At 38.6% G+C, this 57,671-nt stretch carries 35 protein-coding genes (1 of these 35 only partly in view); 23 read left to right on the forward strand and 12 right to left on the reverse strand.

Annotation, left to right across the window (positions count from 1 at the left end; translation table 11 throughout):
• Positions 1 to 457: the 5' portion of an AAA family ATPase gene (locus NFU46_RS12470; protein ID WP_175081417.1), read on the reverse strand. 782 nt of this gene lie to the left of the window's left edge; 457 of the gene's 1,239 nt are visible here — the first part of the coding sequence; the start codon lies at positions 455 to 457; the stop codon falls past the left edge of the window.
• 769 nt (positions 458 to 1,226) lie between these two features.
• On the opposite strand from NFU46_RS12470, the gene NFU46_RS12475 reads away from it, so the two are divergent.
• Positions 1,227 to 2,441: a hypothetical protein gene (locus NFU46_RS12475; protein ID WP_054563104.1), complete on the forward strand. Its 1,215-nt coding sequence runs from the start codon at positions 1,227 to 1,229 to the stop codon at positions 2,439 to 2,441.
• 58 nt (positions 2,442 to 2,499) lie between these two features.
• Here NFU46_RS12475 and NFU46_RS12480 read toward each other — a convergent pair whose 3' ends face one another.
• Positions 2,500 to 3,375, reverse strand: coding sequence for a DNA replication terminus site-binding protein (locus NFU46_RS12480; protein WP_251602246.1), 876 nt, complete (start codon positions 3,373 to 3,375; stop codon positions 2,500 to 2,502).
• 435 nt (positions 3,376 to 3,810) lie between these two features.
• On the opposite strand from NFU46_RS12480, the gene NFU46_RS12485 reads away from it, so the two are divergent.
• The gene (locus NFU46_RS12485; protein ID WP_054563102.1) at positions 3,811 to 5,160 is read left to right on the forward strand and encodes a class II 3-deoxy-7-phosphoheptulonate synthase; all 1,350 of its coding nucleotides are present in this window, start codon (positions 3,811 to 3,813) and stop codon (positions 5,158 to 5,160) included.
• Between the two features lie 62 nt (positions 5,161 to 5,222).
• Here the strand turns inward: NFU46_RS12485 and NFU46_RS12490 are convergent, their stop codons facing one another.
• Positions 5,223 to 6,032: a pyruvate, water dikinase regulatory protein gene (locus tag NFU46_RS12490; RefSeq protein ID WP_058584340.1), complete on the reverse strand. Its 810-nt coding sequence runs from the start codon at positions 6,030 to 6,032 to the stop codon at positions 5,223 to 5,225.
• A gap of 151 nt (positions 6,033 to 6,183) precedes the next feature.
• Between NFU46_RS12490 and ppsA the strand changes: the two genes are divergently transcribed.
• Complete coding sequence (gene ppsA / locus NFU46_RS12495) at positions 6,184 to 8,559, forward strand: phosphoenolpyruvate synthase (RefSeq protein ID WP_251602248.1); 2,376 nt, start codon at positions 6,184 to 6,186, stop codon at positions 8,557 to 8,559.
• Positions 8,560 to 8,951: 392 nt separating this feature from the next.
• Here the strand turns inward: ppsA and NFU46_RS12500 are convergent, their stop codons facing one another.
• Entirely contained in the window at positions 8,952 to 9,161 is a 210-nt protein-coding gene (locus tag NFU46_RS12500; RefSeq protein ID WP_175079942.1) for a PGPGW domain-containing protein, read from the reverse strand.
• Positions 9,162 to 9,308: 147 nt separating this feature from the next.
• On the opposite strand from NFU46_RS12500, the gene NFU46_RS12505 reads away from it, so the two are divergent.
• Positions 9,309 to 12,353 carry an FAD-binding and (Fe-S)-binding domain-containing protein gene (locus NFU46_RS12505; RefSeq protein ID WP_251602250.1) on the forward strand — a complete coding sequence of 1,015 codons (3,045 nt, stop codon included), beginning with the start codon at positions 9,309 to 9,311 and terminating at the stop codon, positions 12,351 to 12,353.
• A gap of 36 nt (positions 12,354 to 12,389) precedes the next feature.
• Here the strand turns inward: NFU46_RS12505 and NFU46_RS12510 are convergent, their stop codons facing one another.
• Together NFU46_RS12510 and NFU46_RS12515 are read right to left on the reverse strand one after the other, a co-directional pair.
• On the reverse strand, positions 12,390 to 13,577 hold the full coding sequence (locus NFU46_RS12510) for a sodium:proton antiporter (protein ID WP_251602252.1): 1,188 nt from the start codon (positions 13,575 to 13,577) through the stop codon (positions 12,390 to 12,392).
• The gene (locus NFU46_RS12515; protein ID WP_063530343.1) at positions 13,577 to 14,788 is read right to left on the reverse strand and encodes a tyrosine-type recombinase/integrase; all 1,212 of its coding nucleotides are present in this window, start codon (positions 14,786 to 14,788) and stop codon (positions 13,577 to 13,579) included. The genes NFU46_RS12510 and NFU46_RS12515 overlap by 1 nt, the downstream gene beginning before the upstream one ends.
• A gap of 134 nt (positions 14,789 to 14,922) precedes the next feature.
• Here NFU46_RS12515 and NFU46_RS12520 point away from each other — a divergent pair, with 134 nt between their 5' ends.
• Both NFU46_RS12520 and NFU46_RS12525 read left to right on the forward strand, forming a co-directional pair.
• Positions 14,923 to 15,486: a YSC84-related protein gene (locus NFU46_RS12520; RefSeq protein WP_175081424.1), complete on the forward strand. Its 564-nt coding sequence runs from the start codon at positions 14,923 to 14,925 to the stop codon at positions 15,484 to 15,486.
• 1,004 nt (positions 15,487 to 16,490) lie between these two features.
• The gene (locus tag NFU46_RS12525) at positions 16,491 to 16,838 is read left to right on the forward strand and encodes a hypothetical protein (protein WP_251602254.1); all 348 of its coding nucleotides are present in this window, start codon (positions 16,491 to 16,493) and stop codon (positions 16,836 to 16,838) included.
• 293 nt (positions 16,839 to 17,131) lie between these two features.
• On the opposite strand, the gene NFU46_RS12530 is transcribed toward NFU46_RS12525, so the two are convergent.
• The 6 genes from NFU46_RS12530 to NFU46_RS12555 all read right to left on the reverse strand — a co-directional run bounded on the left by NFU46_RS12530 (position 17,132) and on the right by NFU46_RS12555 (position 22,410).
• Positions 17,132 to 17,497 (reverse strand): hypothetical protein, encoded by a 366-nt coding sequence (locus NFU46_RS12530; protein WP_251602256.1) that lies wholly within the window; start codon positions 17,495 to 17,497, stop codon positions 17,132 to 17,134.
• Complete coding sequence (locus NFU46_RS12535; RefSeq protein WP_251602258.1) at positions 17,497 to 18,498, reverse strand: hypothetical protein; 1,002 nt, start codon at positions 18,496 to 18,498, stop codon at positions 17,497 to 17,499. The genes NFU46_RS12530 and NFU46_RS12535 overlap by 1 nt, the downstream gene beginning before the upstream one ends.
• Positions 18,498 to 19,448, reverse strand: a complete 951-nt coding sequence (locus NFU46_RS12540) for a TniB family NTP-binding protein (RefSeq protein ID WP_251602259.1) — start codon at positions 19,446 to 19,448, stop codon at positions 18,498 to 18,500. The genes NFU46_RS12535 and NFU46_RS12540 overlap by 1 nt, the downstream gene beginning before the upstream one ends.
• A gap of 9 nt (positions 19,449 to 19,457) precedes the next feature.
• The gene (locus tag NFU46_RS12545; RefSeq protein WP_251602260.1) at positions 19,458 to 19,730 is read right to left on the reverse strand and encodes a hypothetical protein; all 273 of its coding nucleotides are present in this window, start codon (positions 19,728 to 19,730) and stop codon (positions 19,458 to 19,460) included.
• Positions 19,731 to 19,801: 71 nt separating this feature from the next.
• Positions 19,802 to 21,784, reverse strand: a complete 1,983-nt coding sequence (locus NFU46_RS12550; protein WP_251602262.1) for a hypothetical protein — start codon at positions 21,782 to 21,784, stop codon at positions 19,802 to 19,804.
• 29 nt (positions 21,785 to 21,813) lie between these two features.
• A complete protein-coding gene (locus NFU46_RS12555) occupies positions 21,814 to 22,410 on the reverse strand; it encodes a hypothetical protein (protein ID WP_251602264.1) in 597 nt (198 codons plus the stop codon).
• 831 nt (positions 22,411 to 23,241) lie between these two features.
• On the opposite strand from NFU46_RS12555, the gene NFU46_RS12560 reads away from it, so the two are divergent.
• The 17 genes from NFU46_RS12560 (at position 23,242) to NFU46_RS12640 (ending at position 56,953) form a co-directional block, all read left to right on the forward strand.
• Complete coding sequence (locus NFU46_RS12560) at positions 23,242 to 24,747, forward strand: sigma-54-dependent Fis family transcriptional regulator (protein ID WP_251602266.1); 1,506 nt, start codon at positions 23,242 to 23,244, stop codon at positions 24,745 to 24,747.
• Between the two features lie 72 nt (positions 24,748 to 24,819).
• Positions 24,820 to 28,209, forward strand: coding sequence for a DEAD/DEAH box helicase family protein (locus tag NFU46_RS12565; RefSeq protein WP_251602268.1), 3,390 nt, complete (start codon positions 24,820 to 24,822; stop codon positions 28,207 to 28,209).
• Positions 28,202 to 28,498: a hypothetical protein gene (locus NFU46_RS12570; RefSeq protein ID WP_251602270.1), complete on the forward strand. Its 297-nt coding sequence runs from the start codon at positions 28,202 to 28,204 to the stop codon at positions 28,496 to 28,498. The genes NFU46_RS12565 and NFU46_RS12570 overlap by 8 nt, the downstream gene beginning before the upstream one ends.
• A gap of 77 nt (positions 28,499 to 28,575) precedes the next feature.
• Complete coding sequence (locus tag NFU46_RS12575; protein WP_251602272.1) at positions 28,576 to 30,117, forward strand: class I SAM-dependent DNA methyltransferase; 1,542 nt, start codon at positions 28,576 to 28,578, stop codon at positions 30,115 to 30,117.
• The gene (locus tag NFU46_RS12580; RefSeq protein WP_251602274.1) at positions 30,114 to 31,268 is read left to right on the forward strand and encodes a restriction endonuclease subunit S; all 1,155 of its coding nucleotides are present in this window, start codon (positions 30,114 to 30,116) and stop codon (positions 31,266 to 31,268) included. The genes NFU46_RS12575 and NFU46_RS12580 overlap by 4 nt, the downstream gene beginning before the upstream one ends.
• A 30-nt stretch (positions 31,269 to 31,298) precedes the next feature.
• Positions 31,299 to 32,870: a restriction endonuclease subunit S gene (locus tag NFU46_RS12585; RefSeq protein WP_251602276.1), complete on the forward strand. Its 1,572-nt coding sequence runs from the start codon at positions 31,299 to 31,301 to the stop codon at positions 32,868 to 32,870.
• A 148-nt stretch (positions 32,871 to 33,018) separates the two neighbouring features.
• A complete protein-coding gene (locus NFU46_RS12590) occupies positions 33,019 to 33,354 on the forward strand; it encodes a hypothetical protein (protein ID WP_251602278.1) in 336 nt (111 codons plus the stop codon).
• Between the two features lie 47 nt (positions 33,355 to 33,401).
• Positions 33,402 to 34,094 carry a VWA domain-containing protein gene (locus tag NFU46_RS12595; protein WP_251602280.1) on the forward strand — a complete coding sequence of 231 codons (693 nt, stop codon included), beginning with the start codon at positions 33,402 to 33,404 and terminating at the stop codon, positions 34,092 to 34,094.
• The gene (locus NFU46_RS12600) at positions 34,088 to 34,777 is read left to right on the forward strand and encodes a PP2C family serine/threonine-protein phosphatase (protein WP_251602282.1); all 690 of its coding nucleotides are present in this window, start codon (positions 34,088 to 34,090) and stop codon (positions 34,775 to 34,777) included. Before NFU46_RS12595 ends, NFU46_RS12600 begins: the two co-directional genes overlap by 7 nt.
• 26 nt (positions 34,778 to 34,803) lie before the next feature.
• Positions 34,804 to 36,264, forward strand: a complete 1,461-nt coding sequence (locus tag NFU46_RS12605) for a serine/threonine-protein kinase (RefSeq protein WP_251602284.1) — start codon at positions 34,804 to 34,806, stop codon at positions 36,262 to 36,264.
• 4 nt (positions 36,265 to 36,268) lie between these two features.
• Positions 36,269 to 39,547, forward strand: a complete 3,279-nt coding sequence (locus tag NFU46_RS12610) for a DEAD/DEAH box helicase (protein WP_251602286.1) — start codon at positions 36,269 to 36,271, stop codon at positions 39,545 to 39,547.
• Positions 39,544 to 41,037: a hypothetical protein gene (locus NFU46_RS12615; RefSeq protein ID WP_251602288.1), complete on the forward strand. Its 1,494-nt coding sequence runs from the start codon at positions 39,544 to 39,546 to the stop codon at positions 41,035 to 41,037. The genes NFU46_RS12610 and NFU46_RS12615 overlap by 4 nt, the downstream gene beginning before the upstream one ends.
• Positions 41,037 to 43,457: an AAA family ATPase gene (locus NFU46_RS12620; protein ID WP_251602290.1), complete on the forward strand. Its 2,421-nt coding sequence runs from the start codon at positions 41,037 to 41,039 to the stop codon at positions 43,455 to 43,457. The genes NFU46_RS12615 and NFU46_RS12620 overlap by 1 nt, the downstream gene beginning before the upstream one ends.
• Complete coding sequence (locus NFU46_RS12625) at positions 43,457 to 45,298, forward strand: DUF2357 domain-containing protein (protein ID WP_251602292.1); 1,842 nt, start codon at positions 43,457 to 43,459, stop codon at positions 45,296 to 45,298. Before NFU46_RS12620 ends, NFU46_RS12625 begins: the two co-directional genes overlap by 1 nt.
• A 151-nt stretch (positions 45,299 to 45,449) precedes the next feature.
• Positions 45,450 to 47,102 carry a DNA recombination protein RmuC gene (gene rmuC / locus NFU46_RS12630; RefSeq protein WP_251602294.1) on the forward strand — a complete coding sequence of 551 codons (1,653 nt, stop codon included), beginning with the start codon at positions 45,450 to 45,452 and terminating at the stop codon, positions 47,100 to 47,102.
• 86 nt (positions 47,103 to 47,188) lie between these two features.
• Positions 47,189 to 50,659, forward strand: a complete 3,471-nt coding sequence (locus NFU46_RS12635; protein WP_251602296.1) for an STY4851/ECs_5259 family protein — start codon at positions 47,189 to 47,191, stop codon at positions 50,657 to 50,659.
• Between the two features lie 6 nt (positions 50,660 to 50,665).
• Positions 50,666 to 56,953, forward strand: coding sequence for a DEAD/DEAH box helicase (locus NFU46_RS12640; protein ID WP_251602298.1), 6,288 nt, complete (start codon positions 50,666 to 50,668; stop codon positions 56,951 to 56,953).
• Positions 56,954 to 57,671: the final 718 nt, after the last annotated feature.

Here is a 57,671-nt window from a genome sequence, read left to right on the forward strand (position 1 = left end):
GATCAAGGTCAATAATACCAATTCTGTAACGTTTAATATTGGTAGTAGCAAGTGCAGCGGCAATATTTACCATGCTGGTAGTTTTACCACAACCACCTTTTAACGAGTTAATAACGATAACTTGTAATTTATCATCAACTGTACGGTGATCAGGCTTAATATCCATGATATCAGCCATAGCAAAAATATTTACCAAGGTATAAGCGTAGTGGCCATTTGCACCACGTTTGATATCAAGTGCATCAAAGTCACCATTATCATGACGTCGTTTTAAGGTACGATTATTACAACCTAATAAGTCAGCGGCTGCTTTTTGCGTATAAGTACGAAGTTCTTTTTCTTCAGACTTTAAATGGGCACGATAATGTTGAATACGTCCTTCTAGCGATTTTTCAGCAACTTCTGCTGTCGCTTTTAGTAACCTATAAGTGGCTAGCGCATTATTATTGATAGACATACTTTCTTCCTCAAAGTTATGCTTTAAGTATAATGTCCATTCAAATTGCTGTAAACAAGTATTTAAGGTGACATACCTTTTATTTATAAGACATTTAATAAAAATTTGTAACTTTACTGATACTAAGTATAAATAAGTAAGTTTAATATCGGTTAAGTATATAGGTATATAAGGTTAAGATGCTAAAATAGTGAAGTATATGACTGATTTCATTAAATATTTAGTAAAAAGCCAGATCGTGTTTTTACTTGGTAAAGATCAGATCTTTAATGACTCGCAGATCAGCCAATTACTAAGCAAAAAATGAGCTTTCAACTTATACACAACTTAACCACTGCTTTACTCACAAAAATAGTGGTGTAGATCAACTTTTTACTAACTAAATTATAAAGTTATGCACGGAGAGCATGACTAAAATGCACAATAAGTTGGTATGGATCTGATCTATAGTTGGTACAGATCAGATCTATGCTAACTTAAGAGCTGTTTATCCACATGGAGTTTTAAAAAAGCGATTTATGTCGTGTTAAATCGCTTTAAAAAGGTGATTAACAGGACATAATCTGAACTGAGTTAGTAAAATCGCGACCTATCAACTATAACTTAGTAAAAATCTGATCTGAAAATCAGCAATTACGAAACAGTTAGTATAAAACTGATCCGAAGAAATTAATTATGATCGGATCAAGTTTATACTAACTTAAACATTTAACTTTTGAAGTTTTATGTGTTGTTATTAACTGTCGAAGAAAAATTGGAAATAAGAACAATGAGCCGAAAGGTCAACATCTCGGTAGATAACTTACCCGATACATTACGCGGGCAGATCCACGGGGTGGAAAGTGCAATAGATAATGAAAGTCTTGCACTATTTACAGACAACAAAGATGTGCGTGTTTCAATTGAAAATGCTGCACATGGTTTGAGAGCTTACTCAAATACATTTAATCATTATGATCTATGGGGACGATTTGTCCGTTCTGGTCATAAGAAGCTTCCGGTTGAAGAAGCACCAAAGAAAACCATCGTTACACGAAAAATCTCTGAAAAAGTAGACGGCATTCTATATGATGGTGAAATCAAAATTACACCTGCGGTAGTAAGCACAAGAAAAGATGGTGAAGATGTTGAATATCTTGTTTGGCCATCTGATCGTGAAGAAAAGGTCGAACGTGCTTTAATTCGATTAGCCTCTAAAGGTAAAATTGTAAAAATCAATTTTAAGTCTGGTATTCAATACGCAGTTGTTTTTTCAATGAATGAATTAGCGCAAGAGCTGAAAGCTGTTGGTCAGTCGATGCCTTATCCGCAAATCAAAGAATCATTAGAAGCATTACAAGGTTCTAAACTTTCTTTTAAATATTCAGCAACAGATACGCGTAACTCGGATATTGATGACTCATTTTACGAATCGAACATGAACTTTTTATCGTCGCTTCATTTTAGTGGTAAGAAAGGTCAGGGCGGTAACGTAAAATGTGTAGCTTGTTTGAATGCCTTCGTTCATAACATGATCGATAACCTTGAATACAAAGGTTACTACTTTAATAGTGCTCAAGAATTAAAACGTGGTTTATCTCGTTGGATGATGCTTCGTTTATATCATTTATGGCGTTATGCGGCACCGGGTAAGACCTACCATTTCCGACTATTATCGATTATGGAAAAATATGGCTCTATTTATTCAACAGACGAAATTACCGAGAATAAATTAAAAGCATTGCGTCGTGATATGACAACGACAATGAAAGACTTAATTGAGAAAGGTGCAATCTCTGAATATAACATTACCAATGTTAAAGATGACAAAACGGGTAATATTATTGATTACACATATGAGATGCATCCATCTGATCAATTTTGTGATGAGATTCTTACGCTGAATAAGCATAACAAACGAATCGAAATTCAAGGTGGTAAGCGCATTGTTGAAAATGCTGTTTTAATCGATGAAGATAAAATTGAAGAAATAGTAGAAGACTAAATTTTTAAATACTGCTAACTATAAAGAAAAGGCCACATATGTGGCCTTTTTAACATAATCAATCTGTTACTTGTTCTAAGTAAAGTCTATCAACTAAGAAATCGTATTCTCTTTTTCGAGGATGACTTTCTGGTTTTTGGTAATCAGATAATGTACCAAGTTTTACATCTGGTTCTGGGTTTATCAAAATAAAAGGTAAAGCAGCACTGACATGATATCGGTTTTGAGCTGTATACCTTACATTAACTTGTGGACTAACTCTTGTTGGTCTACGAATTCGTAATTTTTCTTTATCACCTAAACTTGCAACACGACTTTGCTCTTGAGCAACAAGCGCTTGCCAAGAGTGTTGGTCGATCATTCTTGGATTAGAATAACTAGCCGATTTATCGAGCATTGCTAAGGCCATTTTTTTAGTTAGCGTTTTAGTTGCGTGTTTGTGCATCCAAGTAAAACGAACAGAGTAGGGCGATTCAGTTTCAAAATGGATCTTACGATATGCAGCAAGTGTAATGAGATTAGGCACAGCATTGTGAACCGCTTCAAATCGTGCATCATTATTATCGATAGCTATTACACTATTTTTAAAATCAGCTTTGGCTTTATTTAATTGATTTATCCTTGCAATGAAATGTTGCTTATCGACATCTTTTAAAACTAATAAACCTGGATGTCTTTTTAATACTCGACTACTTAATCCTGTCTTTTTATAAAAATCACCATATGAATTTAGAATTAACTTATGAGCATCATCGCCTTCAATTTTTTGTACACTAATTGAAGAAGGGACTTTCTTTTCGTCGTTTATATCGATCTCTGGCAATTGATAATATGATGCCTTATGAAAACCCACTTCCTTTAATTCTTCACAAAACAAATGAGTTAACTCACTTACTAAATCAAACTGACTGCGTATTTCTAACTTCGTACTCATAGGAACACATCTTACTTTTTGTTATTTGAATTGTAACCTTATCCTCTGATTACTTAAAGTTAAATTTTTATCACTGCTGACCTAATCTTCCAGCTTTATAAAGTATGATGTGTTCTCATTATTGTTTGCTAGTACAACTTTTGAATTTGATCAATGTAGGACCTAAAAAGTATATTTTAAGCATGTAAAGCTAAGGTTACAGTAAGGCTTTGATTAAGTAAGATGTGTTCTTGTGCTGTGTAGGAACAAATAAGGTGGTCAAAGAAGTGTAACTAACTGGTTTGAAACAATAAAATGTTGGAACCTTAATTGTTATTTTCGAAACTATTTATCAAATAACGAAATAATCGTAAATAGCTGAATATTGTCCTTGAACTTAGTACGTGCAATAAGTTAGTTTTCGTTAACGGTCTATGTTAGGAATGAGGAAAGAACATGCAATCGTGGAACCCAGACAGCTGGAGAAAACTGCCGATACTTCAGCAGCCAGAGTACCCAGATCAAGAAGCCCTTAAATCTGTTGAAGGGCAATTAAAAAGCGCACCACCTTTGGTATTTGCCGAAGAGACGCGTAGTTTATACAAACAACTAGAAGCTGTATGCGAAGGTAGAGCCTTCTTATTACAGGGTGGTGATTGTGCAGAGTCATTTAGTGACTTTAATGCCGCAAATATCCGCGATACATTTAAAACCCTTTTACAAATGGCCGTTGTTCTAACTTATGGTGGTAAATGCCCTGTAGTTAAAATTGCGCGTATGGCAGGCCAGTACGCTAAGCCTCGCTCATCAGATTATGAGACAATTGACGGTGTATCTCTGCCTTCGTACCGTGGTGATATCATCAATAACTTTGAATTCACAGAGCAAGCACGTGTACCCGATCCGCAGCGTTTAATGACGGCATATCATCACAGTGCAGCAACGTTAAATTTATTACGCGCATTCGCGCAAGGTGGTTTAGCCGATTTACATCAAGTAAACCGTTGGAACATGGGTTTTGTTGCTGCAAATCCACTTAAAGAGAAATACCAACAGCTAGCAGACAGAATTCAAGATGCGCTTGAATTTATGGAAGTGTGTGGTATCGACTCAACCGTTGCACCGAGCTTAAAAGAAACAGACTTATTTACATCACACGAAGCGTTGTTATTAGGATATGAAGAAGCACTAACACGCCGTGACCACTTATCAGGTGATTGGTACGATTGTTCTGCACACTTTGTTTGGATTGGTGAACGTACACGTCAACTTGATCATGCACACATCGAATTTTTTAAAGGTATTAAAAACCCAATTGGTGTGAAGGTTGGCCCAGGCATGGACCCAGATGAGCTAATCAAACTTATTGATGCAGTTAACCCAGATAACATTCCTGGTCGCTTAACGTTAATTACACGAATGGGCGCTGATGTTCTTCCAGAGAAACTACCGGCACTAGTACGTAAAGTACAACAAGAAGGCCGTAAAGTTATTTGGAGCTCAGATCCAATGCATGGTAATACAGAGAAAGCGAGCTCAGGTTATAAAACACGTAGCTTTAATAATATTCTTCGTGAAATTAGCCAGTTCTTCGCAGTACACAAAGCTGAAGGTTCATACCCTGGTGGTGTTCACCTTGAAATGACTGGTCAGCACGTGACTGAATGTACTGGTGGTGCGTATGGATTATCTGATGAAGATTTAGCACAACGCTACCGCACACAGTGCGACCCACGTTTAAATGCGGATCAAGTTTTAGAACTAGGTTTCTTAGTTGCTGATTTATTAAAAGACGCACGTAAGTAACACTAAGTTATTAAAAAAAGGCTGCACATTGCAGCCTTTTTTAATGTCCGATACTAAATAAGTTAGTACTTACGCCTTTCAAGTCCAGTGTCAGATATAATCTTTGCAGAAATTTCTTCTACTGAATGATGAGTTGAATTTAAAAATTGAATCTTCTGCTTTTTATAAAGCATTTCTACTTCACGTACTTCGATACGACATTGTTTTAAAGATGCATATTTTGAATTTGCCATACGTCGCTGGCGAATATCGGCAAGGCGAACAGGGTCAATCGTTAAACCAAAAAGTTTATGTTTGTAAGCTTTTAAACACTCAGGCAGGGTACCTCTTTCTAGATCATCTTCTGTTAGCGGGTAATTCGCTGCTTTAATGCCATACTGTAATGCCAAGTATAAACTAGTAGGTGTTTTACCGCTTCGGCTAACACCCACTAAAATAATGTCGGCTTCAGAGTAGTTTTTAATGTTAGCGCCATCATCATTGGTCAACGCATAGTTAACAGCATCAATACGAAAATCATAACTTTTCTCGTGCATTGAATGCGTTCTATGAACCTTCGGTACTGGCGCAACTTTTAACTCTTGAGAAATTTTATCACTGTATTGTGATAAAAAGTCATAACACACCGCGCAAGACGATTTTATAATTTCACTTAGCTCGTGGTTTACAAAAGTGAAGAACACGAGTGGCTGTTCACCATCACGTTGCGCTGTTGAATTAATTAAGTTCTTAACTTCAATTGCTTTTTTTTCTGTTTCAACAAAAGGAATTGTTTTGTGATTAAACTCAACAGGAAACATAGATAAGGTCGCATGACCAAACACTTCAGAGGTGATTGCTGTTCCATCAGAAATATAAAATGCAGTTCTCATATTTAACCTTTTTATTACCTTTATCTGAAAATAGGGGCTTCACGGTTTACGTGAGGTCTGTTGCCAGTGTAGAATGACTACGACCTTTTTAGAAGGTTTTCTTTCTTAACTCTCACAGTTAGTACTACAATTTGTTTATGGAGAAAGATCCGTGCAAGAATACGTTCTCTGGTATCAAGAGCTTGGTATGCAAGATGTTCCTCGTGTTGGCGGTAAAAACGCTTCACTAGGTGAAATGATCTCAAACCTAGCTAACGCTGGTGTTCAAGTGCCAGGTGGTTTCGCTACAACCGCTGATGCATTCAATGAGTTTCTAGAGCAATCTGGTTTAAACTCAAAAATCCACGATATTTTAGACACATTGGATGTGGATGATGTAAATACACTCGCTAAAGTCGGTGCCGAAATCCGCCAATGGATTATCGATACACCATTCCAACCAAACCTAGACCAAGCCATCCGCGACGCATATAGCCAACTACACGGCGACGCATCACAAGATGTTTCATTTGCAGTTCGCTCATCTGCTACAGCAGAAGACATGCCAGACGCTTCATTCGCAGGACAACAAGAAACGTTTTTAAACGTACGTGGTATTGATGCAGTAATGACTGCTATCAAACACGTGTTTGCCTCACTATTTAATGATCGCGCTATTTCTTACCGTGTTCACCAAGGTTATGACCACCGTGGTGTTGCATTATCAGCTGGCATCCAACGCATGGTTCGTTCAGATAAAGCAGCTTCAGGTGTTATGTTCAGTATTGATACTGAATCTGGCTTTGAAGATGTTGTATTTGTCACTTCAAGCTATGGTCTTGGTGAAATGGTTGTACAGGGTGCTGTAAACCCAGATGAATTTTATGTTCATAAACCAACGCTTGCTAACGGTAAACCTTCAGTAGTTCGCCGTAATATTGGTTCAAAAGCAATTCAAATGATTTACTCTGCGGATGAATCACATGGTAAGCAAGTAGAAATTGTTGATGTAGATCCGTCACTTTCAAACAAATTCTCAATCACAGATGCTGAAGTTCAAGAACTTGCAAAGCAAGCTGTGATCATCGAAAAGCACTACGGTCGTCCAATGGACATCGAGTGGGCAAAAGACGGCAACGACGGTAAACTTTACATCGTTCAAGCACGTCCAGAAACAGTTCGTTCAAACGAAGACGCTAACGTTATGGAGCGTTTCCAATTAAATGGTACAAGCACTGTTGTTGCTGAAGGCCGTGCAATTGGTCACAAGATTGGTTCAGGTACAGTACGCGTACTAGATTCAATTGATGAAATGGACAAAGTACAACAAGGTGACATTCTAGTTACTGACATGACTGACCCAGACTGGGAGCCAATCATGAAACGTGCCGCTGCGATTGTTACAAACCGTGGCGGTCGTACTTGTCACGCGGCAATCATTGCACGTGAATTAGGTATTCCTGCAGTTGTTGGTTGTGGTAATGCAACTGATTTAATTCAAGCAGGTCAAGATGTAACTGTTTCTTGTGCCGAAGGTGACACAGGTTATATCTACGAAGGTATTTTAGATTACGAAGTACTTACTTCACGTGTTGATGAAATGCCAGAGTTACCAATGAAAGTTATGATGAACGTAGGTAACCCTGATCGTGCATTTGACTTTGCACGCTTACCTCATGCCGGTGTTGGCCTTGCTCGTGTTGAATTTGTAATCAACCGTATGATTGGTGTTCACCCTAAAGCACTTCTTAACTTTGATGCTCAATCTGACGAGCTAAAAGCTGAAATCTCAGAAATGATGGCAGGTTATGAATCACCTGTAGAATTCTATATTTCTAAGCTTGTTGAAGGTATTGCAACACTAGGTTGTGCGTTTGCACCTGAGCGTGTCATTGTTCGTATGTCTGACTTTAAGTCAAACGAATATGCAAACCTTGTTGGCGGCCAACAATATGAGCCGGAAGAAGAAAACCCAATGATTGGTTTCCGTGGTGCAGCACGTTATATCTCTGAAGATTTCCGTGACTGTTTCGCGTTAGAGTGTGAAGCGATTAAACGTGTTCGTAACGAAATGGGTATGACTAATATTGAAATCATGATCCCATTTGTTCGTACGCTTGAAGAAGGTAAGCGCGTTATTGAATTACTAGAAGAACATGGCCTTAAACGTGGCGAAAATGGTCTGAAAGTAATCATGATGTGTGAATTACCATCAAACGCGTTACTTGCAGATGAGTTCTTAGAATATTTTGATGGTTTCTCTATCGGTTCAAACGACTTAACTCAGTTAACATTAGGTCTTGACCGTGACTCAGGTTTAATTGCGCATCTATTTGATGAGCGTAACCCTGCAATCAAGAAACTATTATCAATGGCTATTCAAACTGCTAAAGCAAAAGGCAAATACGTAGGTATTTGTGGTCAAGGTCCTTCAGATCATGAAGACTTTGCAGCTTGGTTAGTTGAACAGGGCATTGATTCTGTTTCTCTGAACCCAGATACAGTATTAGAAACTTGGTTATATCTTGCTAAGAAATTAGCCGACTAAGTACTTTATTTAACTAAAATAAAGATTCTAATATAAAAAATGCCAGCACTTAGCTGGCATTTTTGTTACTTCGATGGGCGTGTTGACCTTTTATGATTGATTTTGCAGCAGTGTGTTTGGTATTTAGGCAAGGCAGAGCCTGTGTAGTGTGGTTTTTTCACATAAATAGGCGATAACGCAGCATCAATGCCAAACACGCGTTGCCCTTCTGGTTCTTTCTAGGGGCGATTAACTCTTTGTTACCTACATGGATGTAGGTAAGGAGCGTGAGCAGGACGCGGTAGCTTTGCTCGATTTTTACTTAGTCCACTAGGTTACAAATCTCGCGCCGCGATTAAATCGCCCCTAGAGTGAACAAAGTCTAATCTACAAAGGGCAACACGCCCTTTAAATCAGCGAGCAAGTTTTTTATCGATATAAGCACATGACTTAGTCAGAGCCTTTTGGCACACGGTTAAATAATCACGCGCTTTAGGATAATAAAAAGATAAACAGAAAAGCCCTGCAATAAAGAAGATCAGCGACGGTCCGGGAATAATGACAAAAACTAAACCCAATAACATGCACAAGGCACCTAAACTGATTAATGCAATTTTTTTCATCTGACTATCTCATTTGCTGCTTTAATAAACAGTATAAAAGTATTACCCCTGAAATCGATAAAAAGAGTGTTACAAACTGTAAAATCTTCAATTTATCTTAGCTATTAGCATGATATAATTTGCAAAATGCCTTAATTTATCACCGTCATGATAGCAACAATAAGCCAACAACAAGCCGCCACAGAACTCGTATCTAATTACTTAGAAACAATTAAAAAACAAGGTTTTAGTGGTGATACCGATGCAAGCTTTTCTACACGTTTAAGTTTATCGACCGATAACAGCGTTTACCAACAGGTACCTCAAGGTGTCATCTTTCCAAAGTCAGCAAAAGACATACAACTTGCTATGCAAATTGCTTCACGTGATCCTTTTTTATCACTGACTTTTGGTCCACGCGGAGGCGGTACAGGTACTAATGGCCAGTCGCTAACCCCAGGTATAGTTGTTGATTTATCTCGCTACATGCGTGAAATCTTAGAGATCAATGTCGAACAAAACTGGGTTCGCGTGCAAACGGGTGTAATAAAAGACCAATTAAACGACTTTTTGCGTCCTTATGGTTTTTTCTTTGCGCCCGATTTATCAACAAGTAACCGTGCAACAATCGGTGGAATGATAAATACAGATGCATCAGGTCAAGGCTCTTTGGTTTATGGCAAAACAAGTGATCACGTTTTAGGACTGACAACTTATCTTGTTGATGGCACTGAAATGTCAACAACTCCTATGCCTGTTGAAAAAGCAAAAGTAATTGCTGAACAAAACACGACAGTAGGTAAGTTATATAAAACAGTTCTTGATATTGGCCTTGAGAATCGAGACGCTATTTTAGAAAAATTCCCACGCTTAAACCGTTTTCTTACCGGCTACGATTTAGAACATATTTTTTCTGATGATTTACAAACCTTTGATATGAGCCGATTAATTACTGGTTCTGAAGGTTCATTAGGTATTGTAACTGAAGCAAAACTAAATATTACGCCCATTGCTGAATTTAAAACATTAATAAATATTAAATACGACAGCTTTGATTCTGCACTTCGTCATTCACCATTTCTAGTTGCAGCAAATGCAACTTCTGTAGAAACAGTCGATAGCAAAGTACTTAACCTTGCTCGAGAAGATATCATTTGGCATTCAGTATCGGACTTAATAACCGATGTTGAAAACAAAGATATGCAAGGACTCAACATGGTTGAGTTTAATGCCGTTTCACCTGAAGATATTAAAGATAAAGTAGACACTCTCTGTAAGCTACTCGATGAATGTGTTGAAAAACAAACTAATGGGGTGATCGGTTATCAGTTAACGAATGACAAAGCTGATATTTTAAAAATTTATGCAATGCGTAAAAAATCAGTAGGCCTTTTAGGTAATGTAAAAGGCAATCAAAAACCGTTAGCTTTTGCTGAAGATACTGCAGTACCACCAGAAAACTTAGCAGATTTTATAGTCGAGTTTCGTGAACTTCTCGATAACCACAACCTACAATATGGTATGTTCGGTCATGTTGATGCCGGCGTATTACACGTAAGACCTGCACTAGATATGTGTGACCCTGAGCAAGAAAAATTACTTCGTCATATTTCAGATGAAGTCGTTAAACTGACTGCTAAATATGGCGGCTTAATGTGGGGTGAGCACGGCAAAGGATATAGAAGTGAATATGGCCCTGAATTTTTTGGCGAGCATTTATTTACACAACTTCGAAAAATTAAAGCGGCATTTGATCCAAATAACAGAGTAAACCCTGGTAAAATCTGTACGCCAATTGAAAGTAAAGACTCACTCGTTTCTGTTGACGATCAAAAGCGAGCCTGGTTCGACAAAGAAATTTCTATCGATGTTAAAACAGAATTTAATAACGCGATGACCTGTAATGGTAATGGTCTGTGTTTTAACTACGATGAAAAATCACCAATGTGTCCATCTTATAAAGTAACAGGTGACCGCCGTTATTCACCTAAAGGTCGCGCAAGTTTAATGCGCGAATGGTTGCGACTTCAAGAGTCTGAAAATATAGATTTACTCAATGTCGAAAAAGAATTAGTTAATGGCGAAGTAATCACTTGGTGGGAACGCTATCAACATAGTCGCGATAAGAAAAAAGGTGTTTATGATTTCTCTCACGAAGTGAAAGAATCAATGGATGAATGTTTAGCTTGTAAAGCATGTACAACTGCATGCCCAATAAAAGTTGATGTACCAACATTCCGTTCACGCTTTTTAAATTTCTACCACAGTTATTATGCTCGTCCTGCTAAAGATTACTTAGTTGCAGGCATCGAACAAACTGCGCCGGTGATGGCAAAGTTTGCTAAAGTGGTAAATCCAATTGTAAATACAAAGCTTGTTTCAGGTTTAATTAAAAATACCATTGGTTATGTTGATACGCCAAGCTTAAGCGTACCGCAACTTTCTAAACGTATTTCTAAAGATCAGCAATTTAATTTTGAATTACTTAACTCGCTTTCAAAAGAACAACAAGCAGAGTATGTACTAATAGTTCAAGATCCATTCACTAGTTTTTACGAAGCTGAATTAGTCGAAAGCTTTATTAAAGTGATTAAAGCGCTAGGCAAAAAACCGATGCTATTACCGTTTAAACCAAATGGTAAAGCTCAGCATGTAAAAGGTTTTTTAAATGAATTTAAAACAACAGCAAAAAATGCAGCTGAGTTTTTAAATTCACTGAGTGAAATCAACGCGCCTTTAGTTGGGCTCGATGCATCTTTGGTTATGTGTTACAGAGATGAGTATGTCTCAATATTAAAAGGTGAGCGTGGTGACTTTAAAGTTGAATTAGCTCATGAATGGCTTCAAACGCAAAACTTTAAACAAGTTACTCTTGCCACTACAACGAATTCGCCATTTAAATTATTAAGTCATTGTACTGAAACAACAGCAATGCCGAATGCTTCTAAAGTTTGGCAAACCATTTTTGCTGATCTAAATTTACAACTCGAAACTACCAATACAGGTTGTTGTGGTATGGCAGGAACGTACGGCCACGAAAAGCAAAACCAAGAAAATTCACGGGCTCTTTATGAAATGAGTTGGCAACCAATTATTTCTAATAATGAGCCTGAAACCATTTTAGCAACTGGCTTTTCTTGTCGTAGTCAAGTGAAGCGCTATGAAAAATTTAAACCAAAGCATCCACTGCAATTAATTGCAGAGCTACTTTAAGTTGTAAAAATAACAAAGGCGCTCAACGCGCCTTTTTTATTGGTAACTTTTTGCGATGGGCTTGGTACTCATGCCATGAATGAACACACTAAATAAAATGGTTGTTAATGTTACTGTGGCAATTTGTTCTTTGTTTGCAATTGCTGTATCCATAACCATTAAAGTGAAAACGATAGACGCCAAACCTCGAGGACCAAACCACGCAAAAGTCAATTTGTCTTTAAAATTTAGATTAGTAAACATAAGTGAAAGTAGTACCGGCACAATTCTAAAAATCGTAACACTTAATAACGCATAAAAAACAATTGGCCAGGTAATATCATTCACAATTAAGTGACCACATACAAAACCGAATAAACACCAAATAAGTAGGGCAACGAATTCAGCGATATGCTCAGAGTCTTTAACTAATGTTGAGCGTATTTTTTTAGGTGCTAAGTAATCAAATAAAAGTCCCGCAACAAAAACAGCTATAAAACCACTGCCATGAAAATTTTGTGTTAAAGAGAAAATGGCCATCACTAAACCAATCAATAAAAATGGACTGCTATTATTTGCAAAGTAATGACGTGCTAATGCAATTTTTAAAAGTGGAATAAATACTGCCATCGACACACCTGCAATAACCAGTGCAACACCTAACTCTCTTGTAAAAACAAGTAAAGTATCAATTGTCGTTACAGCACTTTCTGGATTTTGAGCTAATAAAAGTAAAACTAAAAAGATGGGTACGCAAAGGCCATCGTTCAAACCACTTTCCGTATTGATTCCTTCGCGAACTTTTTCTGGTACCGATGTACATTCTAAAATTCCTTTGCTAAGCGCAGCATCCGTTGGTGTTAAAATAATCGCGATCAAGGCAGATTGAAAAAGTGATAACTCCGAAAAGAAAAACAATCCACCGGCAACACCTAACAGTAATGTCATCGGCAAAGCCACAAAAAGTAGCAGGCTAGGGTACTGATAACTATGTTTTAATACGGGGAGTTTTGATTTTGCTGCATCGGTAAATAAAAAAATACTTAAGGTTAATTCAACCAAAGGTAAAATGTCGCTGAGTCCGGCTTCGCCTAACTTAAACTCACTCGGCAAAAAGTAAGACATTGCAATTCCGACCAACACAAAAAACATCGGCCCACTAATTTCTGTTCGCTCTAATTGCCGAATCGTCAGTGAGTAAAATAATAAAGCTAAACCGACTAACGCCAGTATTGTATATTCCATTAAACTTTCCTTTTTATTCCAGACTTTGCACGTTCTTTTATATTTGTTTGAATATAAATTTGATCCGTCGTAGCGATTTTTGCATGACCTAAATCTTCAGATAAATGTTTTAGCGGTCTTGTTTGAGCATCGTGTGTTGCACCGGTATGTCTTAACCAATGAGCAGTCGCCGCTTCAAGTTGTTCCGCATCATCTTTAAAGCCGTCTTGTAAGAGAGACTGTTTTGCTAAGTCAAAACTTTGTTGTACCAAACGACGAATTTGTCGAACAGTCATTCCCCCTTTACCACGAATTTTGTGAACAAGCGGCTCAGCTTCATCAACACGGGGCAGGGCAGGTAAACCACGGTAAAGCCTATAACGTTTTAGATAAGATATAAAATCTTCACTTAAGGTAACATCGCGTAATTTGTTACCTTTACCCATAATTCTTAAAAACCAAAAACCATCATTATCTTGCCAAAAATGTGACATAACCGGCGACCACTGAGGGCGCTCGGATAACTCAGAAATTCGTAGATACAATCCTTTTAAGCAAGCGAGAGTAAATAAATTTCTTTCTAAATCAGGTTGTTGCTCACATAAATCTCGAGTAACGCCAAATACATACTCCCATTGAATATCACTGAGTGTATCGGGAATTTTTATTTGCGATTGCACAACTAAGTAAGGGCTATTCTTTTTAACAACCGGTACAAAGTTAGCAAAGGTTTTTTCTTCTAAAATTGCAAACTTATAAAAAACATTGAGCGCAGTAAACATAGCGGCGAGTGTTTGTTGGCTAGCTATATTTTCTTTATTGATGAAAGGGCGCCAATTTGTATTGAGCCGTCTTATGCCTTGTTCATCTTTATAACGCCATTGCACTGAATTTGATAACCAGGCTGAATCTGGTTCAACCATAAAATCAACATAAGCTTCAATATCGTCACGTTTTAGATCAAATACCGATTTTTCAGCAACCAACCACGACCATAAACAAAAACGCTCAAGTTCATTTCGAAAACGATTAAATGTGGCTTCTGATTTTCGGCCATACACATATAAAAACTGATAAAGAAAAACTAAGTCATTTTTTGATTCAGCAACAGTCAATCCAACTTGATGTATAAAGTTATCAAGTTCTGGATATTCTGTTGCAAGAGTATCATCTTCAAGATGGGCAATTTGGTAACGCAGTTGTTTTAGTGTATCGACGAGAGCAACGAGCATAATGATGTAATATCTTGTAAAATAGCTAGTTATAAGATTACCATAAAGTCCGATACTGTCTAGTATTGGACTTAATATATCTTTAGTATTTGCAACATTAACTAGATTGCCATACTAATATTCAAGGAATATGTATGAAAAAGTTTATCGCTATTAGTTTAGTTTTAATCACTTCAATTTTAACCGGTTGTGCTACAACAGGCAGTGCATCTCCCGATGAAAAACGTGCTTTAGTACAAAGCATGAAAAACAATACATTAAGTGAGCTTTACACTCAAAAACCTGATGTTAAACAACAAATTGCTAACTCTGCTGGTTATGCTGTTTTTGATAATGCCAATGTAAATGTTGTTTTAGCCAGTTTTGGCGGTGGCTATGGTGTTGTTAAAAACAACCTAACCGGTAAATCAACTTACATGAATATGGGTGAAGCGGGTTTAGGTCTAGGTTTAGGTGTTAAAGACTTTAATGTTGTGATGGTCTTTCATAACCAAGCAGCAGTAAATCGCTTTATTGAACATGGTTGGGCATTCGGAGGAAATGCAGATGCAGCAGCAAAATATGAAGATAAAGGTGGCGCTTTAGTTGCCGAAGCAATTGCAGACCAAGTAACTGTTTACTCTTTAACCGAAAATGGCCTTGCGTTACAAGCGGTACTGAAAGGCACTAAGTTTTGGGTAGATTCTGAGCTAAATTAAGCTATTTAAAACCCTTCTAAAAGTGGGCTAGTTAGCAATGGTAATCGCGGTTAACTCTGAAATTCTTTGATCTATGATAACTAACTTTATCAATTAGTTAAGATATTTGAAGTGGCTCAAAGTTGATCCAAAAATGAAAATGGTTGTCATTTTTGACAATTAGAATGCAATTTATTTTGAGGATAAATTATTATTAATGTTCGTAAAAACAAAACCTTCAAGTCTCTATATTAAACTACTCCAGCATTCGCATAATTTCAACTTTTTTGTAAATTATAAATATGTTAGTAGGAGGGGGAATACCGCCAAACAACCTATAATTAGTTATTTAATTAGCCTCGTTTTAAGGTTTTTTATGGTTAGTCAGTTTGATTTTAATACGGATGGGTTCTATGAGCATAAATTTGAGAGACAGCCACTGCTAAATAGGGGGTCTTTCATGGCTAACTCAAGCAAAATTTTCACAGGTGTAATCAAGGTGCTTTAGTCAACGTACTGAGTATTCCTCAGAAGAAGTTGGTACTGTTTGCTTATTACGAATGTAATGTTAGCTCCGCTATTTATGGGGTAAACATATCAACCACTATATTGATAAACCATTCTTGATGCCCTTTCTATAGTTACTAAAGCTAAAGTTATAAGGTCATGAAATTTAAAATTAAAAAATTATAGTGGTTTATTAAGTCCTCAAAATAAGGGGATAATAAAGCACTATCGCGCATTTATTCTTTAGTTTACGGATAAAATGATTGAAATTCGCACAGCAAGATGTTTTTGTAATAGTGCTTATTTCCACTATAGTGTCGATTTTTGTCATTAATAGTGAAAAAAAGCATTATTATGCGAGTGTTTTTTTGATACTAAACTGTATGAAAAAACAACAAAAATTAAGACTGTACCTAGTGGGAAAAGAGGTCAATTCAGCTCGGAATATACAGTATGCTATTAACTTAGTTACGTATAGCGGGTAAACTTGGCTACTATGGTTTCTTCAGTTTTCTATCATGAATATTCTGTTTCTATGCACTGCTAACATCCAGCGTAGCAAGACTGCTGAAGAGCTGTTTAGTGCTGCTGATAAGACTAACGTTTATCGTTCAGCAGGACTCAGCACAAAATATGTTCGAAAGGCAAGGTCAACTATGTGTACTGAAGAGATGTTGCAGTGGGCCAATGTGGTTTACGTTTTTGAACAACTGCATATTGAGCGGATTCGCGAATATACTGGCGATGTTTACCTCCACAAAATTACAAATCTCGAAATCGAAGATAACTATAAATACTTTCAGCGCGAACTGATATTGCTGTTATTAGAGCGTTTACCGCTCAGGGTCGTGACAGCTTCAATGTGATAATAAAACCTCAAACGTAATAATGCTTATCATCACTACGATGACATCATACCATCACAATAGTATTGCTTAATTCTATTACATACATCGCACTAGCATCATGGAGCTTCATCAAGATCCATAAAAAATTACTTGGTAAACTTGTTGAATTTGATTGACTTGCAGACCTCTGAATTTACGAACTGTCCAGTGTATTTAATTCCAGTGTCCACATGTCGGCAGCGGCTACAGAACACTATTTATGCCAACTTTGGAGTGATTAAATAGACTAAGCTTAAAACAATAAAATATGCTCATGCTTCATCAAATAGGACAAGTTCTAACTGCTGGCTGTTATACTTCTTACACAACAGCATTGCATCACGACAATAGCATAGGTTATCGGCACCAGTCTGATACCATCCAGGCATTGGTAACAAACCTCTTTTGCGAGCTTCGATAAGTTTCGACTTTTTCATTTTTGTAATACGAGAAGCTTGTTCAAGCGTGATTAGTTCTTCTTGTTTAGTATTCAATAAACGCTGGCAAAGGGTTTTGAGATCAGCTTCGTCTACCAAAATTGAATCTAAAATAGTTTTTCCAGGGACAAATTGGTGATCTAGACTTGTATCGTAAATGAATCTTATTACATCTGACGTTAAAGTTAGATGATTGCTCATTAACGTTTCATATGACTTAAAGGCTTTAGACTCAGTAACTTTTCTTTAGATTGGTTAACTAGCATCTCAAATAACGGCATCACATTAATCACCGATCCTGCACTTAGTCGATTTTTTGTCAACGTTTCGATTAACCCCAAATCTTTGATAATAGACAACTCATCTTGGTTCATATGAAGTAATCGAGTGGCCCAATCAACATTTAAATAGTGTTTCAAGTGACCAACCTGAAAATCCGCTGGAGAGTTATACTTATCGCGTGACAAACTCTCAATACCTACCCATTTGGAAAGGAGCATTGACTTCAATAGAGTGAATGAGTGAAACCTCAAATTTGCTGGCAGTATATGTGGTGAATGTTGCCATTGGTTATGACACCAATCGAATATCACTTTTTCATTATTTAAGAACGCAAGCCCATCAGCGACGGCTTGCGGAAAATTCTGTGTGTCGATAAATGCTTTTTGTTTTACGTAAGTTGTTATTTGCCCCTTTATAAACTGGTTTGCCACTAAACAATCTAGCACTTGATCTGATGACAACTTATATGGAACGTCAACTGGTTTAAGTTTACACCCACAACTAGGGTTAGTACATCTAGCATCAATTAGATCTACATCCCATTTCAAGGTATGACCACAGGACATACAACTGGTAACTAATGGTTTGCTGTGGTGAGCACAGTAATGAGTATTCCCTTGTAAGTGCTCCTCTCTTATTAAGCCTAACTGCTCTAAGCAAGCGATACAGACTTTAGGATGAATATAACGCACATTTTTCCACAATGCATTACTGGTGCTTTGAAATAAATTTCCTTCTCTAAAGGCTATAAGTGGCAGCGAGTTTTGCACTTTCAGGAAGTTATTTTTTACCGCTGCATCAACAAAGCGAGCTTCAACCATATCTTGCACGTATAGAAAACCATTACGACTAGCTAAACGCAAAAGGTAACCAATCAGGGATTCCTCCACCAAATGTTTTGGTTTAACTGTAAGATTCATTATTCAGCTTCCATCTTTTCTCGTATCGCCACAATTTGAGTCTCAACCGCCGTTTCATCGTAAATTGACTCATCAAATGGATTTGCACCAAAGTCACGAAGGTTCATGTCATAGCTGAGCTTCAGATAATGTAATAATTCTGATTTATCTTTTACTGGTGAAAAATCATATTCCTCAAATAAAGTAGCTAAATGACTGAATGTTTTATGTCGCTGAGCCAAATAGAGTCTGTCATAGAGATCACTATCTGATTTATTTAAGGTTGGTAGATGGTTCGACTCCAAAAAGAAATTTACGCACTTCAACCATTTGGTCGTTCTTGGTTTAAGTGGCCTTAGCTCAACAGATGGGTACATATCACGGGATAATTGCTCTTCGTCGATTGGGATATCCGCATTTTGCCCAAACGCTTGTATGCGTAATGCTTTTGGTGTGCCAAAAAATACAATGGGTAAGTTAAACTCTTCTAATATCTCTTTAAAGAACTTAACCATGCGTAACCCCTGGATGCCTTGTTTTTCTGGTAAGGATTGTTGGCACTCATCAAATAGTAATAGCTCTACTTTATGCTCTTTTAATAAATGTTTTACTTGATGACGGAGTTTATATCCCGTGCGATCACTGATAGGTTTTGCGCCAATAGCTAAGACCAATTGCTCCATCAAATTCGAGGGAATATGAGTATTTTCGAGGATTTTTATACGCAGAACTGGAATGATTGTGGCTTCAACACAATCTATCCGTTCAAAGCAAGATTCATACACTTCTGCTAGCGTTGACTTACCAGCGCCGGACAACCCAAAAATCAATTGGCCTTTTTGTTTGGGTCTGAACTTAGATTTGTGAGTACGAATAATATGTTCCCAAGCTTCTTGCATTGCACTGTACTTAAATAGATGTTCAGGAATTTCAGGCTCGATAAATGTCTGCTCTACAACGGTTGCAATCATCTTAAATTGTTACCTCTTTGTATACTCTGGTGCGTTTAATACACTGGATACATTAGGAACTAAGATGGTGGTTGATTCCGAGCCTCCTCCAATGTTAACGATATTGATTTGACTTAAGTTGTTTTCGTTATACTCGATCTTAACATCAACGGCGGCACCAACATTCAAGTTATTATAATTTTGAAGATACAATTGCTTTGCCTCCTCACTTTGAAATCGTTGACCGTATAACAAAACACAACCGTGTCGATTGAGCTTACGATGAACTGTTTTTTTAGGCATAAACTGCGCTCCTTTGGGTATGAATTTATCTAGTAGAACTTAACAATATGTCGTCTATTAGTTGGTATCTGCTAACATAGAACGTCGTTCTCCTCATCATCTGGGCTAGGCTTAGGAGGAATAGGTGGTTTGCGGCCCTGTTGCTTTGTTTTTTTATCTTTAACTTTTTTGTCTTTTTTAGTCTGAGAAAACTTTTCATGTGATTTCTCAATAACTTCTTCAGCTGTTACGTTATTTTCCAAGTTTTCTTCGTAAGATTGACCTTCTTCAGAGCGTGAAGCAGGGGCTTTCTTTTTCCGTTTAGGGAGACGGTCTAACTCAATAGTACAAATTCCGCGACGTTTAACAGGTGCCACATTGATTTCATCGAATGACACAGCACTTTTCATGCGATGAATGTTTCGATTAGGTACTAAAATGGACGTAGTATGAGAATCGCCTGGTTTGACGACACTTACCGTAATGTATCGAGCATCTTCATCAAAATACTCAGCTTCAACTTCAATAGGAGTACCAAACGGAATACCTATACAACATTCTAAATATAAGTCTTTTGCTTTTTGGCTTGAAAATTTCTGGCCGCGCACCTGAAGCCACCCTCTACTTTGTAATTTATGTTTTTTCTTTTGTTTAAAAAGATGAAATGCGGCCAGATGCATATCGTAATGGCACGGTAATATCGGCCTTTCCAAGTTACCTTGCATCCAACGTTGATGAGGGGTCATCCCTAAACTAGGGTGTTTATCTATCAAGTGGTATTGATGAAGCCATTTTTGTAGCACATGTAAAAAGTCACTGTAATGCATACAAGCGGCATCTTTAACTTTTATTTGTCGCCTGCGTTCATCTTCTTTATAAGAGCGTCGTCCTAAAAACCCTGGTAAGCCAGAGACGGAATTTCCTTTTCGATCTTTGAGTTGAACCTTTTTGAAAAATTCATCTACTAACAAATCATTAAACGATTCAACAAATGGTTTTTTCCACGGCTGCCCAGGTGGTGTCCAATAGGGATCGGTTATTCGTAATTGTTCTAGTATGCGATAAACCCACTGGTTTGCCATGCCTGGGCCATTATCGAGCACAACACCATGCGGCACACCACAATACGGCATTTCGTCAGAGTAGGGCGTAAGCATTTCTTTAAATAAATTAAGTGTGCCCTTAGAAGACTCCGCATTACCTACTTCGACGGTGATCCCTAAAATAACTCTAGTACAGCAATCAATGGCAATATACATGCTGACGCTGCCTGCATAGGTGTCATCATCAAAGAAAACACCAAAATTAAATTGAACTCGGTCAATTTCAACTCGCTGTAATGGGTAAGGAATAACAATTTCGTTAGAGAGTGTCCGTGCTATCTTAGCTCTGTAGCTGTGATCAGAATATGCGTATTCTAAATCAGCCGAGTTCATCTCGTCTTTAAGGCGATAAAAATGCCGCTCTTCAATAATATCCTCGAATTTATTTCGATTTTTGAGGTCTTCAGCTTCAGCACGATATAAATCATAGATCGCCCGTATACTCGGTTTTGTATCGGAAGATAGGTACTTGTTAAAAATAAATGATTTAGCATGTTGAACTGTACGAGGATCCTTCCTCCCTGGTCTTGATTCATGTTTAGGGGCAAGGTCAGTGTCACGTTTATGCACTCGCCACGCAGCTTTCCATCGACTTAACGTTGCTAGTGCTGGCATATTTAAGGCAAACTCTGGATGCGTCTCTTTCAGTTCGTTTTTAAGCAACTTCAGAGCTTCATTTGTAATACCTTCACCTTCAATCATACCTTGATGGATAAGGCGCTCATGTGCGAGCACGTAAACTAAGCGCTTTTCCATTACGGCTCGACGATTAGGCGATAAAATATTACGCGGTGTAATGAGTCGGTGAGGTTCTATTTGTTTTGTTGCTAACGCTTCTAAAAATTCAGATATACTAAAAACTCTAGGCTTTCGTCCTTCAATATCTTCTAGATAAATATTATTTGTCGTTGTTTCGATTATCTCAAAGGTGCTGCCATCTTCGATAAAATCATAGCGAGTCCCTTTATTCATATCCTCCCTAGTCAAAAAGCCATTAAACACTATCGCTTCCTTAACAACGTATCGTTATTTAAATCTTCTGATAGATTGAACTCATAATGTTTGTCTGCGAGCAAAGTAAGCGCTGTAATTTTTGACTCCAAAACCGGAAGAGTTAATTGCTGCTCACACATCAATAGCAGTTCACCAAAAGTAATGCTCTCAGGTAAATTTATTGGTTTATGAGGCCAACCAATATGGCGATATTCGTATAAAAAATTTAAGTTATCCGTCTCGATATCACACATCTCGGTATCTAACACCAATCTAAAAGGGCGCTGTGATGTTGCCAGAAAGTAGAGATTGAACTCATTCAATTCTTCACGATATTCATCGTCTACATCTTTTTCTCTATGCACTTCAATATACTCAAACGTGCCATCAGCATATTCCAGTAGAAAATCTGGTGAACGCTCGCCAGTTTCACCATGTGCCGTTTCTGGTTGGCAGGCATACTCAACGACTTGATCACAGAACTCTTGCCTTATAGCAAAATTTCGCTCCAGTAAACTTTCAGGATGGACATCACATCCATTTAGTTTGCTGTAGAAATATCGTTTTCCTCTAGCGCGATGTAATTTAACCAATGGTCTCGTCATAAATATTTGTATCCAAATTTTGGGCAAAGGAGTCCCTAACCGCGTTCTTGCAGTTTAGTAAAAATTATCTATATTAAAAGGTTGGCCTAAAGCAAAAGGCACTGCATTTGATGCACTAAATTGGTGGTGATGCGGTCAGTAGTTTCACGGTTTGATTGTTTTTAAAAATTCAACTGCCGTAGAGTTTCGAGGTTTTTAAAATTAAGATCAAGCGACTAGGAAAAATTGGAAAAGGCTAAAATATCAACAATTCAGTTGTTTATAGCTCTTAAACCTTAATTTTTAAAATATCACTATTCTTGATAAATAATTATTTTTATTTGGGATTTTAAAATTCTGATTTCATTCTATTTTTTTGTTACAAAATAATTTTGCCTCAGTTTTGGTTCAAAAATAAATCTATACCAATTTGTTATATCAAAACTGTAATTGACCACGATATGGCATAAGGCCCACCAATGCTGACATTGACAGAAATCGTCGTTTTTTACAATTTTTCTGTCATTTTTGAATTTTTAGCCATATTTTGAGTAATAAGCGTACTTCTTTTTCAGAAACAATTTGCTGGCTCCTAACATGAAATTAGGACTTATATTGTATAGCTCTAAAACTATAGACTAAGCCATTTCATGTTTCTTAATCAGTATTGTTTGAAGTTGCTAAGAGTGAATCTATTTTTCGCTCTAAGGGCAGGGTTATAAAATAAAGCCAAATACATTCACGAATGAAAATAGCGTAAAATTCAATCAAACAACTCTTGTTATATGGTAATAAAAGTTATTATATGCAATATTCTTTATCTATTAGAAAGTTAAGGCGAATCTAAAGCTCGTGAATACTCTTTATACATGGATAGGTAATACAGATATCAAAAATATGCAGCAAGATGAACATGCTGCAATTTCAACGATAGCGTTACAAAATCCTAAAGCATTTGATCGTATATTTATTTTTGCCAATGACTGGGAAAATGATTGGAAACCTTATGAAAAGTGGTTAGGAAAGCGACTTAGAGAAGCTGGCCGCCCATTCGACAATGTTGCAATATTTAAAGCAAACATTGAAGGCCCAACAGACTACCCAACTATTATAAGGGAAACAGAAAAATGGGTTTCTAAGTTATCTGAAGAAAGTGAAGAGCTGTATATCAATATTACCTCAGGTACACCTGCGATGAGCGTGGCATCTGTCTTAGTTGGTAAAGGTAAACACAACACGCATTTCATTCAGTCTAACCGTGACAACACTATAGAAAATGTTGATGTTCCAGTCGATTTTGGTCAAGCTTATGTAAAATCTGCTGCAAAAAGCATTGCAGATAAAGCAGTCAAAGCGCCTTCATCCCACAAGCAGTTCGACAATATCATTGCTCAATCACAAGTAATGCAAAGTCTAATCTCCAAAGCAAAACGTGTAGCTGAATCTGAACTAGAGTTGCCAGCCTTAGTATTGGGCGAGACGGGAACGGGTAAAGAAGTCATTGCCAATGCTATTCATGCAGCAAGTCCTAGATCTGGCAAACCTTTGAAAACAGTTAACTGCGGAGCATTGCCGGAGTCATTAGTAGACTCCATCTTATTTGGTCATGTTAAAGGCGCTTTTACTGGTGCGAACGAAAAGCACGAAGGTTTATTTGAGCAGGCTAATGGCGGCACGCTATTTCTTGATGAAGTAGGCGAGTTAATGCCAAGTGTTCAAGTAAAACTGTTGCGAGCATTACAGCAAGGCGAAATTACTAGAGTTGGTGATAAAAAAACGATATCAGTTGATGTCAGGATCATTGCCGCTACTCATAGAGATTTACAGCAACTCGTCGAACAAGGTGAGTTCAGGGAAGACCTATTCTATCGCTTAGCAGTTGGCCTATTGCATATCCCACCTCTTAGAGAGCGTCACGAAGATATTGAACCATTAGTTTTGGAATTGGTGGATGAACTCAACCAAGCTGCAAACAAATACCCTGGTTATAAAAGTAAGAATATTTCCGAAAAGGGAATAAAATTTATTAAATCACAACCTTGGCACGGTAATATTCGCGAGTTATGGAATACAATTAATCGCGCCTTTTTGTGGTCGGATAAAGAAAAAATTACTGATGTAGATATCAAAAATGCACTCATCGTTCGTTCACCTACAACTGAAGAATCAGATGTGGTTTTGTCACTCGGCCAACAGGTGGATATTCACAATCTTGTTGAAAAATATAAGAAAAAATACGTAGAGGCAGCAATGAAGGCTGCTGGTAATAACAAAACGAAAGCGGCAAAAATGATTGGTTTAAAAAGCCAACAAGTGATCACTAAGTGGATAGAAGCTTTGGGTATAGAAACACAATAATATGCTTAAATTCATCTTTAACAAAAACTTGGCACTCGACCTGCACTTTAAGGAATAAGGAAATTAATTGGAATGAAGCAATCGATGAATTTTGAGTTTTTACGAGAAAATTGGCCTGAACTTGCAGACTTTGGTGGTTACGCTGAAGAGTACACCTATTCAGATCCCGTTGGCTCGTTAATTAAACTGCGCTCATACAGCGAACATTTAGTTGGCTGGATTTATCATCGATTAAATCTTCCGTGTTTGCCTCGTGCAACATTCAACGACCAATTAAAAGGTGAAGACTTTGTTCAATTGTCATCATCAGCCATTCTAGACAAGTTTCACTTACTTAAAAACTTAGGTAACAAAGCCGTGCACGACAACAAAGGCACAACGGCTGATGCGCTATTTGCAGTGAAACAAGCCTATCATGTCGGTGCTTGGCTATATTGTGCATTTCACAATGTAAAAAGTGACGCTGTTCCTGCTTTCATCGAGGTTGAAAAGCCAGACGGACAACTAAAGAAGAAGTTAGAACAAAGTGAAGCTTTGCATAAACAAGCAATGGCTGAGTTAGATGAACAACGCAAAGCCTATCAAGAATTACTAGAACAAACCAAACAAGCAACCGCCGTTGTCGATAAAGCTGCCGCACAACAGTTTACTGACTTCAGCAAAGTTGCCACTGAAACATTAAACTTCGATGAAGAAGAAACGCGTAAATATCTTATTGACTCAGAACTAAGAGAAGTTGGCTGGGATGTATCTGAAGACGGCACATCTACCGAGCAAGTTGGACAAGAAATAGAAGTTCAATATCAACCAACACAAACAGGTATCGGTTATGTTGATTACGTACTATGGGATGACGACGGCAAACCGCTAGCAGTAGTGGAAGCCAAATGCACCTCTAAAGATGCTCGTCTTGGTAAAAAACAAGCCAAAGACTATGCAGATGCATTAGAAAAAGAGTACGGTCAGCGTCCCGTTATGTTTTACACCAACGGGCACGACATCTACATTTGGGACGATGTTCAAAAGTACCCACCGCGTAAAATCTATGGCTATTATTCCAAAAGTTCATTGCAGCACTTAGTTAAGTTTCAGCGTGTTGAGAAGAAGCCGTTATCGTCAGTGGAAATTGATCACGATATCGCTGGGCGACGCTATCAGTTAGAAACCATCACTCGTGTACATGAAACCTTTGAACTTAAACGCCGCAAAGCACTTATCGTTCAAGCAACAGGCACAGGTAAAACAAGGGTTTCTATTGCCTTAACTAAATCATTACAAGATGCAAAGTGGGCTAAACGCATACTGTTTTTATGTGACCGTAAAGAGTTACGTAAACAAGCGAACAAAGCCTTTGTCGATTTCCTTCAAGTCAAGCCCTTTGTTGTAGGTAAAAGTGAGAAGAAATATCGCGATAGTGCGCGTATTTTTATTGCTACCTACCCAGGCATGATGAGCATTTATGAAGATTTCGATGTCGGTTACTTCGACCTCATTATCGCTGATGAATCACATCGCTCGGTTTACAATGTATTTGGCAACATCTTCAAATATTACGATTGCTTGCAAGTAGGTTTAACTGCAACACCAGTAGAAATGGTATCTCGCTCAACCTGTCAGCTCTTTGGATGTGACTATAAGAGTCCTACCGCGAATTATCCGTTGGAGAAAGCAATAGCAGAAGATCACTTAGTGCCATTCGACATCATGACAATGACCACTAAGTTCTTGCGTGAAGGCATCAACCAACGTTCATTAACTGATGAGCAAATTGCTGAGCTAGAAGACAAGGGCGAAGATCCAAACGAGCTAGAATTCGATGCCAAAGACATCGACAAAGCTGTTATGAACCTTGATACCAATCGTCACATCATTCGTAATTTGATGGAAAACGGCATCAAAGACAAAGACGACCAACTCATTGGCAAGTCGATTATCTTTGCTCGACGTATTGACCACGCACGTTTGCTGAAAGAGCTGTTCGACGAAATGTACCCTGAGCTTAGTGATGGTTTCTGTGAAGTTATTCACTCTGACGAGCAAAGAGCCGATGCATTAATAGACCAATTTAAAGGCATAGAAGGCGAGCCAGAAAAAGACATCACCCTAGCGATATCAGTCGATATGTTAGATACAGGTATTGACGTACCAGAAGTAGTCAATCTCGTATTTGCGAAGCCTATTAAATCTAAGGTTAAATTCTGGCAAATGATTGGTCGTGGTACACGTCTATGCCCTGATCTATTTGGCAAAGGTAAAGACAAAACGCGTTTCTTAATCTTCGACCACTGGAATAACTTTGATTACTTCGAGTTCGATTATGAAGAAACCGAGCCAACCATTACCAAGTCGTTGGCACAGAAACGTTTTGAAATGCGTATGCAATTGGCATCTACCGCGTTAAAAAGTTACGAAAGAGAATCATTCTTAGAAGTTGCTAAATTGCTCAAGCAAGACATCGACTTACTTGATAAGCGCAACATCAACATTCGCGACAACTGGCAAATTGTCGAGCAAATGTCAGATGAAAAGCTATTAAATCAATACGCAAAACAAACCGTACACTTGCTTGAAACTGAAATTGCACCGCTGATGCAATGGCTAGACACCCGTAGGCAGAGTAAAGCCATACGTTGGGACATTCTAATGGCGCAAACGCAACAAACCTTGTTTGATGCGCCAACAGAGCTTGGTGAGTTAAAAGCAGAAATCTTTGCTGTGATTGACCGTTTACCCGTCAATATGAAGCAAGTGCAAGACAAAGCAGAATACATTAAACAACTGCTCAGCGATGACTATTGGCTTATTCCAACCTTTGCAAAGTTGGAACAATCTCGTTTGGCCCTGCGTGATATCATGTGGTTACTGGAAGGCGAAATTCTACCGCCACCAGCACCAACAAAAGTTACCGATATTAAAGAAGATGCTGCTGAATTTGAAATTAGCGCTCGTGCTTCAAAAATTGAATCTATCGACTACAAAATCTATTTGCAGAAAGTAGAGGAAGCACTTAAACCTATTTTTGAGAGCCATCCGGTATTACAGAAGATCAGAAACGGCCAAGCGGTGTCGGAAAGCGAGATTTTACAGCTCAACAGTATCATTCACACGCGCCATGCTGATGTCGATATCGAAACCTTAAAGTCGTTTTATCCAGAGTCCAGTAAGTCGCTTGATACCTTGCTTCGCAGCATTGTTGGTATGGATGCTAAATACATTGAACAGAGCTTTACCGAGCATTTGCAAAACCATCGTATGAACGCTCAGGCCCAGCGCATTATCGATATGCTAATCGGTCATATTGCTCGCAGTGGCGGCATAAAAATGGCCGACTTGGATAAAGCGCCATATAACCGAATTTATGAAGGCGTATTAGGTAGCAGTGAAGATGAAGTCTTTTCACTATTAAAATCACTAGAGCTACCTGAGCCAATCGCCACCATTCAAGGAAGTGCAAATGAATAACACGGCAGAATCACGTTTAAGTATGCGTTTAAAGTTAACGCATAAATCAGGTGAACACCTGTATCCGGTCAAAATGAAAAACCGTCAAACGGGTAAAATAGCATTTCGTGTCAGTGAAAATGGTAACAAACTTGCTGACTGCATTGAGGTTGAGTGCGAACAAACTATGTTGGATTACGTGGTGAAAAAAGGTTTTTCAGTAAGAGCAAGAACACTCCCCAACGCTAAAAAACGAGAAGGACTATATGGCATCGATAAAAACTCGATAGTGTCATATCAATTAACTTAATAAGCGTAATTTCGTAAACAAAAAAATTTTAGATCTAACTTCAAATTCAGTTAGGTCACACATTAAAAGAGAACATAATGATCACAGGCGAATTAAAAAGCAGCGTAGATAAACTTTGGGCTGAATTTTGGACGGGCGGCATCGCAAATCCATTAACCGTAATCGAGCAAATTACTTTCCTTATGTATGCCCGTTTACTCGATTTACACGAGCAGCGCGATGAAAAACGCGCACAGCTACGAGGCACTAGCTTTAATCGCCGCTTTAGCGACGAGCAACAACATATTCGTTGGCACCGCTTCCACCATCAAGATGCAGAAACCATGTTAAAAGTGGTGCGCGACGAAGTATTCCTGCATTTTAAAGACATCTCAGGTGAAGGTTCATTGTTTGCTGAGTTTATGAAAGACGCACAATGCATGATCCAAAAGCCAACGCTAATGGAATCAGCCGTTGAGATGATCAACAAACTGCCATTAGAAGACAGCGACACCAAAGGTGATTTATACGAATACCTACTGAGTAAACTCACTACTGCTGGCATTAACGGCCAGTTCCGTACTCCGCGTCATATTATTCGCGCTATGGTGGAAATGTTAGATCCAGACGTTAATGAACGTATTTGTGATCCTGCCTGTGGCACCGCAGGCTTTTTAAGTATTGCCTATGAATACCTGTTAGAAAAATACACTTCACCAGAAGGTATTCACACCGAAACCATTACCGATGACAAAGGCCAAGAGCAGCAAGTTAAAATCTACAGTGGTGACTTATTACTTGAGCATCGTGACCATGTAGACACCGACATGTTCCACGGTTTCGACTTTGACTCCACCATGTTACGTATTGCCGCCATGAACTTAGTGATGCACGGTATTGCCGAGCCAGACATTCACTATCAAGACACCTTGAGCGGTCGTTTTGCTGAGCGCTACCCAGAGCAAAGTAAAGATGCCTTTTCGATGATCCTAGCGAATCCGCCATTTAAAGGCAGCTTAGATGAAGAAGACGTAGACGATGCTATTTTACGTATAGTTAAAACTAAAAAGACCGAGCTGTTATTTGTCGCCCAAATTTTACGTATGCTGAAAAACGGCGGCAAAACCGCGATAATCGTGCCAGACGGCGTATTATTCGGCTCGTCAAAAGCGCACCAGCAACTGCGTAAACACATAGTAGAAAACAACGAATTACAAGGCGTGGTTTCACTGCCATCAGGGGTGTTTAAACCTTATGCAGGGGTATCAACCGCGATTCTATTTATCACTAAAGGCTCTGTTACTGATCATGTATGGTTTTATGACTTACAGGCCGATGGTTTCTCGCTTGATGATAAACGTACACCGATAAAAGATAACGAACTGCCAGATTTGGTTACCCAGTTTAAAGCTCGTGATAAAGCGATTGCAGAAACGGAAGCAAACGATAAAACCCAAAAAGCGTTTTGGGTTAGCAAAGCCGATATTGCAGCTAATAAATATGATTTATCCATCAACCGCTATAAAGAAGTGGTCTACGAAGAAGAGCAATATGATCCGCCAAAAGAAATCTTGGGTAAGTTAATGGATTTAGAGAATGAAATATTAGCTGACTTAAAAGACTTGGAGAAGATGCTGTGAGTTGGCCTTTAGCTTCTTTAGGTGAGGTTGCCCCTTCAAAGCCGCTTAAAAATCCTGAAATTCTTGACGAAAACTCAGTTTGGCAACTTAATCTAGATAAGGTTGAGTCTCATTCAGGACTTGTAACTGAAAAAGTTTATGGTTCGGTTCAATCAGCAGGCTCTTCAACACATTGGTTTGATGAGCGACATGTACTTTACTCTAAACTACGCCCTTATTTGAACAAGGTTGTGTTGCCAGAAGAGCAAGGTTTAGCTACCACGGAACTTGTCCCGTTGTATCCAGATAAAGATAGATTGGATAGAAAGTATCTGACCTATTATTTGCGATCTAATCGCTTTGTGAAGTGGATAAGCGATCAAGTCGCTGGTGCAAAGATGCCTCGTGTATCGATGAAAGTGTTTTGGGAACATCAAATCCCACTACCACCACTCGACGAGCAAAAGCGAATTGCGGCGATTTTAGATAAAGCCGATGCCATCCGCCGTAAATGTCAACAAGCCATCGACCTCGCCGACGACTTCCTCCGCAGCGCCTTTATTGAGAGGTTCGGAGACCCCAGAAATTCGAGTTTTCCTATAAGGGAATTGCAAGAGGTGTGCACTAAAATCACCGATGGTACACATCATACGCCTACGTACACTGACAGTGGTGTTCACTTTTTAAGAGTGACAGATATTAATAAAGCTAAAGTGAACTGGAACAACACTAAATTTGTTTCAAAAGAAGAGCACTTAGATTTAATTAAACGATGCCACCCAGAAAAAGGTGACGTACTTTATTCTAAAAATGGCACTATTGGAGTTCCGAGACTAATTGATTGGGACACTGAATTTTCTATATTTGTAAGCCTTTGTTTAATTAAACTAAAGAAAGAACTTTTGTTAGGTGGTTATCTGGAATCATTCCTGAAAACTCCGTTTGCCTTGAAGCAAGCAACTGCTAGAGCGAAATCTGCGACTGTGACAAATTTACATTTGGTTGAAATAAAGGAAATTAAATTACCAGTACCTCCACTAGATGTGCAACGTGAATGGCTAGACTTTGTATCTAACCACAAAGATATGATGACTAAGTTAGAGCATTCAATGAATGAAGCAAATAACCAGTTCAATTCAATTAGCCAACAAGCTTTTTTAGGAGAGCTGTAAATCTCAATTAAATAACGACAAGGATGTTTTATGTCACGATTACTCAACGCTATTGAAGAGCGCCAATTACTAAGTATTAACCCACAAGATGAAAACAACATCAGTGAATATCTTGATTATGCGTTAAACGATAATAAGCAAAGCACAGCAAACGATGTTCAAGTTATCGTGGTGCCATCCCTTTGGATAACCAGCGTCAAACACAAACGCCAACTAGCCCCTGTATTTGAGCAATATGCCTTACATGCCTTGGTTGATGTTGGCACTATTTGGTCACCTGTCACCAGCGTTTCATTTAGTTTACTGGTTTTAGGTAATGAGCCAGTTAGCTACGTTCTAATGGCCGACTTTGCGGCTAACGCTCCTGTACAAAATAACAACCCAGTTGATCGCAAACTCACACCCAAAGCAGACAAGTCTGGCGAGCTACCCAATATTGTTTACACCGAAACATTCAAACAGTTTTTAGTGCAAATTGAACAAGAACTTTTTGGAGGAGCTAGCTCAGCGAAGAACGAGCTACATGATCAGTCGTTTTTTACTTTCAAAGTACCAGCTAAAGCACTGAATATGTCACGCTTGCAGGTTGCCTTTTATCACCCTGACAATCAAATCGATATTAACCGCTACAAAAAAGCCAAGTTTGGATCTTTAGAAAAGTTAGCCGATGTGAGCATGGTGCACTCAGTAAAACGGGGTGATTTGGTTCAAGGGCAAGTATTTAAATGGTCGTTAGTCGGGAAAAGTAAGCTACTTCACAACCAGAATGAATTACCGATTACTGAAGGTGATGCGACAAATCAGGTGCTGGCGGAAGGCGATATTATTGTTACACCTAATTGCTCAAAAGTGTTTTTGATCACCAATGAACTAAACGGTGTTTACGCCCCAGCGCATAATTATCATATTCGCCTTCAGCCTAACGCAGCAGTTTCATCTCAATACTTATGTTTATATTTACAGAGTGAGTTTGCGAAAAAGTATTCACTCAAAATGGCAATCGGCAGTGTAATTCCTCGTATTGCACTAAATGACTTTAGACAGTTACCTATTTTACTGCCAGATGACGATACCTTGGCGAAAAGCGATGAGCTTTATCAGCGGCTGCAAACGCCGGAGTCAGATCTCGACAAAATCAATAATCTCATTGCAGGCACTAAAGACCAAGGCCGTTTGCAAGATAGCTTTTTGTTAGAAGAGTTAGAAAAGTTACGTATTTCAAAGCGTGTCATTATCGAAAAATTGATAAAAGATGATTTAAAAGAGCTGAAAGTCTGCATTGATAAGGGCTTGTATAAATCGTCAATGGTTATCTGTGGCTCAATTTTAGAAGCCATCATCCTCGACTGGTTATCTGAAACCGAAAAACACGACTACTACCGCGATGATGCCGAAATTAGTTTAAGTAAAGCCATTACCTTGCTTAAAAGACTTGGCGAGCTAGATTATGAGTCTGCCAATGCTGCTCATAACATCCGCACAATGCGCAACCTCATTCACCCAAGAAACTACTTTCAAAACCAAGGCAAAGTAACCAAAAAGGAATGCATGAAGTTACTAACACAATTAAAGCAGGTAATCGCGGCATATCATGAAAGTTGAAATTTGTGGTAATAAAAATTACATAAAAGAATTAAATATTATCATATTTTAGGGGTGCGTTTTTGTAAAGTTGATATAAAACAAAGGGATAGTTTGTTGGTCTGGTTTTCGCACTGTAATGATTATCTAATCATGTGAGGAAAACGTTATGGCCTTTATTGTAAAAGAACAAGATCGATTATTCGTTGTACCTGAGCTGACAAACAGTCAACACGCACAAATAAGAGAAGGACAAAGAGGGATATCTAAAAAGCAGGTGATGCTGGCTTACCAATATGGCCGAGTAATTCACTCACGACGTGCGGTTTATCATGTGATTGGTAACAAGGAAATTAAAAAATACGGTGACATAGAGCCAGAGCTAAAAAATATGAATGGCGTTCAATTGGTTATGTCGGCAAATGGAACAGTGTTAACGGCGTTCAAAAATAAAGATTTACGAAAAGTTCGCCCGTATAAGCACAGTCACAAACATTTACATTAATTGAAGTTTGATTGGCATACAGTTAATCAAAATTAAAAGGATAGAAAATGAGTTTAAAAAAATTCGCAGTAGCAAAAGCCAGAGCACTCCCTGTCATTATTTTAGCGGATACCAGTGGCAGTATGTCAGTGGACGGGAAGATTGCAGCGCTTAACGAAGCCGTTCAAAACATGGTTTCTACTTTTAGGCAAGAATCAGCACGACAAGCTGAAATTCAAGTGGGCTTAATCACTTTTGGTGGTGATAAGGCTGAAATGCACCTACCACTTGCTAAAGCATCTGAAATAGAAGCGATGCAGCCACTCGATGCGATTGGTCGCACACCAATGGGTCATGCGTTCGAGTTAGCGACGGAGGTGCTTGAAGATAAAGAACTGATCACATCTCGTGATTATCGCCCTGTATTAATTTTACTTTCTGACGGTATTCCAACCGACAGTTGGCAAGCTGGTTTAGAACGGTTAACCACGAGTGAACGTGGTCAAAAAGCCAGTCGTTTTGCAATGGCGATAGGCGCTGAAGCTAATATCGATGTACTTGAAGCATTTAACAATGACTTAGAAGCGCCAGTATTTAAAGCAAATGAAGCCAGAGATATTCACCGTTTCTTTAGAGCGGTCACCATGAGCGTAACTGCACGCTCTCAGAGCAGAACCCCTAACGAACTCGCACCGATTAACTTTGATGAGTTAGACAACGATGACAACGATTTAGGCTTAGATCTAGAAGGCCAATGGTAAGTATTCGCCATCTAAGTGTTTCTGTCATTGGGCCTGGTCATATACTCAATGGTCAGCCCAATCAAGATTCGGCGCTAGTAAAACGGGTGCCCAGTGGTTGGCTCGCTGTAGTTTGTGATGGCATGGGATCTAAGCCTCATTCGGATGTGGGATCAAGACTAGCATGTCGAGCTGCATTTGACGTGATTAAGATGGTTGATTTCAGCATTGAAAGTAAAGTGCTTATCAAGCGGGTTTATCAAAAGTGGTTGAACTCGCTTGGCGATATCAAAGCTAGCGATGCAGTGACAACGTGTTTGATTGTCTGGGTTTCTGATAGCGGAGAGCTAAGAACGTTTCAGTTAGGTGATGGCTTAATTTTAACTTCGCAACAGACAACTGAACATTCGGATACAAATGATTTTGGCAACATCACTACAGGCTTAGGTAAATCTAAACAGTTTTCAGACTGGCAGGTAACGAAGCAGCAATTGAGTGTAGGTGATGTGATTGCGCTTATGACTGACGGTATTAGCGAAGATCTGCACCAAGGTATGGAGCTGGACTTTGCACATTCGATTATTGAAAGCACTAAGGGCAAGAGCATTAGACAAGCTAAGGCTTGGCTAAAAAACGAATTTAGGAACTGGGGTACGCCGAATCACACGGATGATAAAACCCTCGCACTATTGGTTTTGAGCTGACTGTGCAAAATAAAGGTTATAAACAAATGACAAGTGAACAAACAAAGAAGCGCATTGTAACCGACACCTTTGGTCAAGAGTTTGAGTTAGTCAAAAAGATAGGACAAGGTGGTCAGGGAGTTGTTTGTACAACTCAGGTTGATAACGTGCTGGTTAAAATGAGCACGCAGCGAGATAAAGATAAAAAAAGAAAATGGCTTGAGCATGTTCATTGGTTGATGAAGCAGCCTTTAGAGCAGTTAAACATTGCTAAACCATTCTCACGCATTGCTATGAAAGGGAATAACTTTGGTTATGCAATGGAGCTGATGGACGGATTAATTCCTCTAGAATCGTTAATGAATGAAACTGAAGAATTAATTGCAGCGGAGGGGTCACCAGAGCATTACTTATCAACAGGTGGCTTAAAACGTCGAATGACTATTTTGGCAAAGCTTGCCAGAACACTCTCAGATCTTCATGCAAGGGGTTTAGCGTACGGTGACTTATCTCCTGCAAATATTTTTGTTTCAGCAAACCCTGATTACTCTGAAGTGTGGTTGATTGACTGTGACAACATTTGTGTCAATCAACGAGAAAGTTTTGACTCTTTGGTTGATGAAGGCAAGCCAGGTCGCATTTTTAGTCCAGGTTTTGGTGCACCAGAAGTTGTTAATGGCGACAGCTTTGTTTCCTCGTTAACGGATGCATGGAGCTTTGCAATCGTCGCGATGAAGCTATTAACAACTAATCATCCATTTATTGGTGAAGCTGTTGAAAATGGTACTCCTGAAGACGAAGAGCGAGCGTTTGCGGGTGAGTTACCTTGGATATACCACCCAACTGATCATGCAAATGCGCTAGATGAAGATTACCCCAAGGGCATTCCATTAGAGCTGGTAGCGCTAAAGCCCCTTTCTAATTTATTTGAGCAATGCTTTAACGCGGGTAAAAACGATCCACTAGCCAGACCGAGTTTAAGTGAATGGGCGGAAGTTTTTGAACAGCTTGCGCATATGCTAGTGAAGTGCCAAAACAAAGAATGTAATGCTTCTTTTAACTTCTTGGTGAGTGACGGCCATTTAGAGTGTCCTTTCTGTGGCACTTCAATGAACAACAGCCAAGTCTTGTATATTCGTAATAACCTCCAAGATTTATCCATTTTAGAGCTACCTAACACAACCATTTACGATACATACGTTGATACGGGGTATCACCAAACGCTTAATATTGGCGAAACCATTGTACTCAAAAACTCTTGCCCTGGTTCTATGTACTGGTCTGAATCACAAGAGCTACTGTCGATACGCTTTACCAAAGAGGGTTTAGAGATCACGCCACTAGGTGCTAAATCTTTTGAGATGGGGATGGGTAAAAACAAACTTCAAACCTTTAACTCGAAAACACCAGTATCGGCCTCGACAAGAGCTAATCAATGGCTAATCATTCAGCCAATCGTCGAGACCCCTGAGCCGCAAATAGCTAACCTGTTTAGGTTGAGGTGGTAAGCTGATGAATACGCAAGATATTAAACATTTAACTCAAGAAAAGATAATTGAAGTTGCTATAGAAGAGGATGCTATTTCGGCTTTCGATTGTGAACAAGATATCTCTTTTCACATTATCCACGACGAGCTGTTTATTAAGCAAAATGAGCTTTTAGCACAGGTTACTAACGCTGAAGTATTTGATAGCTATGGTGACATTGAGCACTTTATTTGGATACCTATTTCCAAACAAGACAACAAGGTGCTTATTCAAGCGATCCCCTGCTTACCAAATAATTTGGACTTTCACGAGCTGCAAGTTTCTGTAGATGAAAACATTATTGAGCAGGTTGCTAAACTCGCAAAGCTAAAAAACAAAGACATTGATAGCGTAACAGATTGGCTAAAAAGCGAGTTTGTACTTGATGTAAATAACCAATCGAAAGTGCTAACAGCAATCAGTAAAGCAAGCGTTGCTGAAAATAGAGGGCTAACGATTGTAGGTAAAACGAGTTTGCTAGAAGCGCAATATACACCAGAGCAAAAGATGTGGGCGAAATCGGTTAAGAAACTACGCCGTAAGGTTAAGTTCGATTTGAGTTCTATAGATTGTGAATTATCGTTTGTTGACTATACGGTTGCAGCTCGAATTCAAGACCCTTTAGTGAAACAAAAGCTTGAGGAGTTAAATCGAGATAATTCAACATACATAAACTTGTGGAATCAATACAACCAAAAAGTTAAAGAAAAAGCGGTGGAACTTGCCAATAACGCTGGCTTTGTTCGTTATATCAAAATCGATAAAGAAGACTCGGTTGATGGTGTGAAATGGAAGTTTTACTTCCAAGAAAAAGATATTGAGAAAGTTAAACAGCTTGCCGCAATTTTAAGAGAAGAGCCTAACCATACGTTAGAGATCAACAAGCGCTTGCCTAGCTGGTTAGAGAATAATATTGGTGATATAGGGCTTGAAAAGGATGAAAAGGTAGAGAGTATTGCTGCTCAATTTTCGGGGCATACTAATCAGTATATAACGCTCAATTTAAACTCTTACGGAAAGCCTGAAGAAAAAGGTGTTATTTATTTGTCGATTAGTGGCTCAATTGTGCAAATGCAACGACGTGAGCAAGCAAGAGATTCAATAACAGGCTTTTTGAATCCAATGAAAGACCTACGTCTGCTAATTGAAGATCAAGATTTTAGTATTTCTAGGCAAAAACAAGCCAAAAATAAATTGAAACCGTTAACCGCTGCGGCGAGAAGATCATTCAAAGGTGAGCCAACGGCAAAGCAGATAGAAGCATTAGATGTCGCTTTAAATACACCTGATATTGCCTTAATTCTCGGCCCACCAGGGACGGGGAAAACCCAAGTTATTAGTGCGCTGCAAAATAGGTTGGCAGAAGAGCATAAAAGCAATTTAACGGGGCAAATACTACTTACTAGCTATCAAAATGATGCGGTGGATAATGTCATCGCTAGATCCGAGGCATTTGGTATTCCGGCGATTAGAGCGGATGACAATACCCGCGCCCCTTATTTATTGGAGCAGTGGAGCCAGAAACAAACAAGCAACTTAACTGAAGTTGCGAATGAGTTAGCTCAAAATGACGGCAGTTATAAAATTATAAAAAACATTCGCAAGGATATAGCGACAATTCTAGCTTCTCGTGTAGATAAAAAACAAAAACACGAGCGGATAAAAAGTCTTCTTGAGGATATTGATAATCTTAGGATAAATCACGGTTTTGATATACCTCAGTCCTTGAAAGCAAAACTTGAGCAACAGTTTGACACTCAAGTCGATGAGAACAACCCAACTTCTAATTCTTTGTTGCTGAGCCAAGTTAGAGGTTTACGAACCTCTGAACGAGCGTATGACGATGATGGCTATGAACAGTCTTTCAAGTGTCTATCCGCTTTACGCAGAACGGGGCGATATGAAGAAGAAGTAGAAGTTCTTGATGAAATTATCGAAAAGCTGACTCTCAGTGCTGAAGATTTTGAAAAAATTAAAGAAATCAAAAATAAGTTACTCGATGATTTAATCCCCGATTACCGACCTAAGTCGTTACAAGTTGAGCTTTCAAAAGAAGAAATATCAACGCTTCATCAATTGAATGAAGTTATCGCTAAGCACGCAATGAATTGTGCAGCGGGAATACCTGATGTTATCGAGGAGTATTTAGACTTAATCAAGTATCAACCGGATTACCTTGCAAAAAGTGTAAGAGACTACACAACGTCAATTGGTGCATCGTGCCAGCGCTCTGCGGGTCAGCAGGTTGTGAAGTATAAAGAGCAAATTAATGCTTCTTTAGATGAAGTTGGCGGAGACTTTACCTTCGATACGGTCATTGTGGATGAAGCTGCCAGAGCAAACCCGCTTGATTTGTTTATTCCAATGGCACTGGCAGCGAAGCGGATCGTATTGGTTGGAGATCACTTCCAGCTACCGCAAATGTTAGAACCCGATATTGAAAAAGAAATGATTGAAGCAGGTGACTTGCAACAAGAGACTGCCAAAGCAATCAAAATGAGTCTTTTCGAGCGATTATATACGCAATTAAAAGCTCGCCAGGCCAAGGACGGTATTCAACGAACTGTGATGCTAGATACCCAGTTTAGGATGCATCCAGATATCGGCGGATTTGTTAGTCGTTCGTTTTATGAAGCTGAAGGAGAGCCAAAACTTGAAGCAGGCTTAAGTAAAGATCATTTCGATCTCGGTATTGCTAAGTATAAGGGTAAAGTAGCCGAGTGGATTGACCTGCCATTACAGTCAGGCAAAGAGCAGCGTTCAGGTACTAGTTGGCAACGCGATTGCGAAGCACAAAAAGTTGTTAGTGAAGTGCAAGAGTTGTTTGCAGAAAATCCTAATTTAAGTGTGGGTGTGATTACCTTCTTTGCAGCTCAGCGAGAGTTAATTTTAAATAAGCTTGCGCAAGTAGGCATTTGCCAAAAATCAAAAGATGGTTGGGAGTATCTGCCTGGCTTTAAAACAACTGAAGAAGGAGAAGAAAAAATTCGAGTTGGCTCTGTTGATGCTTTTCAGGGGAAAGAGTTTGATGTGGTGATTCTATCAACGGTTCGCTCTAATGACTTTTCGGCATCAGATGAGAATGCATACCGAAAAAAATATGGCTTCATTCGCACACCAAACCGTTTAAATGTGGCATTTAGTCGAGCTAAGAGTTTAATTAAAGTTGTTGGTGATAAAGCGATGTTTTCTGGCGAGTCAGCTGAAAAAGCCATTCCTCAAGTATGGGCATTTATTCACGAACTCTGTGGGGTGAAATCATGATTACACATAGAGATATTCAAGATGCTTGCTACTTGAAAAGTAAGCTGAATCGATACCAGAATGAAAAAGATATCTTTTGGCCGTTTTATCTATGGCGGGTAGCTGCGCCCAAAAGTAAACCAAGTTTAAATATTTTTCAGATGTTGGTGTTAAAGCTAATTTTGGCAGGGTGCCGTGACAACGAAAAATTATGCCGATATAGCAATTTAGATAAAGAGCTTATCAGGCACATATTAGCTCAGTTAACTAATGACGGCTACCTTGACGGCTGGAACCATACAGACAAAGCCAAGCAGTTACTTTTAGGTGTAGAAGAGTCTACAAACGAGAAAACAAGTTATTACATACTTCAAGATGCAACAACGGGAAAGTTGATGCCGAGGTTACTTTCTACACTACCGCACATTGAAGGCATGGATTTCAGTGAGCGTTTCCCTCAATTTGTTCGAAGTAAAGGCTCAGGGAAGTTAGTAAAGCCCTTATTAATCAGTAATACCGTTAAGCCAGAAGCGCCAACGTCAGAGCAAATGAACTCCAGCTTAAGAGCCTATCGCAGAGTATTGAACCAGTTAAAGCAAGCTGACTTTTATATATCTGACGATGCGTTAGAAGTTACCTACTCAATTGAGTTTATTGAGCCTGAACCCATCGCAGCGTTTATCCACACCAAGCTATTTTCAACAATTTCTGGTGAGCGCTCGTGGTATTTATCTGACCCAACGGGACTAACGGAAACCCTTCCTGAGTTAAATGATGCTGCCGAACAGTTGTTGGATTCAAATAAGCACTTTTCTTCTAGAGTTAATGAAGTAATGGGGATCGCTGCAGATGAACATACGCTCAATTACAAGCAACAAGAACAGCTATTTGAGGAGCAGGCAAAAGTAGAGTTGTTATCAAACTATCCCTGGGTTCAAGAATATTCACTGATAGAAAAGCATGTCTTAGCAACACTGCGATTTAAGAACCAGGTTGAACAATCGCAAACACTTAGACCAGAAGTCTTGGAAGGGTTGTTGAGTGAGTTGCAGAAAATAATCGAAGCATGGTTAAAAACCTTTATGAAGCTTAATGAAGCCAGCAATGACTGGGAAGTTTTAGTCATGCGGTGGAACGGTAATAGACCTGTTTTTCAGCATGACAAAAGACTTATTGAGCAAATTTACTTAGGAGTTAGCGGCGTTAGTGCCTATGCCGCGAAAAGGTTAGCAACCGTTAGAGGGGGCAATGTTCAGTCAGCAATGACAAGAGGCAATCAATCATTAAAGCCGATGCTTGCCGCGATGTTACTAACGTTTCCAAAGGTTGTGGAGCAATTATCAATGCAACTGCCTAACTGGTTAGACGATGCAATACGGCTTGCTGATGACAGAAACAATAAAGCCAGCCATGCCAGTGGTGAAGTTTTAACAAAAGATGAGGTTATAAATCACCTCAATTCAGTAGATGAATTATTAAAAGTTTTAGAAAGAATATTAGGAAGTAAATAATGGCAAAACGAAACAAAGCACGGAAGCAGCCTGTAGCTGCAAATGCAACAAATCCATCAAATTCAGCAGCGGATAAAATAGGTAGTGCTTTAGCTGCTGTGGACAACCTAGCAGAAAGTGATAACGGTTCGATTTTTGGCGCTATGGCTGAAAAGCTCAAGCTAGCAAAAACGTCACATGATGCTGCGAGTGAAGAGCAAAAAAAAGAAGCATCAGAATCTTATGGCAACGACATTCAAACTTTGGTTGGCGAACTTAAAAAGCTAGTAGAGCAAAACAAGAAAATTGAAGCGGATAATAAGCAGAGTTTATCAAGATCAAAGCAATTAGAAGAGTCGGTAGAAGAACTTAAAAAGAAAATCGAGTTAGAGAAAAAAGAATTAGATAAACAATCTAAAGAGCTATTAGCGAACAAAAAGAAGAATGCAGAAGATACGGCGGACATTGCCAACAAACTAGAAGAGCTAAAAGAGCAAGAACTTGATGCTGAAAATGGGTTTGCCGCAAAACACATGGAAATGCTGGATTCGTTTGAGGAAAAACAGAATAAGCTTCGCGAATCATTGGAACAGAAAAAATTAAATCTTGAAAAAGAAATAGATGAGCTAACTAAAGCTAAACAATCGTTGAATGAAGCGGAAAAAGCCTTGCTTGAAGAAAAGCTACATGAGTTATCTTCTAAAGAAGCAGAATTAGACGAAAAAGAGTTCCAATTAAACCAAGAGAAAATACTAATTGAGAGAAAACGTAAGCAAGCACAACTAACCAATGAAGAAGCGAGTAGTTATAAAATTTCACTAAAAGATGAAATTGAAAAAGAATTCACCTACCAGATATCTTCACTTGAAAATCAGAAGTCTAACCTTGAAAAGCAAATTGCTCAGTATGACCAAGGTGAAAAGCAGTTACTTGAAAAGTTGAGTTCATTTAAGGACATAGAGAGGCAATTTGGTGACGCTACGCCGCAAGAGGTTTTAGAGCAACTTAATCATTACAAACAAGCGGTAAACAAACTGCGTTTACAGTTAGATGAGAAGCCTAGCGAACAGCTTGAACAAAATTACAAAGAGCTTAAAAAGACCTACGAAGCATTAGAGCAAGAATACAATAATGCTCATGCAGAGCTACAGCAAAATAAAGTGCAGCTTACAAAAAGTAGAATGTCCGTTATTGAGTTAGAGCAAGTTCAAAAGCAGAAGCAAACTTTGGAAAAACACAATCAATTACTTAAGGCAGCAGTTGATCAGTTGAGCGCTGATGTTGATGATCTAGTTAATAAGCAACAGGCTAAAACCGCATTCCCAGCTCTTTTAGAGCTTGATAGCAAACTTAGAGCTAAAGGGATAACAGAGTCTATTCCTTCATTAAGAAACTTTGCAGAAGAGCTTCAGCATCGTATTGCTTGGGACTCTCATGAACAGAAAGAATTGTACTATCGCCTTGAAGATATTTGGCTGTTTATTGCTGGCCTTGCTATGAGCCGTTTACATATCCTACAAGGGATCAGCGGCACAGGTAAAACAAGCTTAGCAAAAGCATTTGCAAGGGCTGTTGGTGGTGGTGTGAAAACTATATCTGTTCAAGCTGGCTGGCGTGATAAAGGAGATTTAATTGGTCACTTTAATGCGTTCGAGAAGAAGTTTTACGAGGAAGAAACTTTGCAAGCTTTATATGAAGCACAATCTCCAGCATACAGTGATCGTCCATACATCGTTTTACTAGATGAAATGAATCTTTCCAGACCAGAACAATACTTTGCAGAGTTTTTATCAGCTTTAGAATTAGATCCTAAAGACCGTATTCTCACGTTGATGACAACAGGACAACCTAATGGGCCTGAAAAGTTAATAGATGGAAGAAAAATTAAAATACCTGAGAATCTTTGGTTTATTGGTACAGCCAACCACGATGAAACAACGTTCGAGTTCGCTGATAAAACTTATGACCGTGCTCATGTTATGGAGCTTCCAAGACATAAAAGCACCTTTCATATTAACAAGGATCTTGAGCCGATTACATACAGTTTCGATTCACTAGAGGAAGCTTTTGACGCTGCAACAAGAAAACATAGCAACACAGTCAATAAACTTATTAAAGACCTTGATGATTCTGAGTTTTCAATGCTTTTAGAGGAGGAGTTAAATGTCAGTTGGGGCAACCGACTAGAAAGACATCTTAGTAGGTTCATACCCGTTATGCTCGAATGTGGTAGTGATTTAGGTTTTGCCTTAGACCATATGTTAGCCACTAAGGTGTTAAGAACTGGTAAAGCGACTGGCCGTTATGACACAGAGCAAGAAGATATTTCAAACCTTATTGATGCATTAAACGAGTTTTGGTGTACTCAAGGCTTCAATTCTAAGCCTGAAGCGAGCTTGAAACTCTTAAATAATGAGTTGAAGAAAAAGAGTAGCCTTTAATGATTACTTGGTATGACAGATTTAACGGGGAGTTAGTAAAACAGCTTCCTGAAAATATTGTGTCTGGAAGATATGCGGCTCAGGCACCGTGCACTTTTAATGGACAAACAAATATCCAGCCTGGTGACTTTCTAGTTAATGATGGAACTGAAAAGTTTCATATTGGCTCAAAGTCAGGCGCATTTATTCATAATGAAAAGTCGGAACAACTTGAGACCGAATTAGAAATTATCGAGAGTGCAATACTCGCATATCAAGAAGCGGTTGACGTGGGGAAAGATAGCTCTTTTCTTATACCAGATAAATTACTTGCTCGCTTTGAATTGACTAAATTTGAGGAATTACTAGTCGATGTTCTAAAAAAAGGGCATCTCCAAGAAATTGCCAGGCGGCCTAGAATGGAGTTAATTTATGAAGAGCATCTTGTTCCAGTATCTAGAGCTAAAAAAGTAGCAGGCTCTACCAATGCTTACCTAGCTTCTCATTCAGAGTGTTGGCAAACCAGGACATTAACTGGTGTGATCCCTAAACAAATCCTCGCTTTAGAAAGTGAAGACCAGCTCAATATTTATGAAAATCGAGTGTATGTGAAACTACTGGGTAATATTGAGCAATATTTAGTTAAGCGCATTTTAGAAGTTAAAAAATTAGAAGAAATATTTAAGCAAGCAGTGAGCTTTCAAAATGCGGAAGGTATTTATTTTGAGTTGAGAGATAGTATCTTTACCTTGTGGGGAGAAGGTTTTTCAGGCGATAAACAGGCGAATGATGCCGCTGTACACAGTATAGCAACACTTGAACTTCTAACCAAGATGTTGAAAAAAGTTAGAACATTGCAACATTCAGGTTTGTATCTAACGTTAACTCATAATATTCAAGTTCCGCTTAAGTTAAATATGACCAACGTTTTGTCACATGACCAGCATTATCGTCATGTAGCAAGGCTATGGAATAGTTGGTTGGATACCCAGCAAGCTAATAATCTCTATCCTGAACAAATTTTTCAACGAAATAAGAAGCTTGCAGTTGCATATTCACTATATTGTCGTGACTTGGTGAAACGAACATTACATGAACTAGGTTTTAATGAACTGACACCAAACTGCTTTAAAAGAAACGGGAACCAGGCAATTTATCTTCAGGTAACAACTGGCTCTGAAATCGTATTAAAAACACGTGAACATAGTTTGTTCTTTATTCCGTGTTTCACCAATAGTATTGACCTCTCAGACACAGAGTTGATGGAAAATAGTCAAAGGGTATTGCTTTCTTTAGGTTCTGCTGTGGAAATGAATGAAAAACATCTTTGTACTGCACCAACCAATTTTTATTCATTAGAACAGCTAGCTGTTTTGATTACTAAGTGGTTAATCAGTCAAACATTGCAAACTATTGGAATTACAATATCTAAAGCTCCATCACTGCTTTTAAAAACGTTAAACCGAATGAATGCAAATGGCTATTGGAAGCTTGAGAATAATAGCATCATCATAATAAAGCCATGTCTAGCTGCTAAACCCAAGCTACTGGAGTTTAAGAAAGAGCATAAGCAGGATGTTTCTATCGCTCAGGCAGTTGATGCAGTTACTGAAGCCGCAGAAAGATTTGAAGAGTTGTTGTATTGCCCTTGTTGTGGCGCAAAAGCTGATGAAGACCAATGGATTTCTAGAGATGACAATTGCTTTGCAATTCGAAACTCTAGCTGTAATCACGTTTGGGAGGTTAATCGACAAGCGGATAGTAATAAGGTGTTAAAAGTCGTACCAAATAAGGTTTTAGATAGTGATATGTTAGACGGCTTTGAACGTACTGGTAGGTTTAGCATCTTAGTAAATTTTTGAGTAAAATTAATTACTATTAAGTAAGTAATCTTACCATTTGAGGGCTTTGGTATTGCTTTTTTTTTGCTATCTACCTAAATTGTAAGGGTATTTTGTTTTTGGCTTGATTTTGGCATTACTTCATATGTTATTAACTTTGGAGTATCCAACAATGAACGACTTATTCATTCAAACAGCAATCATGGCATCAATTACATTCTTCGCAGTAGTTGGTGCCATTTCGTATTTAAAGAAATCTCAAACTCAGCCTGTAAGTGAAGAAGATGAAGAGCTAAAACAACAGCTAAATACAGTACAAGCTGAACTAAATTTAGCGAAGGAAAACAACGCTAGTATTAGTTCGAAACTTGCCGCAGCGGAAGCTTCTTTAACACACCTCTCAACTATAGAAGAGCGCTCAGCCGTTTTAGAGCAACAAAAACGTTTAGCTGAAGTATCGCTTTCTGAAACCAAAGTCGAGTTAAGTCGATTAAACGCTCAGCTTGAAGAAAAAAATGCTCGCCTATCTGCGTTAACAGATGAGTCAACGCTGTTAAGCCAGCAAGTTGCATCCCTCCAGAGTAAACAGACTCAGTTGACTAGCGACAAAGCAGAACTTACTGAAAAGTTGAAAGCTTTTTTTGAGGTTCAAGAAGAAGTTAAACAACTAAAATCGGTTCTATTTGATAAAGATTCAAAGATCACTGAAATGTCGAGCCAACTCTCTGCTTCACTGGAGTCTAAAAAAGCACAGCAAGAAAAAATTGAACTGCTTGAACGCACTGAACAGCGCTTAGTTAAAGAATTTGAAAATACTGCAAACAAGATCTTCAAAGAAAAAACAGGTGAAATGTCGGCACAAAACAAGTCGTCACTGGACTCGCTCCTTTCACCGCTTAAAACCCAGATTGGTAACTTTAGCAAACAAGTAAACGAAGTTTACACCAATGAAGCTAAAGAGCGTCATGCCTTAAAGCAAGAAGTGCATAGCTTGAAAGCATTGAATGAGCAAATGGGCAAAGAGGCTGTTGCCTTGACCAAAGCACTTAAAGGTGACAACAAAAAACAAGGAACATGGGGAGAAGTGGTACTTGAAAGAGTGTTACAAGAGTCAGGCTTACGCTTAAATCATGAATACGATACGCAAGTCTCATTAAAAGATGAAGAAGGTGGATTATTTAAGCCAGATGTGATTGTCCACTTGCCAGGCAATAAAGATGTAGTTATCGATTCTAAAATGGTGCTAACCGCCTACGAGCGTTACTTTAATGCTGAAGACGAAGCGATTCGCCAGCAGGCTCTAAAAGAGCATATTAACGCGATTAAGAATCACATTAAGCAACTAACCACCAAAAATTATCATGACTTACATGGAATTAAAACTCTCGACTATGTGTTGATGTTTATTCCGGTTGAACCTGCTTTCAATCTAGCCATTGAAGAAGATAATGAGCTAATTCAGTTGGCACTGGAAAAGAACATTATGTTGGTTAGCCCAACGAACTTAATGGTTGCACTGAAAACCATAAACAACATGTGGCGTGTTGAATATCAAAATCAAAACGCTCAGGACATCGCAAATAAGGCGGGGGCAATTTATGACAAACTAGTCGGTTTTGTTGATGACATGAAAAAGCTTGGTTCTCATTTAGAACGTGCTGAAGGAAGTTACGGCGAAGCAATGAAAAAGCTTAGTGAAGGCAGAGGTAATCTAATTCGTCGAGCTGAGAGCATGAAAGGGTTGAGGATATCGAACAACAAAGAGTTGCCTACAGAGCTGGTTGAAAAAGCTGATTTATCTCTAGTAGAGAATAAAACGGCTTAGCTAAAATGAAGCCATATATTTCAGATATATGGCTTTATTTTTCATCGTTATTTCTATAGTCTTTTACTTGAATAGGAGTACAGAATATGGATATTGTAGTTGATTTAATGAATACTGGTTTAAATTCAATAGTCCCCCAAAAGTTTTTCGAAGCGTTTTTAGTTTCTCGTAAATTAGAGTTCTCTGATGGTCGGCCGTTATTCGCTTACCAAGTCGGTCAGAATGAATATAGTCAACTAGCCAATTGCTTGAGCATGAGCGCAGCTTTTGGCATTCAGAATATAGATGGTCGTTTACCAAGATGGGACGCTTTATTTGTCTTGTACGCATCCGAGTGGTGGCGCAGGAACTATCAGGGAGGAGTATGGAGTTGGGAAAGCATAATAAAGTCTTTGGAACTCTCGGCTGACGAGTTTAATCACTCAACAATTCGACATATTGTTTCGAAGGGATTAAAAAAGTGGAAAAGGGAATTATTAGAAAATGCGCAAGGAAAACAGTATTTAGGTACAGTGATTTTTGAAGGTGGAATTCCACTAGGTTTATTAAAACAAAACACAGGCTTTGATCGTTACTTACGCGGTGTTTTAAAAGATTCAATACAATATTCTGAAGCTGGTTATACTCCTACTCATTTTGCCGAAAAAAGAAAGGATATGTTAGCGACGGCATTTCACAAAAACGAATTTTTGTCGTTAGTCGGTGAAGTCATTCAAATGGTTTTAAGACTAAGAGAAACTTATGACTTAGCCGCAAAGAAAGATCCCGTTGAACACCTAAATACACAGCTTCCCACATGGCGAACTCATTTTCCTATCTCCCTAGAAGGTGATGAGGGAAATGCTTTAATAAGCAGTTTGATTGTGCACTCGTCTAGGGTTAAAAAGAAATCAGATGTTCCTATTTATCTATGCCGTCGTCTACAAAATAACAATAATTTGTACTCGATAGTAAATGTTATCAATCTCCCAAGATTGGTATCAGAAACCGACCTTAAGGACTTTTGGCAAGTAAATAGTGTAGGGAATAAATTAGATCTGGTTGCGTTTAACGGCTCCAATAAAGTATCGATTGCAACACTCACTCTAGTTCGTAATGAAGAGTATAAGGTTTCACCATTAATAAAAACGTTACCTTCAGCAGGAAACAATGAAGACTGGCAATTATCTTTTTACCGCAAAGGTAATGCTATTTCAGATAGCCACCCTTTAAAGGGAGGTGAAGCTATTGAGCCAGAATTGCCAGTAGGATTTATAGAAACTAAAGACCAACACTGGGAATACCTCAGTCAAGGTGATGTGTGTACGTCACAGGCTACTTTGAGATTGATCCTGCCTTTAGTGGGTAAACTCACTGGTGATTCTAATGCTAATCTAGGTGAAACAGAAGACGGCAGAACGGTCTGCGAAATTACCAACAACTCAACATTTGATGTGGATACAAATGAAACATATCAATTAAAGGTTAAATTGGAATCTCCTCCTACCAATGTCATCTACCGGATATGGTCAGAGAGTAAATTACAACAAAAAAACACAGCTATTCCCGTTGTTATTGGTAGCCCACATATCACCAAAATTTTAGGTGGAAGCTTGTATGCTGAAGTGCCTCAAGCCAACATATATTGGCGAGTTCGAGGTGGTAATTGGAACGGAGATTTATCTGCTGCGGTTGGCGCTGTTGATATCGGTGTTTTTGATGATGGTAAGTTGGCTTATCGTAAAAAACTAATTATTTTACCGAAAGATTTAACAATTTCATTCAACAACCATATTGATGACTTTAATAGAGGTGAGATTGTATTTTTCTCCAGTAAACTAAGGTCTGTATCGACTTCGACTCCTAATGTTACTTACTTCACCCAAAAAAATGGGTATAGCTATAATTTAAACGTAGTTGCAGAGACTGAGAATCCAAGAGCAATAGACGTTCTACTGGACTTTGAACACAGCAATCAACCAGTAAGTGTTAAGTTTCCATTTCCGGCTTCAGGTGGTCGATTTATTAATGCTGATGGCTGTCAATTAAGTCCTAACGCATTGATAACGATGAACGAACTTAGGATTGTACAACTTGAAGTACAACATAACGATCCAAGCCTGCATCAGGATTATTACATTGATTTTAGCTTACGCTCAAAAGACTCACCAGAGCTATTAAAGCTAGCTAAAAAAACGATAAAACTTTCTTTAGATCATGAGTCGATCACTGGTAGCTTTCATTTGGTTAAGCCATTAATAGACTTTCAAAATGAAGTGAAACGCTTGTTTTCTCTTTCAGAAGACTTAGACGCACATTTGGATGTCAGCGTTAGGGTTGGTACTGATAAAGTAATTTCAATTAGAGTCGTTCATTATTCATGTTTTTTAGAATCAGAAAAGACTGCAAGTGGTTATAGTTTGTATCTTAATGATATTGAAGGCAGCTCAATTTCCGGTTCGGAAGAATGTTTACCTGTTTTATTAGCGAAACCACTTCACTTTCCCGAAGAGAGAGGCTTTGAACTTCCACCTATTAAGTTACAAGGTATTAGCACAAACCAATGGGCAGTCCCTAATTTATCAAAACATAGCGGCCCTTGGCTAATCTTTGAGCGTAAATTAAACTCAAAAATTCGCCCTCGGTTAATTGTCGAGAGTAATTTTAATGGCTCAATTGAGTGCAATGAAACCAAATCAAGCCATCTTAGAACTGCAATTGCTGAGTCTAACTTTATTTCTCGACAGCAAATTTTTGATAGGGCTATTGACGAAATCGCGAATGATTTAAATCACAAAGACTGGCAAATAGTTGATGCTTACATTTCTGAATTTAACTTATTACCACTTACGACTTTTGTTATGTGGGAGCGTTTTATCAAAAATGATTTGGCGATGGCACAATTATTTTTTAAATACATAGATGATTCTGAAAAAAGCTCCTACATAGAAAAGTTCTCACAAGAACTTCCGTTTTTATGGGAGTGCATATCGCCAGAGACTTGGCGAAAAGCATTCAATCAGAAAAAAGATCAATTAGCTGACGCGCTCAGTCTACTTCCAAACGGACATGAGTTGCTAGTGAAGCAATGTTTAAGTTGGCTGGAAGCCCTGTCGCACTTATCTGTGACTTCTTCAATTGCCGTAAAAGCATTAAAACATTTTGACTTGGGACAAATAGATAAAGATTCCAACATGTTCTCAGGTCATAACACCGCAAAGGCCGCTAGCAGTGCACTTGTATCAAGAAATGATGATTCTCCTTATCAAGAACTCGTTAGACGCAATGCTGAAGAAAGTTGGCCTAGTTTAGCTGAGGATTTAACAAATAGGTTAATTCCTGCGGACAATACAAGGGCATTTCAATTGTTACGTTATTTAGCTGATGACTTACCTAAGTGGCGTAGCTCAGTGGTTCTGACTCCTGTTTTATTGGGTATTCACCATGCAGGTAAAAGGAACTCTGGAGTAATAAGCTCCTCTTTAGATATTCACAGTATGCGCCTCGTAATTCGCTTTGATAAAAAGTGGTTTAAAGCAGCTTATACCGTTGGCTTCATATACGGATTAGGACATTAAATTTATATGAAAAACAATTACTTCTCTTCTTTGATAAAAGATTTAGTAAATCGTTCCGCCAATTCAACAATTGGTCTATTGAACATTGCGAATGAGCCTTTAACCAATCTGTTAAAAGATAAATTTACTTCCCCACCTGGAGAATCCGGCTGTTTATTAGGTGATCCTGTATTTGAAGGTAAATTTGGCTGGAAAGAAGCTGATATGTCTATGCAAGACTTGTCTGGCAATTTGCTGACTCCTTCACTAGTTGAAGCTATGGAAAATCCACCAAAAGAGTTAAAACAAGACTATGAGTTTTCATCAAAGTGGAGTCCATACACCCACCAAGTGAAAGCTTGGAATGCTTTGTCTGCTGAAACTCCCAAATCAGTGGTAGTCACCAGTGGTACAGGTTCAGGTAAAACAGAGTGCTTTTTAGTGCCTGTTTTAAATAGATTACAACGAGAAGCTGAAAACGGAAGTGGATTACAAGGCTGTCGAGCACTATTATTATATCCGTTGAATGCTTTAATTAATAGCCAAAGAGATCGCCTACGAGCTTGGACTCATGGTTTAAATAAACAAGTCCGTTTCAGCTTATATAATGGTGAGACTCCCAACTTACCTTTCAGAAAACATTCTGAATATCCAAGAGAAGTAGACAACAGAAAAGATTTAAGAACCTATGTACCACCTATCATTGTCACTAACGCAACGATGCTTGAATACATGCTTGTTCGTAAAGACGATAAACCAATTATCGAGCAGTCGAAGGGCAAGCTGGAGTGGATCATTCTCGATGAGGCTCATACTTATTTGGGGTCTCAAGCCGCAGAGCTATCGCTATTATTAAGGCGTGTAGTATCGACGTTTGAAGTAGATCCTAAAAACGTTCGTTTTGTCGCTACGTCTGCCACTATCGGAGGTAAAGATAGTAAGGCTGAATTACAGAAGTTCCTGGCTGATATCGCAGGGGTAGAGTTAGATCAAGTTGTGGTCATTGGTGGTGAAAGAGAGTTTCCAAAGTTACCTCGTGTTAATGAAAATAATTTATCCAATAACGATATATCTCAAATAGATAGTTCTGAATCGTTATCACAACAACGGTTTGAAGCATTAAGTTCAAACCGTTCGTCGCTTAAGCTTAGAGAATTATTTGTTAAGAATGATCCACCCGTTGCGACCTTGAGTGAAGTTTGTTCATCCCTACTAGAAAATGAAGCTAATTCCAAGATTAAAAAGCAAGAAGCATTAAACTGGCTAGATATATGTTCTGGCACAGATAGAAAATTTGAAAATGGTCGAACAGATACATTTTTACCACTAAGAGCACATTTATTTCATACAACGATGTCTGGCTTATGGGCTTGTGTTGACAAAAATTGCTCACACAAGGAGAAGCAGCTAGATGATCCTCGCTGGCAGTTTGGTAACGTATATTTTGACAGACGCGAAAAGTGTGACTGTGGCGCACCAGTTTACGAGCTGAAAATTTGTAATGACTGTGGTGATGTTCATTTGCACGCTAAAAGGTTGTCGGATGGCAGGCTTACACTAACGGACGACTTTGAAATCGAAGATGACTTTTCCTTAGAGCTAGAACGGGATGAAAGTGATGTGTCCGAAATTGACGAAACACCTGTGCTTGATATCGGTAAGGTTGTTATATCGGGGTTACCAGGAAAAGAATCAATAATTGATCGATTGTCGAAAACGAATGGCGATCTTGATAGCGATGAGGCAGATGCGATTCCGGTTTACTTAAATCAGGCAATTGATAGTCCTGTGCGTTGTCCTTCTTGTAATGCACCTAACAATAATGATCACCTATATCGTCCTGCAAGACTTGGTGCACCATCCCATATTACGATAGCGGTACAGACCTTATTAGAATATGCACCGGAAGGAAAAGGACTTGAAGCCCAAGGCCCGTTTAATGGCCGTCGTTTGATCACATTTACTGATAGTAGACAAGGTACGGCTCGAATAGCTGCAAAACTTCAACAAGATGCAGAAAGGAACCGAGCAAGGTCGCTAATTTATCATCACTTATTGAGAGCACAAGCTGAAGCTTCAGGCAACCCCGAAGACATACAAAAAATAGAAGCTGAAATTGAAGCTTTAAGGGCAACACAATCAACAGTACCAGATAATTTGAAGGTAACTTTTGATGGCATGATCTCGGATAAATTAGAGGAATTGGCTAAGTTTAGTGGCGATGCCTTGGTAGGTGTTCCTTGGCAAAGTCTAGAGGGGAGTTTAGCCAATGGTGAAAAGTCTATCTCCAAGTGGATGATGGATGTATATAAAAACTTAGCTCCAAATATTTTTACAGAAGAAGTTGGTGCAGATAGAATTTCAAGGATGTTACTCGAAAGAGAGTTCTTGAGACGACCTAAACGAGCAAACAGTTCTGAAACAATGGGGTTAGTTAAACTCAATTACCCTAAACTAAATAATGTAAGTGAGTTACCATCAGAACTGGTTGGGAAGAAATCTTTAGATAGTTGGAAAGATTTTTTAAAAATTAGCATCGACTATTTTGTACGTAGTTATTTTGCTGTTGAAGTATCCCAATCAACGCGAAACTGGCTCGGCGAAAAAATTAGACCTAAAGAGTTAAACCCTCAACCTGGGTTGTCTCGAAAAGAAGCGGGGTGGACAGTTGTTTGGCCGACCTATAATCGTCACGCTGGACGTTTACCTACTTTAGTTAATCTTTTGAGAGCGTGGTTGAGTTTAGATATTGAAACGAAAGCAAACCAGTTATTGGTAAGTAATTTATTGAAACAGGCTTTCGAGGTATTAAAAAGCGATAAAGTAGGAATTTTCACTAAAACAGGTGAAGGTAATTTCATCTTAGAACTTAGAAAACAAGTTGAGTTTTCGTTAGTAACCAACGCATGGAAATGCCCGATTACAAATAGTGTACTAGATACAGCTCTTGATGGTATTTCGCCATATTTGCCTTCAGACGCTGATCCGAAAAAGTATGAATGTCAGCCAATTATATTGCCTATCTATGATTCACCCTTTGGAAAGGGGGATAGCCGAAAAGAAGAATTAGTTGAAGCTAAGAAATGGTTGCAAAAGAATGCAGATATCGAGGCTTTGCGAAGTTCTGGCATTTGGACTGACTTGAATGATCGAATTGTTGAACAAGTACCTTTTATTCGAGCTGTTGAGCACTCAGCACAACTTTCTGGTGCCAAACTTCGTCAATACGAAGATGATTTTAAGAAAGGTAAATTAAATATTCTTTCTTGTTCAACAACAATGGAGATGGGAGTTGATATTGGAGGTATCTCGGTTGTTGCCATGAATAATGCTCCTCCACATCCGGCTAACTATTTACAGCGTTCAGGTAGAGCTGGTCGAAGAGGAGAGAGTAGAGCTGTTGCTTTTACGTTGTGTAAACAAAACCCTCACGGTAACCTAATCTTTAGCAATACAAAATGGCCTTTTACCACACCAACTTTTGTCCCTAAAGTTACATTTCAAAGTCAAATATTAGTGCAAAGACACGTCAATGCGATGTGTTTGTCGTTTTTCTTAAACACGTTCTTAAACGATCAAGACTTAACTAAGTTAAATTGTGTTGCATTTTTTGGTGATGCAGAGTCTAAGGGACTAACACCTGCGAAGAGGTTTTTAGACCTATTAAATGGAGGTTCAGCCACTTGGGAGCAATCTCATCTATCGAAGTTGAAAGAGCTAACAAGAGGAACTTGTTTAGCCCGCATGACAACTGATGAGCTATTGATCAGAGCTGGAAAGGATTTCAATCGGATATGCGACAATTGGTTAACCGGACGTGATAGGTTAGTTAAAGAAAAACAAGGGTTGTTAGGGGGTGATAAACGTGCTGAAAAAGCGATATCAATCCAAATAACACGAGTCGAGTGTGAGTATTTATTAAGTGAGTTAGCAACAAGCGGCTTTCTTCCTGGTTATGGCTTTCCAACGCATATCGCTAACTTCAATACTATCAATATGTCTCAGTTGCAAATAGCTTCTAAAGAAAATGAAAATAGGCAAAATGATCAGCTTAACCGTCACCGTATCGATAATAAGATGATGGCTAGAGATTTTCCTTCTAGAGACATGGTTGCGGCTATTAGAGAGTTTGCACCTGGAGCTGAGGTTGTTATTGATGGGCAAGTGTTTAAATCTGGCGGAATCCTCCTAAACTGGAAAGTGCCGACTGACCAGGATAAAGCAAAAGAGCCTCAAGGTTTTAAGTATGCGTGGCGATGCAACTCGTGTGGTGCTAGTGGTTCAAGTCATTTGATGCAAGAAGCAAATAACTGCTCTGAGTGCGGTAAACCAATTGAAGGTAAAAATATAAAGACATATACGGAGCCGAGCGGTTTTGCTGTCGATATTTATGAAACCACCCATAACGATATTTCTAGACCTAAATATTTACCTGTAAAAGAGCCTTGGATCACTGCTAATGGTGAATGGGTTAATCTAGTCACCGAAGACCTTGGTCGTTTTAGAGCGACATCTAATGGGCACATATTCCATTTTAATGATGGTAATACCTCGCAAGGTTATTCCATCTGTTTAGAGTGCGGAAGAAGTGAACCTTCAAATTCTGATGAATTTAGCCAATTTTCTAGCAATCTAGGTCATAAAAGACTTAGAGGGGGCAAAGACAATGATAGTTCGATATGTCCAGGTAGCTTTGATGACTGGAAAATTAAAAAAAATGTTAGTTTTGGGGTAGAGGATCGTACCGACGTGCTTGAAGTACAGCTAAAAGATCCAAACTCTTCAATTTACGTGAATGATAAATCTATAGCGCTGTCAGCTGCGGTAGCATTACGACAAGCGGCAACGGAGTTACTAGGAATTTCAGAGGAGGAGGTGGGGATTACTGTTTCTCCTTCCTTGGTAGAGGATATGGAAGCTCAATCTATTTATCTTTTTGATCGAGCTGGAGGTGGTGCAGGATTTATGTCATCTGTGTCTGAAGAGCTTCCAAAATTATTAAAAAGAGCTGTAAACAAGCTGCATTGCAAAGCTAATTGTGAAAGTGCCTGTCATCATTGCTTATTGAGCTATGACACGCAATTTCAAGCAAAAGAACTAGACAGAAAAGCGGCCTTAAAATTCTTAAATAAGCAATGGTTGAGTTTGTTAGAATTGGACTCAAGTGATCAATTATTTGGACATGACACTATTCTAGAAACTAGACCTCTTCGAACTGCGATAGCTGACAGTATTCTTTCATCATCTAACCCAAAGCTGCGCATCTTTTTGAAAGGAGACATGGCGGATTGGGACTTATTGAACCATGACTACAGAAAGTTTTTAATGGAACAATCCATAGCTGGCTGTAATATTGAATTGGTTGTAGAAGAAGGGAGGTTAGAAAACGCCGATAATGAAATTATTGAACAACTTAGCTCATACGTAAATTCACACATTATATCCCTTGTTGATAGCAACGACTCTGACTCGACTTTAATCGAGTTGCAGTCAGAACAGTCCGTAACAAAGTGGGGCTGTCGTCAGCCAGGAAATAACTTAGGCGTTCCAGGTCATTTGTTCTTTGAAACGAAGAATAGCTCGCCTGTAGTTAAAGAAACCAATGTTGGAGATTTAAAGCCACGTAAGAAAATTGACCTTTCCACATATACTACGAAAGCTAATGATCACACTTCAAATGCTTGTGAGCTTGAAGTTAAACAAGAAATAAATGGTTTCGTCGCTGGATTTGGAGATAGGTTTTGGTCTTTGATTAAATCTAAAGCTCCTAGTCAATTCATGATATTAGAAAGTTCAGCTCCTGAGAAAAATATTGTTAAAATTAGTTACTACGATAGATATTTGAATACACCTTTAATGGTGTCTCTTCTGTCTGAACTTCTAGAAGGTTTAAGAAGTATAGCTACTCAATGGGAAGCGCCTGAGGTATTAATTCATAGTGCCGCACCTTCAGTTTCTAATTATTCAAATAAATTATGGGACAACTTTGAAGATGCAGATAGTCGTGACAATGCAATCGAAAAAGCATTGGAATATGCTGATATTAAAGCGTTCGCTTATACCAAAGAAAAACGAAAACTGCCGCATTATAGACGATTGGAAGTATTTTTCTCAGACGGAAGCAAATTGTTGGTAAGACTTGATCAAGGTCTTGCATATTGGGGAGTTGATAGGAATTATCGAGTGCCGAATTACGAGTTAATATTTGATTTTTCTGAAGAAAACCCTGAAGAAGCATTATCAAGTTTTAAGGTTAAAGTAGCCAACGAAAGTGAAAGTCACGGAACTCAAGTTGTGGTGAGGCTCGAAACTTAATACATCAAAATTCAACATCTATCTATAATAAAAATTCGGGCTACGAGAAAATACAAGTGATGGTTATCAATTATAGTTAACTTTCTAAGTAGCCCAATTCTAAACCCTAAAAACGGGGGTTACCTTCAGTCTTTTAGTTAAAAAATGTTTGTGATTTATTTTTAAAAGCCAGCACTACGTAAACTAAACATACATAAGACCCACAAAAAGTATTTTCACGCACGTAGCGCACGATTTTAAGTCAGTATGCCGCTCGCATAGTACGAGCTTACATAGTTAGGAAGCCTTTAAATTAAGGCTTTACGGCAAACGTTAAAGCACCTTTTAATTTCTCAAAATCCCGTGTAGGGCACACCCATATCCATTTTCATTGGATCAAGGATTCTTAGTAATAACAGCGATTACCAGCAACCTAACTCCCGCTTTTAATTATTTTACTCTATTTAACATAACGTAATTTATGGGATTTAAACACATTGTAACCTTCATTTATCGGCAATTAATTTAACTAGTTTTCTAAACCCACCATTTCTAATGATTAAATACTTAAAACTGCTGTTCATTTCAAACTTTTTATTTATCTATGCTATCATAAATTTCGTATTTAATTCATAAGCCACTAATTTTACTTAATATTATTTCTTCATCTTATTATAGTAAGACTTTCGGGTTGGGCCATAAGGCTTAGGCCTCAATACCGCTCACGAATCACATTAGT

It is taken from the genome of Pseudoalteromonas sp. NCCP-2140 (assembly GCF_023708065.1).
Taxonomy (GTDB): domain Bacteria; phylum Pseudomonadota; class Gammaproteobacteria; order Enterobacterales; family Alteromonadaceae; genus Pseudoalteromonas.

Excerpts from the sequence above, each read along its gene's own strand:
- NFU46_RS12475 (WP_054563104.1), top strand. The coding sequence starts at position 1,227 with ATGAGCCGAAAGGTCAACATCTCGGTAGATAACTTACCCGATACATTA.
- NFU46_RS12480 (WP_251602246.1), bottom strand. The coding sequence starts at position 3,375 with ATGAGTACGAAGTTAGAAATACGCAGTCAGTTTGATTTAGTAAGTGAG.
- NFU46_RS12485 (WP_054563102.1), top strand. The coding sequence starts at position 3,811 with ATGCAATCGTGGAACCCAGACAGCTGGAGAAAACTGCCGATACTTCAG.
- NFU46_RS12490 (WP_058584340.1), bottom strand. The coding sequence starts at position 6,032 with ATGAGAACTGCATTTTATATTTCTGATGGAACAGCAATCACCTCTGAA.
- NFU46_RS12500 (WP_175079942.1), bottom strand. The coding sequence starts at position 9,161 with ATGAAAAAAATTGCATTAATCAGTTTAGGTGCCTTGTGCATGTTATTG.
- NFU46_RS12505 (WP_251602250.1), top strand. The coding sequence starts at position 9,309 with ATGATAGCAACAATAAGCCAACAACAAGCCGCCACAGAACTCGTATCT.
- NFU46_RS12510 (WP_251602252.1), bottom strand. The coding sequence starts at position 13,577 with ATGGAATATACAATACTGGCGTTAGTCGGTTTAGCTTTATTATTTTAC.
- NFU46_RS12515 (WP_063530343.1), bottom strand. The coding sequence starts at position 14,788 with ATGCTCGTTGCTCTCGTCGATACACTAAAACAACTGCGTTACCAAATT.
- NFU46_RS12520 (WP_175081424.1), top strand. The coding sequence starts at position 14,923 with ATGAAAAAGTTTATCGCTATTAGTTTAGTTTTAATCACTTCAATTTTA.
- NFU46_RS12525 (WP_251602254.1), top strand. The coding sequence starts at position 16,491 with ATGAATATTCTGTTTCTATGCACTGCTAACATCCAGCGTAGCAAGACT.
- NFU46_RS12530 (WP_251602256.1), bottom strand. The coding sequence starts at position 17,497 with ATGAGCAATCATCTAACTTTAACGTCAGATGTAATAAGATTCATTTAC.
- NFU46_RS12535 (WP_251602258.1), bottom strand. The coding sequence starts at position 18,498 with ATGAATCTTACAGTTAAACCAAAACATTTGGTGGAGGAATCCCTGATT.
- NFU46_RS12540 (WP_251602259.1), bottom strand. The coding sequence starts at position 19,448 with ATGATTGCAACCGTTGTAGAGCAGACATTTATCGAGCCTGAAATTCCT.
- NFU46_RS12545 (WP_251602260.1), bottom strand. The coding sequence starts at position 19,730 with ATGCCTAAAAAAACAGTTCATCGTAAGCTCAATCGACACGGTTGTGTT.
- NFU46_RS12550 (WP_251602262.1), bottom strand. The coding sequence starts at position 21,784 with ATGAATAAAGGGACTCGCTATGATTTTATCGAAGATGGCAGCACCTTT.
- NFU46_RS12555 (WP_251602264.1), bottom strand. The coding sequence starts at position 22,410 with ATGACGAGACCATTGGTTAAATTACATCGCGCTAGAGGAAAACGATAT.
- NFU46_RS12565 (WP_251602268.1), top strand. The coding sequence starts at position 24,820 with ATGAAGCAATCGATGAATTTTGAGTTTTTACGAGAAAATTGGCCTGAA.
- NFU46_RS12570 (WP_251602270.1), top strand. The coding sequence starts at position 28,202 with ATGAATAACACGGCAGAATCACGTTTAAGTATGCGTTTAAAGTTAACG.
- NFU46_RS12575 (WP_251602272.1), top strand. The coding sequence starts at position 28,576 with ATGATCACAGGCGAATTAAAAAGCAGCGTAGATAAACTTTGGGCTGAA.
- NFU46_RS12585 (WP_251602276.1), top strand. The coding sequence starts at position 31,299 with ATGTCACGATTACTCAACGCTATTGAAGAGCGCCAATTACTAAGTATT.
- NFU46_RS12590 (WP_251602278.1), top strand. The coding sequence starts at position 33,019 with ATGGCCTTTATTGTAAAAGAACAAGATCGATTATTCGTTGTACCTGAG.
- NFU46_RS12595 (WP_251602280.1), top strand. The coding sequence starts at position 33,402 with ATGAGTTTAAAAAAATTCGCAGTAGCAAAAGCCAGAGCACTCCCTGTC.
- NFU46_RS12600 (WP_251602282.1), top strand. The coding sequence starts at position 34,088 with ATGGTAAGTATTCGCCATCTAAGTGTTTCTGTCATTGGGCCTGGTCAT.
- NFU46_RS12605 (WP_251602284.1), top strand. The coding sequence starts at position 34,804 with ATGACAAGTGAACAAACAAAGAAGCGCATTGTAACCGACACCTTTGGT.
- NFU46_RS12610 (WP_251602286.1), top strand. The coding sequence starts at position 36,269 with ATGAATACGCAAGATATTAAACATTTAACTCAAGAAAAGATAATTGAA.
- NFU46_RS12615 (WP_251602288.1), top strand. The coding sequence starts at position 39,544 with ATGATTACACATAGAGATATTCAAGATGCTTGCTACTTGAAAAGTAAG.
- NFU46_RS12620 (WP_251602290.1), top strand. The coding sequence starts at position 41,037 with ATGGCAAAACGAAACAAAGCACGGAAGCAGCCTGTAGCTGCAAATGCA.
- NFU46_RS12625 (WP_251602292.1), top strand. The coding sequence starts at position 43,457 with ATGATTACTTGGTATGACAGATTTAACGGGGAGTTAGTAAAACAGCTT.
- rmuC (WP_251602294.1), top strand. The coding sequence starts at position 45,450 with ATGAACGACTTATTCATTCAAACAGCAATCATGGCATCAATTACATTC.
- NFU46_RS12635 (WP_251602296.1), top strand. The coding sequence starts at position 47,189 with ATGGATATTGTAGTTGATTTAATGAATACTGGTTTAAATTCAATAGTC.
- NFU46_RS12640 (WP_251602298.1), top strand. The coding sequence starts at position 50,666 with ATGAAAAACAATTACTTCTCTTCTTTGATAAAAGATTTAGTAAATCGT.